We start from the raw sequence: 57,671 nt of genomic DNA on the forward strand, positions 1-57,671 counted from the left end.
AGTAATCCGTGGGCACATCTTCATAAATGCTGCGGTAGAGCCCTTTGTGCTCAAAAAACAGTACTGGATTAGGGTCATTTATGGCGGTTGCCAACAGGCCCTTGGCATCAGAAGGAAAGGCAGGATAGGCTACTTTTAACCCAGGAGTTTTGGTAAACCAAGCTTCATTGGTCTGTGAATGAAACGGGCCTGCACCTACCCCAGCCCCGCAGGGCATCCTAATCACCACATCCGCATTTTGACCCCAACGGTAATGTACCTTGGCCAGATAGTTAACAATAGGGTTGAATCCAGAGCTAACAAAATCTGCAAATTGCATTTCCACAACGGATTTCATTCCATTGATAGACAGTCCCATGGCTGTGGACACAATGGCCGACTCGCAGATGGGTGTATTTCTCACTCTTCGCTTTCCAAATGTCTTGGTAAAGCCTTCGGTTATCTTGAAAACCCCTCCGTAATCAGCAATATCCTGACCCATAATAATCAATTCATTGTACTTCTCCATGGACTGCTCCAACCCCTGGGACACGGCGTCTACAAATCGAATATTCTCTGTATTTTTATTTTTTTCATAATGCTTATAATCAAAATTTTGATAAACATCATTTAATTCTTTGGTTAAAGTGGATTGAATGGAAGGTTCAGCATATGCTTTCTTAAGGTTGGCATCGATTTCTTCAGCAATTTCAGCTCGATATGTCTCGATTTTCGCATCGTCCAGAATCCCTTTTTCTTTAAGAAAGTCCTCGTAGTTGGCTATTGGGTCTTTTTTAGCCCATTTCTTCATCAATTTTTCGGGAACATACTTGGTTCCACTGGCCTCCTCATGCCCTCGCATGCGAAAGGTTTTGAATTCCAACAGTATGGGTCGCGGTCTTTTGCGGATAGCCTTGCACAGTTCGTTCACCTTGCTATATACCTCCAAAATATTGTTCCCATCAATTATCCTGGACTCCATTCCATAGCCTTTAGCCCGATCTACCAAATCCTTGCAGTTGTATTGCTCATTCGTTGGGGTTGACAAGCCATACCCGTTATTTTCGATACAGAACAGCACTGGAAGATTCCAAACGGAGGCAACATTCAAAGCTTCATGGAAATCACCTTCACTGGTAGCACCCTCTCCTGTAAACACGGCCGTGGCACGCTTCTTACGCCGTAGCATGTCGGCCAAGGCAATGCCATCGGCCACGCCCAACTGCGGTCCCAAATGGGAAATCATTCCAACTATCTTGTATTCCTGGGTTCCAAAATGAAAACTTCTATCCCTTCCGTTTGTAAAACCGCTTTTCTTTCCCTGCCATTGGGAAAATAATCGATGAAGTGGCACCCCCCGGGATGTGAATACCCCAAGATTTCTGTGCATGGGCAATATGTACTCTTCCGGGTTAAGAGCATGGGTTACTCCAACCGAAATAGCTTCTTGACCAATACCACTAAACCATTTGGATATTTTTCCCTGCCGCAACAACACCAACATCTTCTCCTCTATCATCCTGGGCTTCAACATTCCTTTGTACAAATCCAGTAATTTCTCCCGGGGCAACCCACCAATATGGTATCTCATAAAGCTTCAATTCAGTCAGGATAAATGTAATAAAAATGCGCACCATCAACCATGAAATATTCCCAATCGTTTCCTAATATTCCTTACTTTTGAAAATAGCTAAATTTTCATGTCATGAGTGCAATTCCAAGTGTGGACCTTTCTGATTTCATATCAGGGGATCCTTCCAGAAAACAAAAGTTTATTAAAGAAATAGGTGCCGCTTTTGAAGATATTGGATTTGTGGCCCTAAGTGGTCATTTTCTTTCGGATGAACTCGTGGAACAGCTATACAGGCAGATCAAAAAGTTCTTCCAATTGCCCCAGGAGGTCAAAGATGGATATGAGATAGCGGGCATTGGTGGTCAAAGGGGTTACACCTCCTTTGGAAAGGAACACGCCAAAGGAAAAAAAGAAGGTGACTTGAAAGAGTTCTGGCATTTTGGACAATATGTCGAGGACAATCCAAGATTGGAAGCTGAATATCCGGACAATGTTACCGTTAGTGAACTTCCAGATTTCAATAGCACTGGAGAGGAGACCTACAAAATGTTGGAAAAAACTGCAAAGTATGTGCTCAGAGCGTTGGCGCTACACTTGGGTTTGGAAGAAAAGTACTTTGACCAATGGATTAAAAATGGGAATTCGATATTAAGACCCATTCACTACCCGCCTATCACCGAGGAACCCAAAAACGCTGTTAGAGCTGCGGCCCATGGAGACATCAACCTGATAACATTGCTTATGGGGGCACATGGAAAGGGTCTGCAAGTACAAAATCATCAAGGAGAATGGGTAGATGCCATTGCCAGACCTGACCAACTGATGATCAATGTGGGGGATATGCTTTCCAGACTGACCAATAACAAACTTAAATCCACCATACATCAAGTTGTAAATCCTCCTAAGGAACTTTGGGGTTCTTCCCGATACTCCATTCCATTTTTTATGCATCCGGTTAGTGAAATGCCCTTAAACTGTCTTGAACATTGCATTGATGATGACCATCCGAAGGGGTTTGAGGACACCACCGCTGGGGAATATTTGAATGAGCGGCTTATTGAGCTTGGACTGGTTAAAAAATAAGCATGGATTTACAGGACCAGCTGAAAAATTTGTTCCCTGACCACATTCCAGAGCAAACGGAAGCCAACAAGGAGTCCAAATCCCCTAAATATTGGCTCCAAAACGACCCAATAATCTGCAAATACGAAAAAAGAAAGGGAAAACCGGTCACTATTCTGGAAGGCTACAACGGAGCAAACTCCGATTTTAAAAAGTTGACCAAGGACCTCAAGTCTTTATTGGGTGTTGGGGGTAGTTTTAAGAACGAATCCATTATTATCCAAGGGGATTATAGGGATCAAATCATGGACTATCTAAAAGACCATGGATTTTCGGTAAAACGGGTTGGTGGCTAACTTGTAATAAACCAGGGAATCTCTTGGACATCTTCCTTGCCATGTTAAATTTAAGCTTTGACAACCAATGTTTTACGAAAAAAGTTTTTGAGTTCTTGGTTTAAATATTACATTTAATGCTCCTAACCGACGAAAACTAAGTTGAAAATGAAATCACTGTTGCATATTACCAACGGGGACTCTTTCACGTCAAAACTTCAAACGCTACATCTTAAGGGGGATATTATTACATGGAGGGAAATGCTTTGCGAGGGCAAAACCCTATGTGCCGTGGGCAGTGAATCCTTCTGGAAGACCCGTTTTGAATTTTTGAACAAGAATTACAAGGTTACCAAATCTTGGTTCGTAGAGAAAATCCTGAAGGAATACCGCTCCCTTTGCAACCACAAGCAACAAGACCAAATTGTGCTGTGGTTTGAGTACGACCTATTCTGCCAAATTAATATGCTGGCAGTGCTTAGCTGGCTGAAGACCCATCGAAGACATGCTGAAATCTCACTGGTTTGTAGTGGGAAGGAAGATGAAACAGACAAATTATATGGTCTAAGCGAACTAAGTGACGAAAAGTTACTGGAACTGTACGAAAACAGAACAATTTTGTCCCAGGACGATATAGAATTCGCCGATTACGTATGGCAGCTCTATTGTAGTGACAACCCCATACGGTTGGAAAATCTTATTGCTCATAACAATTTCCAATTCGAATACCTTTCCGAAGCCTTAAAAGCGCACCTCAAACGGTTCCCTACCATTAAAAATGGTTTAAATGAGCTGGAAAACCAGGTCTTGGAGACTGCGGTTAGCGAAAAGCCTAAATCCAGAAAGGAACTTTTGAACAGTATGCTTACCAACCAAGGGTACTATGGATTCGGGGACACCCAGCACAGCCGCATCATCACTTCCTTAAAACCATTGTTCAGTTCTTTCAATCCAGTAAAGCTGACCAAAATGGGTAAGGATGTCTTGACGAACAAAGCAAATTACTATTCACAACTACGTGATAATCAATTGTATTTAGGAGGTTCTTTAAAGTATAACTTCTTATATAATTCATCTACGGACCGCATACTAAAATTGTAATTTATGACATTGGGCCACTCAGAGCTCATTCTGAATCCTGATGGCAGTATTTACCATCTTAATCTTCGTCCAGAAGACATTTCCAATACCATTATCACCGTAGGTGATCCTGACCGGGTACGTTCCGTTAGTAGACATTTTGAAACCATTGAGGTCGAAAAAGGCAAAAGGGAATTTCTTACCCATACCGGTACTTTTAGGGGAAAAAGAATTACGGTAATTTCAACAGGAATCGGAACCGACAATATCGATATTGTCTTCAACGAATTGGATGCCCTGGTCAATGTAGATTTTGAGACCCGGCGCATAAAGGAGAAGCTCACCCAATTGGATTTTATACGGATTGGTACATCGGGTGCGATTCAGGAAGACATCCCTGTGGACTCTTTCTTACTAAGTGTTTCCGCTGTAGGTTTTGACGGTTTAATGCACTTTTACAACACTGGACAAGTGGGCAATAAAGAATTGGAGCAGGAGTTGAACGAGTTTCTGGCATGGCAGACCCATAAGATTAACGCTTATGCCTTTGATACAGACACTTCTTTAGCAGATACATTTACCGAAAATCATATACGATTTGGAATAACCGCCACAAATTCAGGGTTTTATGGTCCGCAAGGACGGAGCATAAGACTTCAACCCCGTATCACTGATTTTAATCAAAAACTTGCCGACTTTAGGTATCAAAATCAGCGGATTACCAACCTGGAAATGGAAACGGCAGGAATCTATGGACTGTCCAAAATGCATGGACACCGTGCTATTTCCCTTAATGCCATCTTGGCCAACAGGGCCACAGGTGAGTTTTCCCAAAGGCCTGTACGCACTGTAAACGAACTCATTCAATTGGCACTGGAAAAACTAACCGCATAACGATTGGTTTCTCTTTTGCTTAACTTTAGCCACCCATTAAATTACCCACTTAAAAAGTCCTTATGAAACAGGTAAAAATTGTCGGTGTTCCAGAGCATTTTAATTTGCCATGGCATTTGGCCATTGAAGAATCTGCCTTTGAAGATCGTGGTATTCAATTACTGTGGGAAGATGTTCCGGAAGGAACTGGTCGGATGGCTAAACTTTTGGAAAACGGCGATACGGACATGGCCATCATCCTCACGGAGGGAATTGTTAAAAGTATTTCCCAAGGCAATCCAACCAAAATTGTCCAGGAATACGTGTCCTCTCCCCTGCTCTGGGGAATCCATGTTGCGGCCAATAGCAAGCGTACTTCAATTGCCAATCTAGAAAAAGACAAGGTAGCAATAAGTCGCATGGGCAGTGGAAGTCATTTGATGTCCTATGTCCACGCCCAAAGTCAAGGCTGGGATACACAAAGCTTGGAATTTGAAATCATAAACAATTTGGACGGTGCTGTAGAGAGCTTGGTCAATGGCTCTGGAGCTTACTTCATGTGGGAACATTTTACCACCAAACCCTTGGTTGACCGGGGAATTTTCAAACGGTTGGGAGATTGCCCAACGCCATGGCCGTGTTTTGTGATTGCGGCCAACGCTGCATTCCTCAGCAAAAACAAGAATGTAGTTCAACACATTCTGGAAATCATAAACATTTATACATCGGAATTCAAACGAATCCCCAGCATAGACCGCACCTTGTCCAACAGATATGGACAACAATTGGAAGACATTAGGGAATGGCTCTCTAAAACTACTTGGGGCCAAACCCAGATGGACAATATAACATTGGAAAGGGTTCAGCAGCAACTCAAGGATTTGGATTTGATTCAGGACATCAAACCCAATGAACACTTTTTATATTCATGATCAGGAAAAATGTTTCTTGATTAGTGCCTTGAAAGATATATCGGAAAGCGGCTTTTGAGCTGTGTCGCTGACGTTGGGGTTGGCCAATGCCAAGGCTGTATTCTCTTCGGTATCCAAGGCAGTTAGCATAACAATAACAATTTTGTCCTTAAAATCCGCTTCAAATTGTTGTCCGTAACCGTCCAGAAATTCCCAGCCGTTCATCACAGGCATGTTGGTATCCAGGACAAGTAGACAGGGAAGATGGTCTTCATCCAAATCCGTAGCCAAGAATTCAATAGCTTCCATGCCATTGCTTGCCGTAAAGACTGGAAGGTTACTATCTAACTGCTTTAAAAAAAATCTGTTCAAAAAATTCGTGGTTTCGTCGTCATCAACAAGCAAAACCGATTTCAATCTGCGCAACGTATCAGAATTTTCGTATGGGGTTAGTTTACATATAAACGTAAGAAATTCCAACTAGTTTTGAGAAAGCACTTTCAAGAAGTAATTCACCAACTTATTAACGTTTTTCCCATTTGGGCCAGTAATTTATTGGTACGGCTAAAGTGCTGGTTACCAAACCACAGTCCTCGATTTGCACTTAATGGGGATGGGTGTCCAGAGGTAAGTATATGGTGTTTGGTCTTATCGATGAGGGAAATTTTCTTTTTGGCAAAGCCTCCCCAAAGCAAAAATACAATCCCTTCCATTTGGGAGGAAAGGGTTTTGATCACGGCATCGGTGAATTTTTCCCACCCTTTATTTTGATGGCTTCCTGCCTGATGGGCCCGAACAGTCAGGGTGGCATTCAGCAGTAGTACCCCCTGTTTCGCCCAACGCTCCAAATTACCGCTTTGCGGGTAGGGCTTTTCAACATCGGTTTTTATTTCTTTAAAGATATTAACCAAGGATGGTGGGTGGGGAATGCCGTCCTTAACGGAAAAACAGAGGCCGTTGGCTTGATTGGGACCATGGTAAGGGTCCTGACCAATAACCACAACCTTGGTTTCGTAAAATGGGCAATGGTCAAAAGCGGCAAATATGTCTTTGCCCTTGGGATAGCAGGTATACTGTTGATATTCTGCTTTCACAAATTGAACCAGTTGATCAAAATAGTCCTGGTCAAATTCAGATTGCAATTGCTTCTTCCAGCTTGGTTCAATATTTACCTCCATTTAATTTTTGCATTTCCGAGGATAAAACTAAAAATAATATCTTTCTACCCTACTAATTAATTATTCAGACTTATGGGCCAAACCAAAAAAAGGAAATTCCCTACCGCACATACCGTTTTGCTCATAATTGCAGCCTTTGTTGCCCTCCTGACCTGGTTGGTTCCTGCAGGCCAATACGATCGTCTCACCTACTCAGCGGATACTGATACCTTCCTAAGAACTACTGAAGAAAGTCAAACCACCCTACCTGCTACCCAGGAAACTTTGGACGAACTAACCGTTAAAATTCCCATTGAAAAGTTCAGGGAAGGTGCCATTTCAAAACCCATTAGTATTCCGGGTACCTTTAAAAAGCTAAAAGGCCAACCACAGGGTTTGGTTAATTTAATTAAAGCACCGCTAAGAGGCATTTCCGAATCCATTGAGATTATTTTGTTGGTTCTAATCATTGGAGGTTTAATTAGCATAGTCAATGCCACAAGGGCCTTTGAATCAGGAATAGCGTGGCTGGCCCATAAATTGAAGGGAAGGGAATTTATCCTTATTATCATGGTCACTTTGTTGGTTGCTTTGGGCGGAACCACTTTCGGTCTGGAAGAAGAAACCATAGCCTTCTACCCTATTTTAATTCCCATTTTTTTGGCAGCCCGATATGATGCCCTGGTCTGCATAGCCTCCATTTATATAGGTTCTTCCATTGGAACATTGGCTTCCACCGTGAACCCCTTTAGCACCATTATTGCCTCGGATGCTGCTGGTATCAATTGGACCGAAGGTCTTACGGATAGATTGATCATGCTGATCCTTGGTCTGGTGCTTTGTATTCTTTATATCACTCGTTATGCTCAACGTGTAAAAAAAGATCCTACCCGATCCCTAATTTTTGATCAACAAGAAGAAATAGAACAAATTTATCCCAGCATCAATATGGATGTGATTACCCCGCTTACACTTAAATTAAAACTGGTGCTTCTCATTTTTGCCAGTTGCTTTTTTGTGATGGTCTATGGGGTGTCCCAACTGGGATGGTGGTTTTTGGAAATGACGTCAGTCTTTTTGGCGGCAGCCTTACTAATTGGCGTAATCGCCAGGTTGAATGAAAAACGGTTTGTCACAGAATTTATGAACGGTGCCAAAGATCTGTTGAGTGTTGCCTTTATTATTGGCATTGCACGGGGAATTACCGTGTTGATGGAAGATGGACAAATTAGTGATACGCTTTTGTTTTATGCTAGCCAATTCACCTCAACCATGCCTCAGGGATTGTTTATCAATGTAGCCTTTTTAATGTACACAGGGCTTACCTTCTTTATCCCATCATCGTCTGGAATGGCAGTTTTGACCATGCCCATTATGGCTCCTTTGGCCGATAGTGTGGGAATTGGGCGGGAACTCATGGTAAGTGCCTATCAATATGGGGTGGGTTTATTCAAAATCATCAATCCAACAGGCATAATCCTGGCGTCTTTGGCCTTGGTCAATGTAGGGTATGACAAGTGGTTAAAATTTGCGCTACCCCTGGTATTACTGTTGGCCATCTTATCCATGGTCATGCTCACAATTGGCGTCTATTTTTAATCGAAAAGAATTCCCCAATGCAAAGCATTGGGGTTTCCTATTAAGTGTCATCCCGAACTTGTTTCGGGATCTAAATAACAGAATTTCGGTTTTGACCTTTAGGTCAAAACAAAGCCAACGAAATACAGCTATAGCTTACTTCTGGGATAGTTGGCTTTAGGAAGTTCTTTATTACCTTCGAATAAACAAATGCTATTGGTATGAAAATCTTGATCATAGGTGGGCAAGGAACCATTGGAAACAAAGTAGTATCGTATTTGTCCAATGGGGACGAGGTCCTTGTGGCGGGTAGAAACACTGGCGATATTACTGTGGATATTTCCCAAAGTGCCTCCATTGAGAGTATGTTCCAAACAATTGGAAAGCTGGATGCGATTGTGTGTATAGCCGGGGAAGCCAAATGGGACGACTTTGAATCTCTATCCGAGGAAGACTATTATATTGGGATACGAAGCAAGCTTATGGGGCAGGTCAATTTGACCAGAATTGGACAACACTATCTCAATCCCGGGGGATCTATTACCCTATCCACAGGTATTTTAGCCGATGACCCAGTGGTTAAAACAGCTAGTGCGGCCATGGTCAATGGGGCAATCCACAGCTTTGTACAAGCGGCAGCCTTGGAGCTCCAAAATGGGGTTCGGCTTAATGTGGTATCCCTCGGACTGGTCATAGACGCCTATGAAAAGTACAAGGATTATTTTCCAGGACATACTCCAATATCCATGGAAAAGGCTGTGAATGCTTACATCAAAAGCATCAAGGGCAAAGGAAATGGAAAAGTAATACGGGTTTATGGGTGAAAATACCGCTTCGAAGATTGGTTTAACCCTTCTAGGATTGTTTTTGACCGCCTTTGTATGCATTCCCATAGGTTGTGGTGGTCCCAAAGCTAAAGAGCCAGAGACCGTAAAACCCATAGTTGATGTCCCCCCCTTTGCAGCCCTTCCCCAAGAAGTTCCGACTCCAGAGGATAATCCCTCGAGCGAGGACAAAGAAATTCTAGGTAAGCTCTTATTTTATGATCCCATTTTGTCCGGAGACAAAGATGTAAGTTGCGCCACCTGCCATCATCCGGATATGGGCTATGCCGAATTCTTGGATATCTCCATTGGCCCCAACGCCCAAGGTTTGGGAAGTAGGCGAAAGTTCATGGAGCCCAATTCCATACCCTTTGTCAAACGCAATGCCCAAACCATACTCAACACAGCTTTTAATGGCATGCATGGCCCCCAAGCCGTTCAAGTTAAAAATGCACCCATGTTTTGGGACGATAGGGTTCAAAGTTTGGAAAAACAGGCTTTGGAACCCATTAAAGCATTGGAGGAAATGCGTGGCACGCACTATAACGAGGAAGAAATACTGCAGGTGGTGGTGGGCCGGTTACAAGGTATTCCAGAATATCAGGAACTTTTTAAAAAGGCGTTTGGCGGGGACAATCCCGTTTCAGTTTCCAACCTGGGCAAGGCCATTGCTGCCTTTGAGCGCACCCTGGTCACCAACAATTCCCGTTTTGACCAGTATATGAATGGGGACCAATCTGCCATTTCCTTATTTGAAAAAGATGGCTTTGAACAATTTAAAAAAGTGGGCTGTGCCAATTGCCATAACGGCCCCATGTTTTCGGACTATAAATTTCATGTCCTCGGGGTTCCGGAAAACAAAAAATTACCCCTTCCAGATCTGGGACGGGCCGATAAGCAAACCATGGATAGCTTTGCCTTTAGAACCCCTTCACTGCGAAACCTTCGGTTTACAGCTCCGTATATGCACAATGGGAGCTTTATGGATCTAAGGCGGGTTTTGGAGTTTTATGAGGACATTGCCCATGGAAAAGTCCGGAATAAGAATGTGCCAAAGACCAAGTTTGATCCCCTGGTTGCCGAACTTAAACTTTCCGTGAAGGAAATGAGCCAAATCATCTCCTTTTTAAACACGCTTAACGATCCAGATTTTGACAAGTCCATTCCTGACGCGGTGCCTAGTGGTCTTTCCGTTGGGGGTAATATCCAATAAAGCAATGACTCAGATGTTCCAGGGATTCCCTTTGATTGGAGGTATGAATGGCTATCTTTGCCCCGCGAGTAATTGAACATGCAAAAAATACACCCCAAGACACTTCAAGATTTAGAGTTTCCCACTGTACTGGAGCATATTGCAGGACGGTGCAATACGGAATTGGGCAAGTTGGAAGCTATGGAGATTCGTCCAGTAACGGACACCGCATTCCTAAGGAACATTTTGGGGCAAACGTCGGAATATCTCGCTTCTTTCTCCAATGATAACCGGATTCCCAACCACGGGTTTGACCATATCAATGGGGAGCTTAAGCTGCTGGGCATTGAGAACACCACTTTGGAAATTTCAGGCTTTAGGCGAATCGCTTCCATTTGTAAGACGGTGGAACTCCATCAAAAGTTTCTAAAAAAATTCAAGGAATATTATCCTTTGCTCTTTGAGTACTCCAGCCAATTGGAAGGCAATTCCCAAATTCCAGCATCTATAGATGCGGTAATCGATAAGTTTGGGGAAATAAGGGATAATGCCTCGGATGAATTAAGACATCTCCGAATCCAAATCAACGAAGTCCGGGCTAAAATCAATCAAAGTTTTGCAGCTGCTTTAGGCCGATACCAAGGACAAGACTACCTGGATGAAATCAGGGAATCTGTTGTGGAAAACCGAAGGGTATTGGCCGTAAAGGCCATGCATCGGAAAAAAGTAAAAGGAACGGTCATGGGCACTTCCAAAACGGGAAGCATTGTCTATATTGTTCCTGAAACTACTTTGGGCCATACACGGGAACTTAGCAATCTGGAATTTGAGGAAAAGGAAGAAATACAGCGTATCCTAAACCAACTTACCACAGACATAAGGCCTTTCCAAGAGCTTTTGCGAGCTTATCAAATATATTTAACCCATATTGATGTAACAGCTGCCAAGGCCAAGTATGCAGCGGAAATGGACGCACTGCTCCCGGAGATAAATGATCAGAAGGAACTATATCTCAGGGAAGCCTACCATCCACTTTTGTACATGACCAATAAGCTGAAGAATGAAAAAACCTGGCCGCAAACCATTCAGCTACATCATGAAAACCGAATCATTGTAATTTCCGGACCCAATGCAGGTGGTAAAAGCATCACCCTAAAGACTATTGGCCTGCTTCAAGTAATGTTTCAATCTGGGTTGCTAATCCCCGTGCATGAAAGAAGTTCGGTGTGCCTGTTTGACAAAATATTGACGGATATAGGCGACAACCAATCCATAGAAAACCATCTGAGCACCTATAGCTACAGACTCAAGAACATGAATCAGTTTTTGAAAAAGTGCAATGCCAAAACTTTGTTCCTGATTGATGAGTTTGGGACGGGAAGTGACCCAGAGTTGGGAGGTGCCCTTGCAGAAGCATTCCTTGAGGTATTTTACGAACGTGAGGCCTATGGCGTTATCACTACGCACTACGCGAACCTAAAGGCGTTGGCCAATGAATTGCCCCATGCCACAAACGCCAATATGTTGTTCAATTCAAAAACCCTGGAACCGACCTTTCAATTGATCTTGGGCGAAGCCGGAAGTTCTTTCACCTTTGAGGTGGCCCAAAAAAATGGGATTCCCTATAGTTTGATCAACAAGGCCAAAAAGAAGATTGAACGTGGCAAGGTCCGTTTTGATGCCACTATTGCCAAGCTTCAGAAGGAGCGCAGTAAAATGGCACAAACCGGCTCCAGACTCCAAGAAGAGGAATCCAAAGCGAGGGATGAGGCCGAACGCTTAGAAAAACTGAATGCAAAGATCAAATCCAAATTGGAAAACTATCAGGAGTTGTATGACCATAACCAACGGATGATCCAATTGGGTGATAAGGTGAACACCGCTGCCGAACGCTATTTTATAGACAACAAAAAGAGGCCGCTCATTTCCGAATTGCTTCGCATTGTGGAAACCGAGAACAGCAAACGGAAAAAGATTACCGCCAAGCAGGCCAAGGCCAAACAAGCGGAAAAGAAACAGGTCGCCCAAGAGTTGGAAAAGAAAATTGTCCAAGTAAGACAAGAAAAAAAAGTAGAGAAGAAAAAGGCCATACAAAAGGAAAAGAACAAACCAAGACCCGTTTTTAAAATTGGTGACCGTGTTCGTATGATGGATGGAAAGGCAGTTGGGAGCATTGATACCCTGGAAAAGGGGAAAGCGGTAGTAAATTATGGCATGTTTACCACCCAGGTCAGCGTGGATAAGTTGGAGTTGGTTGAATCAATTAAAAATTAACAATGTACAATTATCAATTATTCGTTGTTCATTGCTCATTGTTTATTAACCTATGAAAACAGCCGGCATCAAGTTGTTGAACCCAACCTGAGCGGCCAGCTGCATATTGATTAAACTAGTATGCTACTCTCTTAATCGTGAAAGTTACTTTCATGCTATCTTCAAAAGAATCGAGATAGTGAGTGTACGATTTTTTGGTCTGCGTTTCCTCCGCGCCCAAGTTCACTGTGGTAAAGCCGATATCCTGTAAATCAATAGACGAACTATCGTCTCCCAAATCATCAAACCCAATGGTGTTCATATCCTTTAAGTGTGCATAGAGATAAACTTCGTCTTCAGCCAAATTGGGTCTGTACAATTCAATGGTGGCCGATTTATTTACCGTATAAGGGTCGCTAGGCGATACATCCTTGGCATCTCCCCAACTTTCCGACCATGACGCTGAACTTCCGGTATAGCTATTACTTCCGCTCTTTCGCACACCGGCGGTGATGTCTCCATAAATCTCCTTTTGTGCAAAGCCACCTACCCGTGCAATTTCTTCAATCTTCACTTCATACTTAAACCATGCCTCTTCACAATTACGAACTGGGTATTCGGATGCCAAAACAACTCTGGCTACAGGCATATCCTTCTTGATATATCGTAATTTGTAGGCCAATAGCTTTCCAGGAGAATCTTTGGAGTAATTTCCTCCGTTAATAATATAACTGTACACCCCGGAAGGGCCTGTAATCACGCCCACTGCATCTTCCGCCGACCCGCCAATGACCAAAGCTTCCACTTTGGATGAGCTGATAATTTCGTTATAGTCCACATCAATTCCACCATCACCACTGGATTGCCCTTGACTAAAAGAAAGTGCAAAAGCAGATTTCACTTCTAAGTAGGAGTAATTGGATTCCACTGCATACAAAACCATTCTTCCATACATCGCGGAAGTTACGATAACTGGACTTGTGCTATTCAAGTTGGGCAATTCCGTAAAAAGGGAACCTGGATCATCATTGGGCGGCAGGGTCATATCAATGGTATAATACTCCTGAAAGAACTTGACCACATATTTGTACCTATACTCAGAGCTTGCAAAATCAAATGAAGCGGATACATCCTTGTTTTTGCTTCTATAATTGGCACCCAAGGCAATGTCCAGATGTTCTTCGGAATATACCTCTTCAATGGTAAAGTTCAACTCTGCTGGAGTGGCTCCAGTTACTCCCTGCGCTAAAAGGGAGTTTACCCCATTCCGTACCCCATCCAAATCTGGTTCTTCTACTTCAACTGATGCAGAACCATCGATATTTTCCAAAGAAATGGATAAGGTAATGGGGGCACGACCGCCATTGATGCCTATGTACTCCCCTGTAGGAATGGATTCGCCTTTAAGCATGGCGCCAGGATAAATTACATCGGTAGAAGGGTCCAAGGAGAGCATTTCATCAAAGCCCGGAGCTGCCTTATAATGTTTTACGACACATTCATAATCCACATCCCGGGTAGGATCTTCTTCATCCAAAAGTTCTGGGGTAGAAATTTCAACAGGCTGGGAAAAGGCCTGTAGGTTTGCCAACTCTGAATTAATGTCAACGGGATTAACATCATCGTCATCCGTGACTACTTCATCATCTGTAATGGGAGGGTCGGTACTGTCTTTACTGCACGCCATAAAAACTGAAAGGGACATGCCAAAAAGGATGATTAACATTCCAACATTTAAAAGGGGGTGATTTGTTTTCATAATTTCTTGGTTTTAAGGATTCAACGCTTCGAAATTATCTGTGAAATAAGGTCAAGCCTAATTTTGGGCATGGACAAAGTATGGACAACCCTCATGGATTTCCATCAAAATGGGCATGGACAGTACAAAAATTTAAAATGACATTAAACTCCTGTTATCCCAATAAAATCAACACTTTACAGGTAATCATAATTCAAAATCCAACATTCCAAACATGGACTTTTTATGGACAAGATGTTTTTGCTACATGGAAACCAATGTATAGGCAAGGGATATAATAGGTATCTTAGAAAAGTAATCAACCTCCTATGAAAAAACGCATTTCACTTTTATTGTCAGTGCTAACCTTCCCTATTTTGGTTTTTTCCCAGCTTCAAGGTCAGGAAAGAATTGATAGTTTAACCAAGGTGCTTTCAAATGTAAAGGATGTACCTTCCAAAATTTCAGTTTTGGAACAGATTTATGAAACTGCCAGCTATTTTGATTCCGATAAGAGCAAGCGTTATGCCCAGAATATAATCTCACTTTCAAAGGAAAATTCATATCCTTTAGGTATGATTATTGGAAATTTCAGTTTAGGGGGGCACTATTTCACCCTTAAAAAAATGGATTCGGCAACCCTCTACTATCAAAAAACACTTGATCTAGCGTATCAATATAACCTCAAAGCTAATGTAGCGGGTGCACTTTCGAACCTATCGATCATCGCTGGTGATAAAGGTAATTATCGGGAGGCCATAAGATTAATGGACTCTGTAGCAAAGATTTCACTAGATAATAAAGATTTTCTAAGGTATGGTGTTTCCATTAATAATAACGGCAATAATTACTATGAGCTTGGGCAGTACTTAAATGCTATGAATGAGTTCAAAAAGGCCCTTGAAGTATTAGATACCATTGATAGAGAAAAATATAGGAGGGGCGATGTATACAGAAATATTGGCAAACTAAACTATCAGCAGAAAGATTTCGACCAGGCATTGGTAAATTTTATGAATGCCTATGAGATTTATCAAGAAGTATCAGACAATCTATATAGTGCACATGTTCTCAATGATATAGGTAATGTGTATATCTACCTAAAGGATTATGACAAGGCGATCGAATATTTTAACGATAGTTATGATATAGGTAATGAATTTAATTTTCCGACGGCTACCGCCCATGCCCTTTTCAATATCGGATTTGCCCAAAGAGAAAATGGGAACTATCAAAAAGCCCTATCATACTTCGAAAGAGGAGCTGAGATTGACACCTATGATATGTCTTCTATAAATTATGTGCTCGAACTATACCATATAGGACTCACTCATTCACTTTTGGGCAATAATCAAGTAGCCATTGAGTATTTGGACAAGTCCGTAAAGTTGGCAGATTCTCTCAAGATTTCCAACGAACTAAAACATGCACTGGATTATAGATCCAAAGTGCACTTGAATGCCGGTAACTATAAATCTGCTTTTGAAGACTATTCCGCTTCACAAAGGATTAAAGATAGTTTGTTCTCCATAGAGAAAACAAGAGCTATTGAAGAATTGGAGACAATCTACGAAACCGAAAAGAAAGAGGCCGAAATCGCCCTGCAGGTAGAGGAAATAAACACCCTCAATGAGAAAGCCAAAGTAGACAAACTTACCAAAGGACTTTATGCCGGAGGCATGGCCTCTGCCCTAGCCTTGTTTGGATTATCGGTCTTCGGGTATCGCCAACGAATAAAAAAGAACAGAATCGCCCGGGAAAAACAGGAGGAAATCTACAAACAAGAAATTGCCCATAAAAAAAAGGAACTGACTAGCCAGACCTTGCACTTGGTTCAAAAAAACACATTTATCCAGGAGTTGAAAGAGAACCTGGAAAACCTTAAGAACTCCCCTGAAAAATTCAAAGTTGAGTTTAGACGTATCGTAATGCTCCTTAAAAAGCAAAATGCCTCAGACAAAGATTGGGAAGTGTTTAAATCTTATTTCTCCGAAGTGCATAACGACTTTGACCAAAAACTGAAAACGCTCTATCCGGATATCTCCGAAAAAGAAATCCGGTTGGCGGCATTTCTGCGGATGAACCTGACCACTAAAGAAATTGCAGCTACGCTGAACGTGCTTCCAGACAGTATTCTTAAATCCAAGTACCGTCTCAAAAAGAAATTGCAATTGGACAAGGATACGGATTTGACCAGTTTTTTGAATACGCTATAAGTTCACCCAAATCTCAAGCACCAAATCCCAAATACCAAATCCCAAATCTCAAGCACCAAATTCCAAATATCAAATCTCAAGCACCAAATTCCAAATACTAAATACCACAGCAAAAAGGGCCTTCGATAACAGCCTGTATAATATTTACATTTTTTGCAACTCTTTTTACAATTATTTCAAGTCCAAAGAAAGTACCTGATCATATCTTTACAAGAAAGATTAAACAAATGAGCAAGAGTTTAATTATATCCATTTTGCTACTTACAGGGCTCTATTCTTGTGGACAAAGAGGTAATTCAAAAACTGGAAAAGCTGTCATTGAATCAGAGATAGAAACCTCAACAAAAAATGGAGGCAAACAACTATCGCCAACCTATTATTTAAAAGAATACATCTATAAGGACACTACATATGTATCTTCCACAGGAAAAGGGATAACCATACAGAACGGTTTTCCAAAAGGAGGAATGATCAAACCAGATGGAACACAATATTCAGACGTGTCTGGAAAAAGTTACGGATTTTGCGTGTTTTGGACTCGAATAATCAACGAAACTACCAATCCGCTGGAGCTAAACATTAAGTTTCCTGTTGATTCAATGGCAATTTTCACTCCACCTGGCTCGTACCTAAAACTCTTTTTGCCATCGGATACATTGGTGTATGATAAACTAGAATCGTTCAACTATGGCCTAACTGGAATAAAGTCCTTTTTAGATAATAATTTAAATAAGGCTTCCAAGTTGCACAAAACAATTAATCCCAATGAGGCGCATATTTTCTACGTAGTGGCACTCTCGTATCGGGCTGGGGGAACCCCAAGAGCAGCACTTATTCTAGATGAACAAGACCTTTATTATCGAATGAGCGTAGCGCCCCATGGTTCTGGAACAATCCCCGTTGGACGGATTACTTTTAAAAATGAAATTGGTGATTAATATTGTTTCAATAATCGGCGTACGGAAAACATGAACAAAAAATTGGAGCGGTTTTAAAGAAATGAAATGCCAGCTTAAGACATTGCCCATAAGCTGTTCCTTTTTCTCCCCCACTCTCACAATTTCACTTTGCTTTGCTCAGTATATGTATCTTGCTGTCTTTTAGTTTAGCCGTGCGCATTGCCTAATCAACAAAATGATATAGATTGGATGTATTGGATAGTACAATGGACCAATCTGCTAAAAAATTTCAATGTATTAAAACACCAGCTAAGCAAATAATACCAATATGAAAAGCTACAGTATCATTTTACTCATAATCTTAGGTACATGCGGTTATTCCACGGAAACTGCGCAGTTGGTAAAGGAATACTTGTTGGCATCCAACGATTACAATTTTGAACGGGCATCCCAATTCTTGGATTTGGATTACCAAGAAGTATTTATTGATGGATCGGTGGAAATTGAAGATTTAAATCAACTCAAAGATTTTATGGCCTGGCGAAAAATAATGAATTCCAAGTCCCGTCTGCTCTCACTAGAAAGTTCCAATGATACGGTTACCACGGTTGAAAAAACCCAGCATTTTATGGATTCAATACTGGAGAGAAAACCAAGAACGTTTAAAATTAAATATGTTGTCAAGGATGATAAGATACTCAAATCCATTATTGATACCATGCCGGGACACTCTGAAACGGTGAGTTATAACTATGGCAAATTTGCCGAATTTCAAGAGTTCTGTTCTGAGGAAGAAATAGAACTGGATATGGGTATGACAGCTAACGGAGCTCTACAACTAAAAAGAGCACTGGAATTGTATAAAAAGGACCGTTGACCAAAAACTAAATGTAACCACTAAATTCAAAATGAAAAAAAAGTCAATATTATTAGCTTTATGCATGGCATTTTGCTTTTGTTTTTTACCCGCTTGCAAGGACAATACCAAAAAACCCGTGATTAATAGCGGTGCTGAACTGGAGGCTCTTATTCAGACCAAAGTGGACAGTTTCTATACTGTTTATGAACGATTTGATTATGATTGGATCGATTTTTTCGAAAACGAATTCACCAATGTATTTCCGGATACCCCCATCCGTAAAATATCCAAGGATTCCACCAAAGCCCTATGGAAAGATCTTTATAACAGGTATGAAGTTCAACTTCTTGAACGAGGGGATCCATCCTTTATAACATCACAAGACATGGTCATCTCCCATAATTATTTTAATGAAATTTTTATTCATAAAGAATCCAGGGACACGATCCCAAATGCAGGAACATATGTTATTGCATGGCGCAGACAGCCTGATAACTCTTGGAAAATAGTATTTGAAAGCGTTCATAACAATCCATAAGCAAACTATACTCCAGCAAAACACTTTCCTTTGCCAAGTTTTGATGTATCTTGTCACCCTTAAAGAATAACCTCTACCCTTTTGACCAAAGCACACCAAACACTGTTACCCAAGAATTATCTTTTCGTTTTCCTCCTTATATCTTCAACTTTGGTCATTGCCCAAAGCGATTCCACAAAATCAAAGTTCAGGTTTAATGGCGATTTCAGGTTTAGGGTGGAGCAGGATTGGGACTCCCGCAAATCGGATGGCTCATATAGAGAGGATCGCTCCAGATTACGTTATAGGTTGCGTGCGGGACTGGATTACCACCTCAATCCAAAAATTCTGGTTGGAACAAGAATCAGGACAGGTGATCCCAAAAAGCAGCAGGATCCCCAACTCACTCTGGGCGATGGGTTCAATGAGTTTGGCACCTTGCCCATTGCATTGGAAAAGGCCTTTTTTCAACTAAACTTGGGAACTTTCGAGATGTGGCTGGGCAAAAACACATTTTCGTTCAAAAAACAGAACGAACTATTTTGGAGCGACAACGTTTACCCAGAGGGCCTACATATTCAAAAAACATTTAACCCCAAGTTGAATTGGGTAGATCACCTAAACATCAACGCCGGCCATTTTATTTTAAATACAAGGGGCGGCTCCTTTGTGGAGGACAGCTATTTTCAGGGCATACAATTGGTTTCTCAACACTTTGACAACAGATTTGCTGTTTGGCCTTCCCTTTATCTTTTTAGGAACATTCAAGATATACCGGATGGAGCGGAGACCTTCTTTTTGGATTATTCCATTGCCAGTGTCGGCGGATATGTCAAGTTGAGCAGGTCGCCCTTGGTGCAGCTGGAAATGGACTGGTATCTTAATCTTGAGGACTACAGTACCAATGATTCTATTCCTGAAGATCTTCAGAATCAGAAAAGCGGAGTTACCCTGGCGGCCAATTATGGACAATTGACCAAAAAAGGAGATTGGCTGGTGAAACTTACCTATACCTATTTGGAACGTTTTTCCGCCTTGGATTTTATGGCCCAAAACGATTGGGCCCGATGGGATTATTCATCTTTTGGATCACCAGATGGCCGGTTGACCAATTTGGAAGGCATAGAGTTTACCCTAGGAACTAAAATTGAAGATAAAATAGCCCTGAAAATGAAGTATTATTGGGTGGACCAATTGGTTCCCCTCGGTACCTTTAAGGAAAATGGGCAACGCATCCGATTTGATATTGATATTAAAATCTAAAGTTGCGCCAATGATTGTGAAACCGTTTTGCTTTAATCGTGAGGATGTGCTGCGGGTATCAACGTCACAATTGTCAAAAATTATTTTTCCCAATTTTGTCCCATATTAGACTTTATGTCCACAACGGTACAAATTTCATATTTGGACATTGTAAAATAGGATAGTCCGTCTCTCGATTGGCTATCACCCTTCAACTTCAGATCAACATCTGAAGCAAAGTTGTCTATTTACATTTTACAAACATTTTTTTGGTTGTTGCCCCTACATTGGACTTGTAATTGCGGAACATAAGGAAAGGTATCATGTACAGACCGAAAAAGGGAGGTTTGAAGTGGAAATCACAGGAAACTTAAGGTACACCGCAAATAGCCGTGCCAACTTTCCTGCAGTTGGAGATTGGGTAGCACTTATGGCTCTTGACTCAAACAGTGCAATTATCCACCAGGTTTTGCCCCGTTACTCAGTACTGTCCAGAAAAACAGTGGGAGCCGTATCTGACATTCAAATCATTGCCGAAAATAAATAAGCAACTCACAAGTTACCACTTTACCTAGGGATTAATGCCTACTTACTTTTGTGATTTAAGCCATCGATTTTTTGTGCCGTATCTTTGCAATGTGGAAGACAATAAAAAACTAATCCTATTCGATGGGGTTTGCAACCTCTGCAATGGAGCTGTCCAATTTATCATCAAAAGAGATAAAAAAGATGTGTTCCGCTATACGGCCCTGCAAAGCGAAATTGGAGAAAAACTTATTGCTGAACGCGCTATTGATACATCCAAAGTGGATTCTATCATATTAATAGAACCTGGTGTTGCCTATTTTGTGAAATCGGAGGCAGCCCTGCGCATCGGACAGGAATTTGGCGGCCTATGGAAAGGCTTAGTGCTGTTCACTTGGATTCCGAAGGTCTTCCGGGATGCCATATACAACCTCATTGCCAAAAATCGTTATCGGTGGTTTGGCCGAAAGGATGCCTGCATGATTCCAACCCCTGAATTACAAGCGAAGTTTTTGGGGTAATGTATTCCGTCTGGTTAGCTTCCTGTTTGACACGAATTGCACCAATTCTTACAAATGATTGAATGTTGGGGTTACCAAATATTGGAATGCAGTTCTCCCGTGCTATCCGAAAAACTTTCAGATTCGATGCCCAAGGTATTTAACATGCTTACAAAGAGATTGGACATGGGTTCCTCACCAAACTTCTCATACGACCCGTGCTTTAAGCCCATATTGGCCCCTCCAGCCAAGACCAAGGGGTAATTCACAGCATTGTGGGTTGTACTACACGCACTTCCATAAAGAATCATTGTATTATCCAATAAGGAACCATGCTCATCATGGGTGTTTTTCATTCGGTCAAGGAAGTAAGCAAACTGTTTGGTCAGCCATTGATCATAGCGGCCCCACTCTTCCCAATGTCCCGTAGTTAGGTCGTGGCTAATGGTATGGTGTCCTTTGCTAAGGCCCAAAGCCAATTTTGGGAAGTTTTCACCCAATCCAAGGCCATCTTCCCTAGCCATCATATAGGTCATTACCCGGGTCAAATCCACTTCCATGCCCAAGACCATAAGATCAAAGGTGGTCTTGATATAAGCTTCGGGATCTACTTTTACATCGGCATTAAAGTTGATGTGACCGGCATCAAAATCCTTCATAGGTATATCCAGCCACTGTTCATTGCGCTTCACTTGCTCTTCAACCGTGCTCAAGGAATGCATGTATTCATCCATTTTGGTCTGATCGTGCTTTCCAAGACGTCGATGCAAGCGTTTGCTGTCCTCCAGGATCAAGTCAACGATTTTTTTGTCCTGTTGAATGCTCTTTCTTCTGGCCTGGGTAGTTGCACCACCCCCAGGGGCAAAATAGCGCTCAAAAATTTCACGGTGACGATGCTCTGAAGGAATAGGTTTTCCCGACAGATCAAAAGACAAGGTAGAAACCCTTGACTTGTAACCAATTCCACCATCCGTGGAAAGGGCCAAATAAGGATATCGCGTATGCTTGCTAAATTTCTGTGCCACCAATTGATCCACAGAAATACTGTTCATGTATTCGCTTCCGCGCACATCACCCCCTGTTAACCAAGTATCTCCGGCCAAATGCCCGAGCAAGGCTCTACTCCGTGGATGGCTCAATCCACCAAGAATAGACATGTTTTCACGGTGACCTGCCAAGGGCATGAGGGATTGTGTAAACTCATAATCCTTTCCTTCTCCCATAGGAAACCAGCTCCATTTCTTATGATAGGAACTCTCCACTGGGGGCAATCCCACACCATTGGGAAAATACACAAAGCAAAGCCTCTTCATAGCTTCACTGCTGGTGTTGGTAGTTTTCATCATGCTACCCATCCCCATGGCTTCCATGTAAGGAATCATGCAACTAACACCTAATCCTTTGAGAAATGTTCTTCGATCTAAATGCCAAGATTTTCGAGCCATAATCTAGTCTTTAAAAATCACCAATAAACGATTTACTTGTAATAATATGTTCAAATACCGATTGGAAACGATATCCGTCCTCACGCACAGCGCTCACAATCGATTCAATTTCTGGTTCGTCCACAAAGGTCACATCACGCCCTACCGCATAGGCGAATAAATGTTTGACCAAGGATCGTGTAAAGTCGTCTATTTTCTCATTTAAAATATACGCTTTTATTTCGTCAATTCCATCAACTACCTTACCATCAGGTAGTTCGGTTTTCACATCTATGGGATTTCCGTTGTTGGAAACCGTTTGGAAAAGTCCTACGGCATTGTAGTTTTCGAATACAATTCCAAAGGGATCGATCTTTTGATGACAATCCATGCAGGACACCTTGTTTCTGTGCAGGAACAATTGTTCTTTTAGGGTCATTTTTTCAAATCCAGGGGTTTCCGGATCTAGTTCTGGTACATTTGGCGGTGGGTCCGGCGGTCTGTCCCCTAAAATTCTGGAACGAAGCCATACTGCCCTTTTTATTGGATGCGCTTGGGTTCCATCGGAATGGCCACTTAAAAAAGAACCTTGGGAAAGCAAACCGCCCCTTTTGGAATCTGGTGGTAAACTGACCGGTCTAAAATGGTTTCCCTTTACGCCTTCTATCCCATAAAATTCGGCCAAATTCTGGTTCAACATGGCAAAGTCGGATTCTATCAGGTTACCAATATACATGTTGCAATTGAGCACATGATGTACAAAATGATAGGTTTCCTCAGACATATCCCGCTTGACAAATCGGCTAAATGCTTCATATTCGTTCACATTGGTGCTCATGGTCTCATGGCGATCCAGTCGGAGCCATTCTTTGGAAAAATTCCGTACCATTTCCCAAATCTTATCGTCCTGCAACATCCGCTGCACCTGCTTTTTCAGCTCTTTCTTTTTGTGGAGCTTGCCCCTATCTGCCAGTGCCAACAATTCTTGGTCTGGTGGAGAATCCCAAAGAAAATAGGACAAGCGGGAAGCCAAGAAGAATTCGCGCTCATCATCAGAAGTCCCTTTTTCAGGTTCCGCCAAATAGATGAAGTTGGGGGAACAGAGTATGGCAACCAACACCTCCTTAACTCCATCTTCATAGCGATCATAATCTTCCTTGATGGCTCTCCAAAATTCCATATACGTTTCCACTTCTCCTTTTTCCAAAGGTCTCCTGAATGCCTTTTCCATAAAGGTGGAAAGTACTTGCGAGGTGTACTTCTCCTTATCCGCCAAATCAGGGGAATCAAAAAATATGTCCGTATGACTTTTTGGAGGCCAAACAGGATGGTAGGGGGCTTCAAACTCAATTTCGTGAACTAAAAGCGGTGGCCCCGAATCACGATTGTCCTTGACCAGGTAATCGTTCCAAACCCCCATACCCATGATATTGGCCAAAATTTCGGTTTCCAAAGTATCAATCACCGGAATAGGGAGATCTTCCAATCTGCCCTTAAAAATATATTGTCTTGGTTGGTCCGAGTTAATTACGTTTCTGAAATCATCAAAGTTCTTATAGTCAATACCATCATCGGTACGTGTTCCTGCAAACACCCGCATTATTGGTGCCGCCAAATCGTATTTCCGCTTACTTTCTTCTTCTTCACTATCCAATTGGAGGGCCACGGGATGGTCATCCGGAAATGGGGTGATGATTAGTTTCCCAAAACCTACAAAAAATCGTCCCCCTAGCTCCAAGTTGTGTTTTCCTTCCTCGAGGTATGCCAAAGTCAATGGGGTTACCATGTCCATTTCACCGTCTTCGGGTTCTACCAAATGCAGTCGTTCCTGTAACCGAAACTGATCCAATCTAAGCCCTATGGAGGGCATTCCATCTTGGGCGGCATAGGGGTGGGTAAAGTCTATTTGGTAATAGCCTGTCTTTGGAGCAACAAAGGTGGTTCTGGCAAAACTATAATTGGTCAAATCTTCTGAGACCAGATATTTTCCCTTTTTGATTAGATTCCTCTTATCCTTAAAAGCTCGATCACCCAAGGTTATGGTACTCTCCATAGGCTCTGCTGGAACAGGTGTGCGGAGACTGATCAATCCCTCTTTTTTAACATGTTCCTGATATCCCTTGGAGGCTTTTACCCGGAATTCGAAATCCCCATCCATGGGAAAGTAGTCCTTGACCAAAAGCTTCAAATTGGGTGAAGGACCTTGCCATGATTTTGGACTTACTTCTTTATGCGGTAAGGCAGAATAAAGAATTACGCCATCTTCCACTACTTCGTAGCGATCGGCATGGGAGCCTCGCATCCCTACCCCAACGTTCTTTTTGACTTCTGTAAAGTACGCTTCCTCAAGACTGTCTTTGGGTTGAATGGGCAAGCCATTTCCATCCAAGATGTCCACTATAAAATCGTCTGAATTGATGGGTGCACTTTGGTATCCGCCTATCATTGCCGCTGGCAATTCCTCTCCTATACCTTTTCCAAACTTAATCCGATAGTAGGTAGAGGCTGGCTTTTCAGTTGAAACAATGGCTTTGTCCAGGGCTTCCCTGGCAATTTGTTTGTAGTATTCTATATGTAGGGGCGAAGTTTGCAGTTCATGCCCATTATTACTGAAACCCATCTCGGACTTTTCATCATCGGGCAACACATCCCCAAAATCCACCGATACATTCAATAACTCGTTAAGTGAATTGGTATATTGTTTTTTGGTCAACCTGCGTATTACAGCCGCCTGACTTGATTTTTTAATTTTGATGGCATTCTGCACCGAAGCGGTAATCCAATCCACCAACATCCTACGTTCTTCATCTGTAAGTTGCTCCTCATCCTCTGGAGGCATTTCACCGCTATTGATCATATCCAGCATTCCACGCCATGTAGCAGCATCGGGTCCTTTAATCAAATCTGGATTGATACTGTCCAACCGCAAACCCGCTTTTTGTTCTTCAGGGCCATGGCATTGGACGCAGTACTTTTCAATTACAGGGCGGAGATCCTGTCCAAAATTGTAGGAACTTAGCGTTTTGTCCACCTTAGAATTATTCATGGCCACCAAGCCTTTTAGGGCATAGGGGTCATCACCAAAAAAAGTACGTACTTCTTGGGGAAGACTTTTGGTCAAATAATCTGAGCCATGTGTCAGGGAACCTCCATAATGGCCTGCAATACTAAGCAGCAGTACATTTACAAACAGGGACCATTGGTATATGGAAAACTTGCCTATTTTGTTGGGTAAATTTCTCTTGTGCAGCACATACAGCCAAATACTTAACACCGCTGTTGCCACCCCAAACCATTTGTGAAGCGTGAAGACATCACTACCATAACTTCCCGAGCCAGCCAGTAAGGTTCCAGCCAACACGGCAGGTATTGCAGTTATGACAATGAACTTCAGCACCACTCCGCGAATAGGACCCATATGGGATTTGGGAACAATAATTTCAAGGATAAAAAGACACAATAAGGCCCCAATTGGCAAATGCACGATCAATGGGTGGAATTTTCCAAAAAAGTCCAAAAACCAATGGGCTTCACCCTGGAAGGGGAACCATGGAATTGCGATAAGAATTACAGATAATAATACAGCCTTAAAGACCAAATTATTGTCTTTCATGTAGTAGCTAGCTTAGAGGTTTGACCAAAAATTTTTAATCCTTTGGCATCCAAAGGATGCAACATATAGACAAATCTAATTCATCAAAGCCCCAGGATTCTCCTAAAAATTTGCTTTTTTCGATACTTTAATTGCACTATTCTGCCAAAAAGCCAAAGTTTTAACAAAAAAATACGGCCAATGGCTCCAATTGTAGAAGTCGTTTAGAGGCGCATGGGCACCTTACCTAAATCATTTCAGATTATTCAGAATAAAATCCAAAGTGGGATTGGTATTCAATTTTTGCTGAAAGGATATGCTTTTGTGGGAAATGGGTTGGGCCAGACCCAAAGTTCTCAGATACCTGATCATCTCCTCATCCTCCAAGGCCACCTTACCAGAAAGCAGGATATCCAAACTCTCTTCCTGTTGATAGCGTTGGTATATTTTCCGAAGCCCACTCAAATACAAACGATCTTTGGTGAAACCTCCTCCCCTATGTGCCCGCAAGGTAATTCCAAAAGCTTCGTCCCTATTAAGCTTGTATTGCCCATGAATCAAATCGAAAGTATCTGCAAATGAATAGCCCTTGATCAAACTATCTGCCGCCAAAACCCGGTATGCCAATTCCTTCAGTCGCTTTAAAGTCAATGCCCCGCCCATATATTCACTGAACACTGCCAAGCCCTCTTGGGTTTCCACATTTTTGGGAAGACCGTTGGAAAAAATCTTTAAGGGTTGCAGCAATCCATTAAAGGTTGTGACCAGATGCACCCCAATCTCATGGTTAGATAACGTAAGTAATTGATTTTTACTGAATTTGATGTTCTTCCGAATCAAAAGGTATTGGGAGCTATTGCTCACCATAGCTTCTGCGGCGATATGGGTGGAAAATTTAATGTTTAGCGGAAAACTATATTGGTGTGAAAACTCTTCAAAATAAGCCCTGGCCTCCTCTGCAGAATACACTTTCTCCATGTCGGAAGAGCTTGGTTCATCTTGGTAGTGCAGTATATACCTTGCATTCTGAACATCCCGTTCAGTGGGAGTACCGTAAACCCGCAGGGAATTGTAATAGAACTTTTTGCTTTTCCCAATGGTCTCAATACACTGAATCATATTGGAATAGTGATAGATCACTTCCTGATACAATTGTCGGATCCGCTCATCTTTGATTCGCTCCAATCGCTGTGAAAAGAACAATCGGTGCAATTTATAGGGGTCGAACTTTAATTTGGGATACTTAAAATTGGGGTTGGACGTGAACTTGGATGCAAAAAACCGTTGTTTCTCCTTTTCAATGTTCAAGGGATTGATATAGCTCAAAAGCTCAATCCTACGCACCAACCGATCAAGGTTGGCATCAATTTCAAAAAGATTGCTGTACTCTTTTTCCAGTCGTTTTATTTCCTGCGTCCCAATCATGCAGAGGCTTTTTCAAATTCTTTGACCAATTCCGGTATTAAAACCTTCAGTTGATCTTCTACCGATTTCACCACTTCGGGAAAAATAACTCCCGTGAGTTCGTCACAATAGATTTTGGAGATTTCGGTCGCCAAAACTAAGGTATTTTCGAAGTTTTGGGTGATATATTTTAAAAAATGCCCATTTCCGTAGAATGTATCGTTGATTTTGGCCGTAGTTTGAATGCCATTGGGCAACTGCATGGATTCCAACTTGGACCTCCAACTTTCCACAAGGGAGCCATATTTTTCCATATCAATATTGGAAGTCCCCAAATTCCAAACAGGCACTTCCCTGTCCCAACGTTTCCAGTTGTAGCTGTGCATATCAAAAACCACAACATCCCGGAACTCCTGCTCCAGTTTGTCTATCAACGCATGGACAACTCGATAGAAATTATGGTGTTTGGCAAGGCTTTTCTCCTTTTCCTCCTTGGGAAGTTCCTTTTTCCATAGCTGCTTGCCCCAGGCTGTATCAAAAATTGCGGTTTCCGGAGGTCGATTTAGGTCGTACTCAAAACGACTGTCACATCCAGAGATTAGAATTGGGAACGTCCGTACCATTTCTCGGGTACATGGATCCTCCTCATACCATCGTTCATATTCGGTATGCAAGCAATTACTCCAAAGTGATTGTCTGAATTGATGCCCGTCATGAACAGCCCCGCAAACAAAGGGAACGTATTTGTCAATTTTTATGGTAAAGGAATAATCTTGGGCGACAGCCTCAAAACATGCTCCGCCCTCAATTAAAAGTATAATATCATCAACGGTCCGCTTATGCATTTTCAACTTCACTTCGTAGTCTTGACCTTCTGTCAAAAGCCTGGAGCTTATCCAAAACCTTGCTTTCCACAAAATCAATGACCTTGCACTGTATCTTGGTTTTGTACACCTTGTTCATATACGTTATTCCACCTGGCGACATCACATTGACTTCCACTAATTTGCCTCCAATGACATCAATGCCTACAAAATAAAGTCCATCATTGACCAGTTTTGGACCAATCTGCTTGCACAAGGCTTTTTCTTGCTTGGTCAGTGTATGTTTAGCCACAGAACCACCAGCAGAAACATTCGACCTATGGTCATCAGACCCCGGAATGCGCCGCATGGCACCAATAGGTTCCCCGTTCAGAATCAAGATTCGAATATCCCCTTGATCTGCCCCTTCAATATATTCTTGAAGAATCACATAGTTGGACGTGCCATCTGAGTTGGTCACATAAAAATCCAAAAGGGATTTAATATTGGACATTGCCGATTTTTCTATCAAAATGACGCCTGATCCACCAAAACCGTTTAATGGTTTCAAAATCATTTTGTCTGCAGGCGATTCTTTGATTTGCTGCACCAAATACCTTTTGTTTTTGGAGACATGCGTGGCCGGAATAATGTTGCTGTGGCTATCACCAAAGGCCGCGGTGTATAGCTTATTATTGGCTTCGCGAAGACCTTGGAGGGAATTCACAATAAATACATCATCCTTTACCGAATCCAGAAAGTTCAACATTAAAGGATCCAGTGGCGGGTTTGCACGCATAAAAATCACATCAAAACCGGCCAGGGGAAGCATTTCTTCACGGATAGAAGCCTGCTTGTAAAACGTTTTCTGATTACTGGATACTTTTTCCATCCGATTAATTACCGTACAAAATGCACTGGTAACGCTATTCCGAATGGTAAGATTGGCGGGAGTGCAAAGTGCCACTCCATGTTTCCGTTTTACACATTCGTGGATGAGGGCCAAACTGGTATCGTTTTCGGGATTGATCTCATCCCAGGGATACATTAAAAAACAAATATTCATAGCACCTTATTTTGACGGTTTATCTTACTTCATCCAAGTGGTCATCCCATTCTTTTACATTAGGTTTGCCCAATTTTCCTACGGATTTGGCCACCACCATGGATACGGTTGCATCTCCTGTAACATTCACCACGGTACGACACATGTCCAAGGGTCTATCCACTGCAAAAATCAAGGCCAAGCCAATAGCCAACTTGTCAGCAGGGAACCCAATCGATTCCAACACTATTACCAGCATTACCATGCCCGCACCAGGTACGGCGGCTGAACCAATGGAAGCCAACAAGGCGGTAAGCACAATGGTCAATTGATCTGCAAAAGTTAAATCAAACCCCAAAGCTTGTGAAATAAAAACGGCCGCTACGCCTTGATACAGACTAGTCCCATCCATATTTATAGTGGCACCAACCGGGAGCACAAAACTGGATACTTCCTTATCCACTCCAATATGCTCCTCAACCCTTTCCATAGTAACTGGCAAAGTGGCTGCACTGGAACTCGTGGAAAAAGCCAAAAGCTGTGCTGGGCTAATTTCCTTCAAAAACCAAAAGGGATTCTTTTTGGTAAAGGTGGATACAACAATGGTGTAGAACACTATCATGAGGATCAATCCTCCTACCACAACACCCGCATACTTAAGAAGGGCCAGCAGTAAATCCGGGTCGCTTGAGGAAACCACCACCCCAGCTAGCAGTGCAAAAACAGCATACGGAGCTGTTAGCATAATCAAATCCACCATTTTCAGTACAACATCGTTCAGGGAATCAAAAAAGTCTTTTAGTGGTTTGGCCCTTTGCTCCCCGATCAGTAACATGGAAATACCCAAAAAGATGGTAAAAAAGATAACTTGTAGCATCAATCCATTTTCACTCATTGCCTTTAGTGCATTGTCTGGAACCATATCCACCAAAAACTGCAAAGGCCCGCTATCTTTTTGTCTGGTAGCTTCCTCAATTTTGGAGGTCACCCCGGCATCACTTGCGTAAGTCTCTGTAAGTTTGGAGACTGTTTCATCCGCAATACCGTTGCCCGGCTGCAATACATTGACCAACAACAGTCCTATTGTAATCGCCACGACTGTGGTGACGACATAAATTCCTATGGTACGCAGGCCAATATTCCTAAATTTTGAAATGTCTTTAAGGTCCGAAATCCCTTTTACCAAGGAAGCGATTATTAGGGGGATTGCAATAAGTTTGAGCAGTTTTACAAAGATGGTTCCCAGAGGTTGGATCCAATCGGCAACAAATTCCTTGCCCCAATCCAACCCGGTCATGACAAATCCAAATACAATTCCTAAAAGCATTCCAATAAGGATTTGCCAATGCAGTTCTAGTTTACGCATACGTATGTTTTAGGAAAGTAAGATACTATTTTGGCTGGAATTGCCCTAACCTCAAAATTAGATTTTGTTGGAACGGGCCAAAAGCATGTAATCGGCTAAAACTAAGGCGGCCATGGCTTCGACTATGGGCACTGCGCGGGGTACAACACAAGGGTCGTGCCTTCCTTTACCTTGGGTAGTGACTTTTTCTCCTTCTTTGTTGATGGTCTCATATGCTTGGAGCACTGTTGCAACAGGCTTAAATGCAACATTGAAATAAATATCCATTCCGTTGCTGATGCCGCCTTGGACACCACCACTTCGATTGGTTGTTGTGGTACCATCGGAATTGAAAGCATCGTTGTGTTGACTTCCTTTCATTTGTACACCTGCAAAACCGCTACCGTATTCAAAACCCTTGACGGCATTGATGGACAGCATCGCGGCTCCCAATGTGGCGTGCAATTTATCAAATACAGGTTCTCCCAAACCAATAGGTACATTTTGGATGACACAGCTTACAACCCCACCTATGGTATCACCTTGTTTTTTGATGGATTTGATATAATCCTCCATTTTTTGCGCCATTTCCATGTCTGGACAGCGTACGGGATTGGAATCAATTTTGGATAAATCCAATGCTTTGTAATCCTTTTCCAATTTCATTTCGCCCACTTGGGAAACATAGGCGTTTATCTTGACCCCATTTAAAAGCTGCTTGGCAATGGCACCTGCCACTACCCTACTTGCAGTCTCCCTAGCAGAACTCCTACCGCCTCCCCTGTAATCCCGGAAACCGTATTTTTTGTCATACACATAATCGGCATGGGATGGCCTATAGGAATCCTTGATGTGGGAATAGTCCTTGGATTTTTGGTTGGTGTTGTGGATGGCAAAACCTATGGGAGTTCCCGTGGTCTTTCCTTCAAAAATTCCAGAATAAAACTCAACGGTATCCGGCTCTTTACGCTGGGTAACAATGGCCGATTGGCCAGGCTTTCTGCGATCAAGTTCATGTTGGATTTGTTCCAAATCCAAGGTAATACCCGCCGGACAGCCATCAATTACCCCACCAAGTGCCTTGCCATGTGATTCACCAAAAGTTGTAAGTCTAAAGAGTTGTCCAAAGCTATTACCTGCCATCTATCCTAAAAATCTAAAAGCCTCAAAGGTAGCTGTTATTCCGCTTAATCAAAAACAGCTTACCCAGTTAACCAATATGTAACAGATGGTGGTTCAAATTCATGTTTTCTTAACGATATGCTCATAAATTCTTGATTTAGAATTGATTTTCAGTTTATTCCCACAAACTTAATTTGCAATTAAACCTCCACTGCATTGAAAAAAAGGAAGATTGAACTCGCTGTCATATCGGATGTGCATCTGGGCACCTACGGTTGCCACGCCGATGAACTTATCGCATACCTCAATAGTATCCAACCCAAAAAGCTGGTCTTAAACGGCGATATCATAGATATCTGGCAGTTTAGCAAACGCTATTTTCCAGCCTCACATCTAAAAGTCCTTAAAAAACTGATTGGCATGGCTTCCAAGGGTGTGGAAGTTTACTATATTACTGGAAATCATGATGAAATGCTCCGTAAGTTCAGTGATACTTCAATGGGAAATTTTAAAATCATGAACAAGCTGGTGCTGAATCTGGATGGCAAAAAGGCTTGGATTTTCCACGGCGATGTTTTTGATATGTCCATTCAGAATGCCAAATGGCTGGCCAAACTGGGTGGCTACGGCTACGATCTGCTGATTTTGATCAATAGTTTTGTCAATTGGTGCCTGGTCAAAATGGGCCGGGAAAAGTATTCCCTATCCAAACGCATCAAAAATGGAGTGAAAAGTGCCGTAAAATACATCAACAATTTTGAGCGTACCGCTGCAGACCTGGCCATTGAGAATCATTACGACTATGTAATTTGCGGACACATCCATCAACCCAAAAAAGAACGTTACGAAAACAAATACGGTAGCTGTGTCTATCTCAACTCAGGGGATTGGGTGGAAAATCTGACCGCGCTTGAATACTCTTTTAAAAGATGGCGTATTTACCATTATAACCACGACCGTCTTTCTCCTTTCTTTGTAGATGAGGATTTAAAGGATATGGACATGAATGAACTCATTGCCTCCATCACCGATCAGAATGTGGATGCTGAGATTTCAGAACTGGACGGTGATCCTGAAATCACGGACGTTCCTGAAAAAGCCAGGGATTTAGACAATCAGGGCTTTACGCAGGATTGAAACCGGATGTTCCGCGTCCCTGTCCGTCCCATCCTTTATTTGATGTCTGCAACTGGTGCCATTGGCGGCAATTAGGGTCTCTTTCCCGCTTTTTCGTACTGAGGGGAACAACTTTAACTCCCCTACCTGCATACTGGTCTTGTAATGTTCTTTCTCATACCCAAAAGACCCTGCCATACCACAGCAACCCGATGAGATTATGGTAACCTCATAGTTTTTGGGAAGATTCAGGATATCAAACGTCACTTTCTGATTGGAAAGTGCTTTTTGGTGACAGTGACTATGGATTTTGACCTGTTTTTTATCCTGGGTGAAACTGTCTGCGGTAACAACTCCATTTTCAATTTCCGAGGCCAGAAATTCCTCAATTAAAAAGGAATTGGATGCCAGTTTTTCCAGAAGCTCTTTACGAGGGCTCAGGCGTTTGTACTCATCCCTGAATGATAAAATGGCAGAGGGCTCCAAACCTACCATGGGGATATTTTCCTCAACTATCGGTTCCAATTCTTCCAGATTCTTGGCAGCAAGTTTTTTTGCCTGTTTTAGAAAACCCTTGGATAAATAAGTTCTGCCGCTTTCCGCATAATGCAACTGGACATCGTAACCCAGTTTGCACAATAACTCGATGGCGTCCTGCCCTACCTCCACATCCAGGTATCTGGTAAACTCATCCAAGTACAGCACCACCTTTTTCCCCTTCTTGTCTTGAGCCTTCCTAAATCTGTCCAGATGGCCATTAAAATTGACTTTATGCACGGGAGGGAAACTACGCTCTTTGGCCACACCAGTGACCGATTTTAACAATCCGCCCAGTACTCTAGACTTATAAATGGCATTCGTGAGAGCTGGAAAAGTACTGCCCAAAGCGGTTAATTTGGTATTGTATGCAAAGAGTTTGCTGCGAAAGGAATACCCGTTATTTTCCTGATATTGATATAAGAACTCCGCCTTTAAGGCCGCTACGTCCACATTACTTGGACACTCACTTGCACAAGCCTTGCAACTTAGACACAAATCGAATACCTCTTTCAACTCTTGATGGTCAAACCGATTGGGTTTGTTGGAATGGGTCAAAAATTCCCGTAAGGTATTGGCCCTCCCCCTTGTTGTATCCTTTTCGTTTTTGGTAGCGTGGTAACTGGGGCACATGCCACCCTTCATCTCATGACTCTTCCTACAATCCCCACTTCCGTTGCATTTTTCGGCTGCTTTCAATATTCCTTCACTATCCGAAAAGTCCATAAGTGTCTCCACTTCTGGTTCGTCGCGATTTACCTCATATCGAAGGGATTCATCCATTGGGAATGCATCCACGATCTTCCCTGGATTGAAAATGTTGTTGGGGTCAAAGGTGGATTTTAATCGTTTCAGCAATTCATAATTTTCATCACCGATCATCATGGGAATAAATTCGGCTCTCACAATCCCATCTCCATGTTCCCCACTAAAGCTTCCCTTATACTTCTTGGTCAGCTGGGCCACATCCGTGGTAATGGAACGAAACAACTTAACGTCCTCTGATTTCTTCAGGTTCAATATGGGTCTCAGGTGCAATTCTCCTGCTCCAGCATGGGCGTAATAAACGGCTTCCTGCCCATAGCCCTTCATGATGTCTGTAAACTCCCCAATAAAATCTTTTAAATCGTCCAAAGCCACCGCAGTATCTTCAATACAGGCAACAGCCTTTCTGTCCCCAACCATGTTGCCAAGCAGTCCCAATCCCGCTTTTCTCAATTCAATGGCCTTGGCAATATCATCTCCTTTAAGAACAGGACTGGCATAGCTCAAACCCGATTCTTCTATGGTTTGTAGCAGCGCATCCAATTGCTGTTGCAATTCTTTTTCAGAATTTGCTTTGACTTCCAACATTAAAATACCGGCTGGGTCGCCGTCCACAAAAAAACGGTTGGCCAATTGTGCCCGATTATTTTTGGTGCAATCCAAAATTACTTTGTCCATCATCTCACAAAGATGTAGGCTATGTTGCATCACTGGGGCAACATCCGCCAAGCAATCTTCCAAGGTATGGTAATGCGTGGCTACCATGGCCGCAAAAGGTGGTGGTAGATCATCCAATTGCAAAGTCACTTCTGTAGTGAACGCCAAAGTCCCTTCACTTCCGGAGAGCAGTTTGCTCAAATTAAAATCCTCAGTATCCGATCCAAAAAGATTGTTATTCAAAAGTTCGTCCACGGCATATCCCGTGTTTCTTCTATGGATGCTAGGATGGGGGAATTCCTTTCTGATGCGCTCTTGATTTTCAACATTAGCGAGCTCGGTATCCAAGAAGGTATAGATTTCACCTTCTTTAGATTTTTCTTGTTTCTTTTGAAGGAATTCGTCCTTACCCAAGGAAGAAACCGAAACCTCACTCCCATCCGCCAACAAACATTGCATGGCAACAACTTTATCCCGGGTTACTCCGTATTGGATGGAAGTGGTCCCTGACGAATTGTTCCCTACCATACCCCCGATCATACAACGGTTGGATGTGGAAGTGTTGGGGCCAAAAAAAAGTCCGAATGGTTTTAAATAAAGATTCAGTTCGTCCCTAACCACCCCCGGTTGCACCCTTACTTGTTTTTTAGCCTGGTCAAGGTGTACGATTTTGGTAAAATACTTGGAAACATCCACAACGATTCCGTCTCCAACGCATTGACCCGCAAGAGAGGTGCCTGCGGTCCTGGGTATCAAACCTACCTTGTGATCGTTGGCAAAAGCGATTAAAACTTGTATGTCCTTGGTTGTTTTTGGATACGCTACCGCCATGGGTAATTTCCGGTAAACGGATGCATCGGTGGCATAAAGCGCCCTGCTTAAACCATCAATTTGAAGTTCCCCTTCCAGTTGTTCGGTCAGGGTTGTGAATAAAGATTTTTCCAATCTGGAACAATTTTTGGTCTCCTACTCAGTTTTAATGTCAAAAAGAAGTACAAAACTATCTTTAATTTTTAACTAAATGAGAAACTTATGAGGATTACCACATTATTTATCGGACTTTTTGCGTTTGCAACGACCATGGTCAGTGCACAAGACATCTCCGAGCACGCCCTAGGATTGCGTTTAGGCGACAGTGATGGATTTGGAGCGGAAATTTCGTATCAAAAGTCAATAGGTAGATATAACAGAGCTGAATTTAACCTGGGTTGGAGGGACAGTCGTGCCTTTGATGCGTTTAAGTTATCAGGGGTTTACCAATGGGTGCACCAACTGGATGGAAATTTTAACTGGTACTACGGCGTTGGTGGTGGATTGGGAAGTGTTGATTTTGATGCTGTCCCTGGAGGTGATGACAATGATGGGCTTTTTGTATTTGCTGCTGGAGATATCGGGATAGAATACAATTTTGATATCCCATTGTTGCTTTCCTTGGATTTTAGACCCGAAATTGGCCTTGTTGGCTACGATGGTTTCGACAACGATTTTGATTTTGACATAGCACTGGGTATACGCTATCAGTTCTAATCAATCTTTCTTGGATAAACAGGCCTTTAGCTTCGCATAAAAGTTAAGGGCCTTTTTTATGCCACAAGTATTGAATACCTTAGCGGCTAAATTTGATAGAATGAAAAAAATATTGACCGCCGGTTTGGGCCTAGCATTCTTAGTTGCGTGCAATTCCAATCCGGAAGGATTTACCTTAAATGCTACTGTTACCGGTGAATTGGACAATGGCACCCGTGTTTTCCTAAAAACCGCGGACACCCTTAACAAATTGATGGATGTGGATACCACTACGGTTGAAAACGGATCCTTCACCTTCTCTGGTATACAGAATGAGCCCCAACTGCATTACATTACCTTGGAAACTGCGATGGGCAACATCCCCTTGGTTTTGGAAAATGGGAAGATTGAGGTAACATTCCAAAAGGATAGTATGAACTTTGCCAAGGTGAAGGGAACTCCCCAAAACGAATTGTTCATGTCGTTTTTGGATGAATCCAGAGAGCTGTCCAATAGGGCTAGATCTATGCAGAATGATATGCGAACAGCTGCGCAACAACGTGACACGGCAACGGTATCTGCCCTGCGCGAAGAGTATATCGAGTTCCAAGACGATGTAAAAAACTTTAATGTCCAATTTGCAAAGGATAACCCTAGTGCTTTGATTTCTGTTTTGATCATCAACAACCTTATGATGGGTAAAGTGATACCGCATGATGAGGTCAAAGCTCTTTTTGATGGGTTGACTCCGGAAATGAAGGCTTCAAATCCAGGCAAAAAGCTTCAAGAACAATTGGACAATGCCAAAAGCACCGAAATTGGTGGGGTTGCACCGGAGTTTTCGGCCCCTACCCCTGAAGGAAACCTGTTGGCCCTAAGTGATGTCAAAGGAAAATTGACCTTGGTGGATTTTTGGGCTGCTTGGTGCAGACCGTGTAGAGCGGAAAATCCAAACATCGTGAACGTATACAACAAATATCACCATAAAGGATTAAACATCATTGGGGTGTCTTTGGACACAAGAGCTGAAGATTGGACCAAAGCCATAGAAGCGGACGGTCTGGCGTGGAACCATATTTCCAACCTAAAGCGCTTTCAGGACCCAGTGGCAAGATTGTATAACATCAATGCCATTCCGGCAGCATTCCTGATTGATGAAAACGGAGTAATTGTTGCCAAAGATCTTAGAGGTCCTGCCTTAGAACAAAAAGTAGCCGAGTTGTTGAACTAGGTCAGGTACATAAACAAGAAAAACAGAAAGGCCGAAGCTATTGCTTCGGTTTTTTTGTGTCTTACCCCACTTATATTTTTCCCATTTTCTCCAAGACGAAAAGAATGGCAATGGGAATGGCTAGTAAAATTACGGTAAAGGTCTCAGTAACTATGAGATCTGGTTTGAAGAGCAGCACGGTGGCATAGCCCCCAATGGCACCTCCAAAGTGCGCGGAATGACCAATATTTCCCATTCGGCTTTTCATGCCATAAATGGAGTACAGCATATATCCAATCCCTAGGGCGTAGGCAGGAAACTCAAAAGGGATAAAAACAAATTGCAAGGGCATATCTGGATTCAAAAGAATTGCGGCGTACAAAATACCCGTTACCGCTCCACTAGCACCAACCGCACTATAATAAGGCTCATCTTTATGAAAAAATAGGGCCAAAAGACTTCCGCCCAACAAACTTATAAAGTAGATGATCAGGAACTTTCCAGGACCAAACCAATTGATGACCACATTGGCAAAGAAATAGAGGGTGAACATGTTGAAAAACAAATGTGACATGTCCACATGAAGAAATCCAGAAGTGATTGTTCGGTCCTTCTGTCCAGCTTTTATTCCTCCTATGCTAAACTTATATCGATCAAAAAAAGCATCATCATTAAATCCCTTTAGGGACACTAAAACATTGGCTACCATAATAGCTATGGTCACAGCATGTAAATTGTGCATGAACAAAAAGGTTTGGACTCAAATATAGCTATATTTGCGCACAAGAATTACGTATGCAGCTGGTTGTTTTTATACTTGTTTATCCCCTACTCTGGCTGGTTTCCAGACTTCCTTTCAAAGCACTTTACCTCCTTTCGGATGGTGTTTATGTTATCCTATATCGCCTCGTCGGCTATCGTAAAAAAGTAGTACGCGCCAACTTGGCCTTGGTATTTCCCAACAAATCAGAACTTGAACGAAAAACCATAGAAAAGAAATTCTATAAACACCTTTGCGACATGTTCCTGGAAATGATCAAGACCATGGGCATTTCCAATGAACAGCTCCAAAAAAGATTCACCTTTACCAATCCAGAAGTACTGCATCAATTGGAAGAAAAAAAGCTGAGCGTCATGCTAATGTTTCCGCACTACGCCAGTTGGGAATGGGTCATTGCATTGGACCAACATATCGCTTCAAAAGGTTACGCTATCTATCAAAAAATTGGGAACAAGTATTTTGATAAGTTGATCAGGGACATCCGACAAAAATTTGGTACTACCTTAATATCAACCAAAGACACCAAGGAAATTGTGGCCAACAACAAAGAGCAAGGACAATTGAGTATGTATGGGATACTAAGTGATCAATCCCCCATGATCAAGAAAACGCATCTGTGGACTCCTTTTATGGGAGTTACTGTACCTGCCCATACGGGTGCCGAGTTGCTCTGTAAAAAATTGAACCTACCTGCGGCTTATCTCAAGGTGACCAAGTTAAAGCGAGGCCACTATCAAGGTTCGTTCAAGGTGTTGTCCGAAAACCCTGAAAAGCTTCCCGAGTTTGAGTTGACCAAGGCTTTCTTGAAGGAAGTGGAAGCTTCCATCTATGAAGCTCCGGAATTCTATTTTTGGACCCATAAAAGGTGGAAACACAAGGATAAGGTGCCTATGAAGTTTAAAAACATCTAGCGAACAATGGCTGGCAAAAAGAAAAGGTTTCTAAAACGAAAGATTCTTGGTTTTGTCATTCTTACCTACCTCCTTTTTGCCCATTCCTGTATGACCATGCGAACCTCCTCCAAGGATACCGCGATTTATTTTGAGGAACATAAAACTACATTTTCCGAACAAACAATTACTATTCAAGACAGGGAACTGCACTATATACAGACTGGAAAAAAAGATGCACCCACCCTGGTTTTCTTACATGGTTCACCGGGCAGTTGGGACGCATATAAAGCCTACCTTTCCGATACCACCTTGACAAGTCAATTTAGAGTTATTGCACCAGATCGGCCTGGTTTTGGAAAAAGCGGATTTCGAAAGAGCATGGCACTCCAACCCCAAGCGGTATTGCTGAATGCATTATTGGCCCAATTGGATAATGGGAAGCCCATTACACTGATTGGACATTCCTATGGAGGCCCTCTCATCGTACAAATGGCGTTGGAAAAACCAGAACTATTTGACAATCTGGTTATACTGGCGGGAGCCCTGGACCCTGATGCTGAAAAGCCTGAAAAATGGCGCAAACCCCTTACCTGGATTCCCTTAAAGTATTTGGTCCCAGGTGCGTTAAAGCCTTCCAATGATGAGCTTTGGATGTTGAAAGAAGATCTAAAACTTTTGAAATCCAGACTTCAAAACCTGAAAACATCAACCCTTGTCATTCATGGTTCGGAAGATCAATTGGTCCCCTATCAGAATGTTTCCTTTATGCAAGATCACTTTACCCAAGTGGACAGCTTAAAGGTCATATCCATTGAAAATGAAAACCATTTTATTGTTTGGAACCAGGAGCAACTGGTCAAAGATGCACTACTAAGTTGGGTAAGAAGCGATTAAAATCTTCTATTGATGAGTTCCCAAAAGTTGTTGGTCTAAAATTGATGGAAATGCCACGCTTATTCCCTATACTTCTTTCATGGAAATACTATCAGTCCTCTTGGAAGAACTACTTGGTTTCCTGGGCATAACCCAAGTCCTGGAGATCTTAAAATCTGGTGATTATAGCGCATTCAGAACCTACGACGGGATTGCCTCCCTGATTTATCCCATAATTCCCCTGTTGCTGTTACTGGAGCTGGTTGTTGGCTTAATCTATAAAAAGCCGCAAATCAAAGTGTACAAGGTCAACTTCCTCATTTATATCTTCAATCGGTTTGTGGGACGTTTTATCTCCATAGCCATGGTTGCCTTTTGCATTGGACTGTTCAGTGCCTATGCCCCTTTTAAAACGACCAACACCTGGTATTGGTTCCTATATGCCTATGTGGTTTGGGAGTTTGGACATTTCATCTACCATTATCTAGGCCATAAGGTGCGACTTTTTTGGTGTTTGCATTCCACGCATCACGCTCCCGAAGAAATGAATCTTTCCGTAACACATGCCCATTTTTTCTTGGAGGCACCCTATGCGGATACCATCCGTACCACCGTCTGCATTTTGGCAGGAGTACAACCTGAAATGCTATTTACGGTAATGTTCATTGATGGAACGTATGGCGCTTTTATCCATATTGGGGAAAACATGATCAAAGATGCCCGTTTCGGATTTTTGAACAAACTGATGCTCACCCCATCACACCACAGAGTACACCATGCAAGAAATCCTTTATACATGGATACCAACTTTTGCAATCTGCTGAACATTTGGGACAAGGTGTTTGGTACGTATCAAGAAGAACAAAGAAGTGTGGAAATTGAATATGGCATTACCCGTGAAATGAATTCAGGCAGCTTTATGGATGTCTATTTCGGAGAAATTGTGGCCCTGGCCAAAGATGTTGCAAAAGCTCCTGGAATTGCCAACAAGATTCGGTATTTGATTATGCCTCCGGGTTGGAGCCATACTGGCGAACACAAAACCGCCAAACTGGTTCGGAGGGCATATCTAGAGAACAGATAGCTCCGATAAAATTTTCCTAAAGTTTGGTCAATCCCTGTTTTGTTTCCTAAATTGAACCTAATTCAAAAACCAAAAAATGAAACAGTTAGTATCAACCTTGCTGCTGCTTTGTGTTACAATTTCCTTCGGACAAAAAGACAAAGCGGTTAATCCAGAAATTATTGATGCCATTAAAAAGGATGTTTGGGTTCCTTTTATGGAGTCTTACAATGAACTCAACCCCAACAAGTTAAAATCTATCCACTCCCCAGAAATTGTTCGGGTAACGATAGATGACAATCAGATTAAATCTGGGGAAAGTTACCTGGAGTATTTTGGAAAATTCCTGGACATCGTAAAGGAAAAAAAAGGCAAAGTGGCCATTGCCTTTGCCATCTTGTCCACAGCCATTGATGAAAGCGAGGAAATGGCTTATCAAACAGGCTACTACCGTTTTAGTTCGTTGGGAAAAGACGGTGAGGAAATGGTGGTTCGTGGATACGGGTATTTCAACGTTGGCCTGAAACTGGAAGATGATGGCTGGAGAATCTGGTTGGATTCCGACAAAAAAGCCGACATCTCGGATTCCGAATTCAGCAAGCAAAAAACCCTTTACGAAATGGATGGGCCATCCTAGGCCAGTCCCGCCACTTCCTTGATTTCACCTATGATCCTGTCTGCGAGCGCATCCGCTTGGGATTGGGATTTGGCTTCCGTATAGATTCGGATGATGGGTTCTGTATTCGATTTTCTGAGGTGCACCCAATTTTCCGCAAAGTCAATTTTAACCCCATCCACAGTGGAAACTTCTTCGTCCTTGTACTTGTCGTGCATAGCAGTTAGCAGGGCATCCACGTCAAGCTCTGGGGTCAATTGAATTTTCTTTTTGCTCATAAAATAGCTGGGATAACTTGCCCTTAGTTCCGCTACTGTACCTCCACGCTCGGACATCAGCATCAAGAACAAAGCCGTTCCCACTAGGGCATCCCTTCCATAATGACTTTCCGGATAAATGATTCCCCCGTTACCTTCGCCGCCAATGATGGCATTATTGGCCTTCATCTTGGTCACCACGTTGACCTCTCCAACGGCTGCAGCCTCATAAGAGCCACCGTGTTTTTCCGTAATATCCCGAAGCGCTCTTGTTGAAGATAGATTGGAAACCGTATTTCCTTTGGTTTTTCCCAGTACGTAATCCGCACAGGCAACCAAAGTGTACTCCTCACCAAACATTTCCCCATCATTACTTATGAAAGCCAAACGATCTACATCTGGGTCTACCACGATTCCAAAATCGGCATTCTCCTTGACGACCAGCTCACAAATGTCCCCTAAATGTTCCTTAAGCGGTTCTGGATTATGGGGAAAATGGCCTGTAGCGTCGCAATAGAGTTTGACAACTTCCACACCCAATGATTCCAGAAGTTTGGGAATGGCAATTCCACCTGTAGAATTTACCCCATCAACCACTACTTTAAATCCGCCTTTTTTGATTACGTCTTTATCTACCAAAGACAGGTTCAGAACTTCATCAATATGGATATCGATATAGGCATCGTTATGGGTAACCGTTCCCAAATCATCAACCGCTGCAAAATCAAAATCTTCAGCCTCGGCCAATTCCAAAATACGCGCGCCTTGTTCCGCATCCAAAAACTCTCCTTTCTCATTCAACAATTTCAATGCGTTCCATTGTTTGGGATTATGGCTTGCGGTTAGAATAATTCCTCCATCAGCCTTTTCTAAAGGGACAGCAATTTCGACTGTGGGTGTTGTAGACAAGCCTAAATCGGTCACATCAATTCCAAGACCTACCAGGGTAGAAACCACCAAATTCTGGATCATTTCCCCAGATAGTCGGGCATCCCTCCCAATCACCACGGTCAATTTATCTTTTCCAGAATATTGCTTCAACCAAGTTCCATAGGCCGCAGCAAATTTGACGGCATCAATCGGGGTTAGATTGTCGCCAGTTGATCCTCCAATGGTTCCCCTTATTCCTGAAATTGATTTAATCAGCGTCATAATTGTTAAAAAGTTTTTGCAAATATAAAAGGCTGGTTTAGATTCCGTGTTTCGAATTCGTAAATTTCACATTCAATACTTTTTAGTGAATTTTCTAGCCCATATTTATCTTTCCTTTGATGACCCTGAGATTACCTTGGGGAATTTCTTTGCGGATCATATACGGGGCAACAAATACAAACATTTTCCAGAGCGAATCCAAAAAGGGATTTTGCTTCACAGGGAAATAGATACGTATACGGATGCCCATCCCATTGCCAAGGAAAGTAGCAAAAGATTGCATAAGAATTACAGCCATTATAGTCGGGTCATAGTTGACATTTTTTATGACCATTTTTTAGCCAAAAATTGGGCCAATTACTCGGAAGTGCCACTGGAAGATTATGTAGAGCGATTTTATGACCTATTAGAAGACAATTATGCCATTCTTCCGTTGTCTACACAGCGAATGATGCCCTTCTTGATAGCTGATAATTGGCTGTTGAGTTATGCCGATTTGGAAGGCATTTCCAAAGTACTGGATGGTATGAATCGGAGAACAAAGAACAAATCCCGCATGAACTTTGCCATTCTGGACTTGGAAGTACACTATGAAGCTTTCGAAAATGAATTCACGCGTTTTTTTGAGGAATTGATTACCTTTTCCCGACATAAATTCAAATCCCTATGCGAAGACTAATTTTAGCGCTCCCACTCTTACTTTTTATCCATTGTAAACAACAGCCCGCAGCTCCCACTGGATTGGTCACCGAAAAAGCCATGGTAGTCTCTGCACGTGAAGATGCATCACGAATTGGTTCCGAAGTAATGCAAAAAGGTGGAAATGTCTTCGATGCCATGGTCGCCACAGAGTTGGCACTGGCTGTGGCTTATCCCTATGCGGGAAATCTTGGTGGTGGTGGATTTATGGTCTACCGCAAAAACAATGGTGAAATTGGCGGAATTGATTATCGGGAAAAAGCTCCCTTGTCGGCTCATAAAGACATGTATTTGGACTCTTTGGGCAATGTAATCCCAGACATGAGCACCTTGGGCGCAACGGCGGTGGGCGTACCTGGAACGGTGGCGGGAGTTTTCGCCGTTCATGAGAAATTCGGTTCTCTCCCCATGGAAGAATTAATAAAACCCGTAATTGCCTTGGCCAAAAGAGGGGTTGTTGTAACGGAAAAGCAAGCGAAACGCATTGGGAGATACCGGGAGAAATTTATGGAGGTCAATGGAGACAGCACCAAGTTTGCCCAAGAATTTCAGCCTGGGGACACCATCAAATATCCCGAGTTGGCCAAGACTTTGACCATCATTATGGAAAATGGAAAAGATGGGTTTTACAAAGGTGAAGTTGCTGAAAAGTTAGCTGGTTTTATCCAGGAAAAAGGAGGTTTTATTACCGTGGAAGACCTTGGAAAGTATGAAGCCAAATGGAGAGACCCTATTGTTTTTGACTACAAAGACCTCCGTATGATCTCTATGAGTCCACCTAGTAGTGGCGGGGTGACCATTAATCAGATTTTTAAGATGATAGAGCCGCATCAGATTGGAAAATATGGGCATAACTCGGTGGAGGCCATACAACTTTTCACGGAAGCAGCGCGTCGGGCCTATGCGGATAGAAACTACTTTTTAGGCGACCCTGATTTTGTGGATATTCCATTGAATGTGCTTCTAAACGACGAATATTTACAAGAACGCATGAGGGATTTCAGTTTTGAACAGGCTACCTTGTCAGCCGATGTGGGTCATGGAGCCGTTGAAATTGTGGAAAGTTCTGAAACCACCCATTATTCCATCATTGATGCCGAGGGCAATGCCATATCGGCCACAACTACGCTAAACGGTGGGTTCGGCTCCAAACTATATGCTGCCGAACTTGGCTTCTTCCTCAATAATGAAATGGACGATTTTAGTTCCAAACCCGGAGTGCCCAATATGTTTGGACTTATTGGTGCAGAAGCGAACAGTATTGCTCCCGAAAAAAGAATGCTGAGTAGCATGACCCCGACCATCGTGGAGAAAGACGGGAAATTGTTCATGGCTGTGGGGACTCCAGGTGGCTCCACCATAATTACAGCCGTTGCGCAAACCATTTTGAACGTGTATGAATTTAATCTAAGCATGCAGGAAGCGGTAAATGTACCAAGGTTTCATCATCAATGGCTGCCAGACCACATAACTTTTGAACCCAATGGTTTTCCCGAAGAATTGATCAATGAGCTCAAATCCAAAGGATATGTGATCAAAGAAGACAGAACACCAGTAATTGGAAAAGTAGATGCCATTCGGGTATTGCCTAACGGGAAATTGGAAGGTGGTGCCGATCCCCGAGGAGATGATACGGCTGTTGGATTCTAGTTTGGGATGATCTACGATATTGTTGTTCTTTCTGCACCCGCTTACCTTTCGGCCAACGAGGATTCAATTTTGCTTCAAAACGTGGTTCTGGAGGATCAATTGGTCGCGGATGCCCTGCGGAAGGAAGGTTTAAAGGTTGTTCGTAAATCCTGGGACCATCCAGATTTTGATTGGGCCACCACCAAATTTGCTTTGTTCCGGTCTACCTGGGATTATATACATCGGGTTAAAGAATTTGGGGAATGGTTGGAGAGCGCGTCAACAAAAACCCAGTTTATCAACTCCAAAAAACTTATCGATTGGAACTTGGATAAACACTACCTCCAAGATTTGAAAGTGGAAGGTGTGCATATTCCCAAAACAGTTTTTATCGAAAAGGGAACGGACACCAGCTTGGAGAATAGCTGGGAACTTGCAAAAAGATCTTATGGTTTCCAAGGTTCCACTTTAATACTGAAACCATGTATTTCCGGCGGAGCTAGACATACTTATAAAATTGAAACCAATGCCATTCACGAGTATGAAGAGGTATTTGGTTCCCTGATAAAAAATGAGGCCATGATGCTCCAGGAGTTTCAAAATAACATTGTGGAAAAGGGAGAAATTTCGCTGATGGTTTTCAATGGAGAATACACGCATGCGGTTTTAAAAGTGGCCAAATCTGGGGATTTTAGGGTTCAGGACGATTTTGGCGGAAGTGTTCATGAATACCATCCCAGCAAAGCGGAAATCCAGTTCGCACTAAAAACAGTTCACGCAGCACCGGAACTTCCGATGTATGCCAGGGTCGATATCTTCCAAGACAATCAGGACCAACTTGCTCTTGCCGAACTGGAGATTTTTGAACCCGAACTATGGTTTAGAAACAATCCTGATGCGGCGGCTGTATTGGCGAAACATATCAAAAACAAACTCTTTTAAGCTCCTAGTCAAAAAGGAGTTCCAAGAAATGCTTTAGCCCGTTTTTCGTGTTTTCTGGGTTCCAAATCGCAAAAAGCGATGTGTCAAAGGGAACATCTACCAACTCAATAAATCGAATCCGATAGTTTTTCTTGTCCATCAACGACTTGGGGACTATGGAAATTCCCATTCCACTTTCCACTAGTTTAAAAATGGTTGGGCCGTGGATGGAACGATGTGAAATACTGGGTGAAAAACCATAGTGCTGGCATAACTTAATAATTTGCTGATAGTACATTTGGCTCTGTTGATTGGGAAACAGGATAAAGTTTTCTTTGGAAAACTGGCTTATATCCTTGAAGGTCGCATGGGAAATCCTATGGTTCTCTGGCAAAACCACACAAAGATTTTCCGTATAAACCGCTTTGCAACTGAGACCAGGGGGAACCTCATTTGATCGTACAAATCCTATGTCCAATTGCTCCGCTTCCAGCGCCTGCAGTTGTAGTTGGTTATTCATCTCATCCAGGGAAAATTTTGTTTTGGGAAATTTTTCACTGAAATCCTTGATCAGTGGAGGTAAAAATTCCTGCATGGCCGACCCCACAAAACCAATTCTAATCATCCCCTCTATTTCCTCCAAGGCCAATCTCCAGGCTTCCAAGGATCCATGCATTTGATTGGTGACTTGTTGTGCGACTTGTTTAAACAATTGCCCAGCTTGATTTAGCTCTACCCGTCTGTTGGTTCGGTCAAAAAGAGGTTGGCCCAACAGATGTTCCAAGCGCTGGATTTGTTGGCTCAACGCGGATTGTGAAATAAACATACGTTCTGCCGCCTTCCCATAATGAAGGGTTTGGGAAAGAGCAAGGAAATACTCCAAATGACGAAACTCAATTTGATTAGTCAAACTAATTATTAATAGTTAAATAATAATTGTTAACGATTAAAAGTACAATTAATTTTGCTCCTAGTAAATCTATTAATATCGTTAAGTATGGTTGCTACAGAACAAACCCCTTTGGATTCAATAATGGAAGCGCTCTTTACCCCTTATAAAAAGCGTGTGGCGGATGTGGACAAAATAATCTCCGCCATGATTCACAACAAGCTTATTGCAAATGAAGAGGCCATTGTAAATGATCACATAGCTTTTCGCACCTTGGGCGTGCCCAACTTGGGTATTGCTTCCTTTGAAAAAATATTCCTGCACCATGGGTACAAACGGATGGAACCCTATCACTTTCCAGAGAAAAAACTAGACGCTTATTGGTACGCACCGCCAGAGGAAAGACTACCTCGAATATTCATTAGTGAGTTGCGGGTCCAGGATCTATCCGAACAAGCTCAAGGTATTATTGGAAAATATACAGGACAGGTAACCTCGGATCCAGTAGACCATTTGAATCTGAACGACCTTACTGCTGTTGGAGCGTTCTTCCACAAACCCTTGTGGTCATTACCAACCTTAGAAGACTATAAACTTCTTTTAGAGGAAAGCGAATATGCCGCCTGGGTCATTTACAACCGCTATTACCTTAACCATTACACCATCAGCGTACACGAACTTCCAGAAGCTTACAATAACTTGGAGAACTTCAATAATTTTTTGGAATCCATAGGTATTGTATTGAACTCTGCTGGGGGAAAACTTAAAGAAAGTAAAGATGGTCTATTGAGACAAAGCAGTTCTGTGGCCCAAATGGTGGATGCTGAATTCGCCAATGGGGAGAAAACCAAAATAGCCGGGAGCTACGTTGAATTTGCAGAACGCCTTCCCCTACCTGAGTATCAAAATTTGGCTAAAGAACAATTATCCCGTAACCACCGTAGGGAAGGATTTGAGGCTGCAAATGCGGATAAAATCTTTGAGAGCACCTATACGGAACAAACCCAGAAAAACTAGTTAGGCCGGGATTGGCCCACTTGTTTTTTTAATTCTTCCATGGACTGTTGCAGCTGGCGTAACAGTCCTGTTTCTGTGGTAGCATCCAGATTAAAGGTCAATTTGCTGCTTACCTCCCAGATTTCCTGAATCTGAAATGGTTTGATCTCATAAGGAGGATAGGTTTCATTTAAAGATACCAATGTGACATTGTTGGAATTGGGACGTCTCTCAATCTTCTTGACCAATACGGCATCCTGGAGCACAACCACATACATTTTGTTGGCACTCACATGGTCTATATGTTCGATGGCCCTGGCCAATACCCAGTCGTTGGGTCTTAAATTGGGCAACATACTGTCCCCTTCAACCTGAAATCCTCTATATGTTGCGTTCCTAAACTCGGGAATAGGCATGTCAAAAGCAGGTAATTGCCTGTACCAGCTTGTATCTGCTATATTCTGGGGGTAACCCGCTGCTGCTTTGGCGTTGACCAGCACCATATTCTCCTGTTCCTCACTATTGACTGTGACCACTTTTGGAATAACACTGGTTCTTGAGGTTTCCAAATGTCTGTCCTCACTTTCCCCAAACAACCACAGTGGATTGATATTGAACTGACGCAAAAGTTCCACTACCACTTTCCCCGACAACTTGGTGCGGCCCCGTTCTATGTCCGCAGTGGTATTGGATATACCCAACAGCTTGGCAAACTCCGCCTGGGTATACCCCAAGTCCCTTCTAATATCAATAAATCGTTTAAGCGTCAATTCGTTTTCCATACCTCAAATATATAGAATTTGGATTATTTCCAAAAAATTATTTGGATTATTTCCATATTTAGGAATTATTCCATAATTTTGGATAAATTACAAAACGTAGCAACATGGGATCAAGTAAAACAATTATCTACGACGGTACTTTTAATGGCTTTCTAACCTTAATATTTAAAGCTTTTGAATACAAATGGTCCATAACCAACATTCAAAAACAAGGCACGGGAGTCAGTGAGCTTTTTGCCAATACAACCTATGTCAAAACGGATGTTGCCCTGGCGAAAAAGGTCTGGTCAGGTGTCCATAATAGGAATCATACTGCTGTAAAAAGAATATACTATGCATTTCTAAGTGAACAATCCCATATTGAAATCTTACTGTACCAATATATTCAGTCCGTAATGGGAATAGCCCTATCGGAAATTGATATCAATGCTATTATTGATACCCTAAACATACAGTCCAACAAAGTTGCACGGGAAAAAGGCCGAATGGAAGCTTTTGTACAGTTCCAGCTTTCCCAAGAAACAGGTGCGGCCCATATTAAGCCCAAATACAACGTGTTGCCCTTACTATCCAAACACCTAAGGCAAATCTATCGGGGAAGGGACTGGCAGGTCTTTGACGACAAAAGGAAGTACGGTATCAGGTTCAGTACATTGGGCTTGGAATTAATTTCGAATACTACAGAAGTCCGGGCTGCAGTTTAATTTTGAAAACTATCTTTAAACTTTCCGAAGCGAACATGGCTTATAAACAACTTAAACTATGGTTCGACACCGATTTGGCGGAGTTATTGGCGGACAAGCTCCTTGCCAATGGTGTCATTTTTGATAAGACTTCCTTTGTCAATTCAGTAGCTGAAAAATTGGCCTACCTCGAACTAAAAGATCGTGTGGAGTTACTGGCGGATGCGCTTCACTCCCATTTGCCGTATAATTATCCTACCGCAGTTTCCCACTTGATTAATATCCTTGGCCCAAAAAATGAAAAAGAAACAGGGATGTTCAAGGAGTTTTATTGGGTGATGCCCATCGCCACATATGTAGAGAAGTATGGGTTGGACCATTTTGATACCTCCATGTCCGCGATTCGGGAAATTACGCAACGCAATACGGGAGAATACACCATAAGACCTTATTTGGAAAGATTCCCCGAGCAAACCCTCGATGTAATGCAGACATGGTCCAAGGACAACAATAAACATGTGCGTCGTTTGAGCAGCGAAGGTGTACGTCCCAGATTGCCCTGGGCCAGTAAATTAGATCTGTTTATTCAAGACCCAACTCCAATTTTCCCCATTTTGGACAACCTTAAGGATGATTCCAGTAAGTATGTACAGAAGTCCGTGGCCAACTGTGTCAATGATGTATTAAAGGACAATCCTGACGTTGGAAAAACTTGGATAGGGAATTGGGCTCCCATGGCCTCCAAACAACGTAAATGGATCATCAAACATGCGATGCGCAATCTGCTTAAAGCAGAAGATCCTTGGGCTATAGGAGTATTAGGCTCTTTATCCTGATGTGCTTATTTGCTTCGCTCACCCACAAATTGGTCGCTTTTGTTTTTAAAGAGAACGTTGAAAGTGGTCAAGCTTCCATAAATTCTGGTGATGTACTGTTGCAGGTCAACCTTTTCTTGATCATCCAGGTTTTTGCTACTGTTGATTTTTTGCTCCATAACCCGGATACGGTCACGCACCATCACAATCTTATGAAAGAAAGTATCAATCGGCATTTCCTTATTGGCCAAATCGTCTCCGGGTTCCAAAACCAATTTCCCACCACGCCATTTGTCGGCAATGGCAACTTTCTCAGTAGTATCGCTCCATTTTTTAAGGATGGATACCAGGGAACTTTCCACATCAAAAAAGCTAACGGTATCCACTTCATCCGAAACTCCTTCAATTACCTCAAATTCAGAATCAATAGCAATGGTTTCCAAGCCATTTTCCAAAAAAGTGACCCAATAGTGTTGGGAAGATACATTGGTCACCACCCCTTTACCGTACTCAGGATGGTTAATACGAGAGCCTATGCCCAGTAGTTTCATTTGTGTCAATTTAAAAGACCCAAAAATAAGCCATCCATTGTCAATAACGAAACAGGAACACGCTTCCTTTTTAAGTATCAAAACCTTATTTTAGCAAATTGTGCTATGATTAACTACGAAGAAAATATTGAAGTCAAGGGCGCCAGGGTCCACAATCTGAAAAATATTGACGTGACCATTCCTCGGGAGAAGTTGGTGGTCATCACAGGACTTTCCGGTAGTGGAAAGTCCTCCTTGGCATTCGATACCATTTACGCAGAAGGGCAACGCCGCTATATTGAGACTTTCTCTGCTTATGCGAGACAATTTCTTGGCGGGTTGGAACGTCCTGATGTGGATAAAATAGATGGCCTCTCCCCGGTAATTGCCATTGAACAAAAAACAACCTCCAAGTCACCACGTTCTACTGTGGGCACCATTACAGAGGTCTATGACTTTCTTCGCTTGCTCTTCGCAAGGGCCGGGGATGCATACAGTTATAACACAGGAGAGAAAATGGTGAGTTATAGCGATGAGCAGATAAAGGATTTGATCATAGATTCTTATCAGGACAAGAAAATCAATGTGCTGGCACCCGTGGTAAAGTCCAGGAAGGGACATTACCGAGAACTTTTTGAGCAGATCGCCAAACAGGGTTTTGTGAAAGTGAGGGTTGATGGCGAAATCTTGGATATCGTAAAAGGCATGAAGGTGGATCGCTATAAGACGCACGATATTGAGATTGTCATTGACCGACTCAAAGTATCGGAATCCGAGGATTTCCATAAGCGATTGGGGGAAACCATCAATACCGCCATGTACAGCGGTAACAATGTGCTTATGGTTTTGGAAGAAGGTGAGTCCGTTCCTAGGTATTTTAGCCGGGATCTGATGTGTCCTTCAACAGGGATTTCCTACCCTACTCCCGAACCCAATACCTTTTCCTTCAATTCCCCAAAAGGGATGTGTCCAGAATGCAACGGTTTAGGGCATGTGTTTGAGGTAAACGAACGGAAGATATTTCCCAATAATAAATTATCCATCCAAGCTGGAGGGATTGCCCCTTTGGGCGAATACAAAAAGTCCTGGGCCTTCAAACAACTGGAGACCATTGCCCAGCGCTATAAGTTTGATTTGACCGATCCGCTTGAAAAGATTCCTTCCGAGGCAATGGGCATCATTTTAAATGGTGGCAATGACAGTTTTGAAGTGGACTCCAAAACACTGGGAGTAAAAAGGCAATATAAAATTGACTATGAGGGTATTGCCAATTTCATCAAAACCCAATTTGATGAGGCCAACTCCACCTCCATCCGCAGATGGGCCAAGGAATATATGGACAAGGTGGGCTGCCCAAGTTGCCATGGTGCCAGACTGAGGAAAGAGTCCTTGTATTTTAAGATAGGAGAAAAGAACATTGCTGAACTGGCTCAATTGGATATTGCGGAGTTAGCGGACTTCTTCAAACAATTGGAAAGTAACCTAGAAGGTAACCAGAAAAAGATTGCAGAAGAAATAATCAAGGAAATCAAGACCCGTGTTCAATTCTTATTGGACGTTGGGCTTGACTACTTATCCTTGAATCGCAGTTCCAAATCGCTGTCTGGAGGGGAAGCACAACGCATCAGATTGGCAACACAGATAGGATCTCAACTGGTTGGGGTACTGTATATATTGGACGAACCCAGTATTGGCTTGCACCAGCGGGACAATGAGCGGCTAATTAATTCTTTGGAATCCCTTCGGGATATAGGTAATTCTGTTATAGTGGTAGAGCATGACCGGGACATGATAGAACATGCTGACCATGTTATTGATATTGGGCCAAAAGCCGGAAGACATGGTGGGGAAATTATTTCCGAAGGCAAACCGGAGGAACTAAAACAACATCAAACCCTAACTGCGGAATACATTACCGGGGAAAAGGAAATTCCCGTTCCAACCCACAGAAGAAAAGGGACTGGGAAGAAAATTGTTCTTACGGGCTGTACAGGAAACAACCTTAAAAATGTAACGGCTCAGTTTCCTTTGGGTAAGCTTATAGGAGTAACCGGGGTTTCTGGAAGTGGAAAGTCCACCTTGATCAATGAAACCCTTTACCCTATTATGAACGCCCATTACTTCAATGGGGTGAAAAAACCCATGCCGTACAAAAAGATTACAGGCTTGGAGCATGTGGACAAGGTCATAGACATCAATCAATCGCCTATTGGAAGAACGCCAAGGTCCAATCCAGCGACCTATACCGGTACTTTTAGTGAAATAAGGAGCTTGTTCGCCAAAACCACAGAAGCAACAATCCGCGGGTACAAACCAGGCCGTTTCAGTTTTAATGTGGCCGGGGGACGATGCGAAACCTGTCAGGGAGGTGGTCTCAAGGTTATTGAGATGAACTTTTTGCCAGATGTGTACGTGGAATGCGAGACCTGTAATGGAAAGCGGTTCAATAGGGAAACCCTAGAAATCAGGTACAAAGGCAAATCCATTGCAGATGTCTTGGAAATGACCATCAACGAAGCGGTGGACTTTTTCGAAAACATTCCCAAAATCCATAGGAAGCTTAAAACCATTCAGGATGTTGGACTGGGCTACATTTCCTTGGGCCAGCAGTCCACTACCCTATCCGGAGGAGAAGCCCAACGGGTGAAACTGGCAACCGAGCTTTCCAAAAGAGATACAGGAAACACCTTTTATATTTTGGATGAGCCCACAACTGGACTACATTTTGAAGATATAAGGGTCTTGATGGAAGTTTTGAACAAACTGGTGGACAAAGGAAATACCATTTTGGTCATAGAACATAATATGGACGTCATAAAAATGATGGATTATATTATTGATATAGGATATGAGGGCGGTCGTGGCGGCGGAATGATTGTTGCCCAAGGCACACCGGAAGAGGTGGCCAAGGACAATAAAAGCCACACAGCCCGGTTTTTAAAGAAGGAGCTTGAGCAATCCAAACGGAAAATTGCACCTGCCGTTTAATACATAATTATTGAAATGCGAAAAGAACAGCACCATAAAGGATGGAATGAAATAAAGACCAATGACTCTTGGGCCATATTCAAGATCATGGGCGAATTTGTCAACGGTTTTGAAAAAATGAGTGAAATTGGCCCGTGTGTTTCCATTTTTGGATCGGCGCGGGTAAAACCCGGTCAGCCTTACTATGAGTTGGCCGTGGAAGTATCCAAAAAAATAGCGGAAGCTGGGTATGGAATCATCACCGGCGGTGGGCCAGGGATTATGGAAGCAGGAAACAAAGGAGCCAACCTTGCGGGAGGAACTTCCGTGGGCCTTAATATTGACCTTCCTTTTGAACAGCACGATAATCCATATATTGACAATGATAAAAACCTGGACTTCGACTACTTTTTTGTTCGGAAGGTTATGTTTGTCAAATACTCCCAGGGATTTGTGGTCATGCCCGGTGGGTTTGGCACCTTGGATGAATTGTTTGAGGCTATAACACTGATCCAAACCAGCAAGATTCATAAGTTCCCTATTATTTTGGTGGGCTCCAAATTCTGGAGTGGCCTTATGGATTGGATCAAGGAAACCATGCTGAATGCGGGCAACATTAGTCCCACGGACCTGGATTTGATTAAAATTGTGGATACTGCCGAAGATGTTGTTGATATTATTGATGCGTTCTATAAAGGGCGCAACCTCAGTCCCAATTTTTAATCTCTTGCCTTTGGCGATCAAAAAAAGCATAACATATTTTTCTTTGCTCTTCTTTCTTGTTGGGTTCAAGATGCTGGGGCAACACACCAATGAGATAACAGCTGCCTTAAAAGACGAAACCAAGCAGGTTGAAATCAAACAAAAGTTCACCTATGTCAACACGTCCAAGGACGGATTGACCGCTCTTTACTTCAACGACTGGAACCACGCCTATTCCAACAAAAAAACAGCCCTTGCCAAACGTTTTGCAGAGGAGTTTAAGCGCAGCTTGCATTTGGCCAAGGACAAAGAACGCGGACACACCAATGTGGTTAGTATAGTTGACCATAACTATGCTGGTTTAAGTTGGAACAGAATGGGCAATAGCGATGTGATTAGAGTCCAACTGGAAGAGGTTCTGGCCCCTGGGGCATCCGTACAGTTATTTTTCACCTATACAATCAAATTACCCAATGCCAAGTTTACCGCCTATGGTTTTGGCCCTAATGGTGAGTATCATCTGAAGGATTGGTACCTTACTCCAGCCGTGTACAACAATGGTTGGAAATTGTACGACAACATAGATTTGGATGACAACTACACAGATCCAGCCAATACCTCCATCAACTTCACTTATCCTGACAAACTATTTTTGTCCACCAATTTTATAGACATTGGGAAATCCAATTTTCCAGGCGGACAATTCATACAACTTCAAGGGGATAACAGAAAAAACTGCGAAATCATCTTAGAAAGAACCTCTAGGTTTACTAAACACGTAACCGGAATGATTACGGTTACCACGGACTTGGAATCCAACCGATATGATAAAATCTCACAGGGCATTTCCATCAACAAGATTGCGGTTTTCTTGAATGAGAACTTGGGAAAGTATCCTCACCCCAATCTTTTGGTAAGTGAAATTGCATACAACAAAAATCCCTTGTACGGCATCAACCAGTTGCCTTCATTTATCAGGCCATACGAAGAGCAGTTTCAGTTTGAGATGAAGTTTCTTAAAACCGCAATCCATAGCTTTTTAAGCGAAACTATTTATTTGGACCCACGAGCAGAACGCTGGGTTCTGGATGCCATTGGCAACTATTTGATGATCAAATATGTGGAGGAACACTATCCAGACCAGAAATTAGCTGGCAAATTATCCAAAATCTGGGGGTTCCGGGGATTTCATTTGGCGCAGATGGACTTCAATGAGCAATATGCGCTCTTAAGTATGCTCTCTGCCCGTAAAAATATTGACCAAGCCTTGGATACACCCAATGATTCCTTAATCAAATTCAATCAAAAAATCGCAAATGGTTATAAGGCTGGATTGGGGATGTCCTATTTGGCTGAGTACTTAGGGGGTCAGAAGGTAGATAGCAGCATCACCTCTTTTTATAGAACTCATATGCTGAATCCATCGGTAAAAGCTATGGACTTCCAAAGGGAAATAGAACAGCACGCCGAGAAGGATGTGGATTGGTTTTTTAAAGAATACGTTTCTACACGAAAGAAAATCGATTACAAAATCAAAAAGGTTGAAAAATCAGAAGATTCACTGACTTTTACAATTAAAAACAAACGCGGAACCAAGGTTCCCATCTCCCTTTTTGGACTCAATAAGGATTCTGTGGTGTCCCAATATTGGTTTAAGGACATAGACACCTCCAGAACTTTTACCATTCCAAGAAATGGTGAAGACCGCCTGGTACTCAACTACGATAAAAAGATTCCGGAATTCAACCAGCGCGATAACTGGAAAACGCTCAATGGTTTTTTTGCCAGCAATAAGCGGTTAAAATTTCAATTTTTTAAGGACACGGAAGATCCTTATTACCACCAAATATTTTATGTGCCCATTGCCAATTTCAACGTGTACGATGGAATAACCCCAGGGCTACGTATTTACAACAAAACCTTTTTGGAGCGGCCGTTTCAATATGATATTTCTCCCACTTATTCATTTTTGGAAAAGACGGTAGTGGGCAAAGCTAGTTTTCGTTACCGGAAATATCATGGAAAAAGTGGCCTTTTTGTTTCCAATTATGTTTTTGCTGGATCTACTTCGCATTTCCAGGTCAACTCCCGTTATACCACACTAACTCCAGCCGTTTCATTTGGATGGAGGCCGGATAATCTGATTTCAAATAGAAGGCAGAGCCTGTTGCTTCGTTACCGCAGTGTTTTTAGAAACATTGATGAGAGCATTGCAGACCAACTGGACACCGATCCGGATTACGGGGTGCTCAATCTGAGATTTATTGATGTGGACAATGATATACTGAACTATACATCGTGGTTTTTGGATGCACAACATTCCAGTGACTTTACAAAACTGGCCTTTGAACTGGAATACCGCAAACTCTTTGAAAGCAACCGACAGTTTAACTTTCGCTTGTACGCTGGTAAATTTTTGCGCAATAATACCGATTCAGACTTTTTTAGCTTTGCCTTGGACAGACCCACGGATTACATGTTCGACCTAAATTATTTGGGACGTTCAGAAAGCTCTGGACTCTATAGCCAACAGGTCATCATTGCAGAGGGTGGTTTTAAATCCAAATTGGAAAACCCCTTTGCC

Annotated in this window: 48 protein-coding genes (2 of these 48 cut by a window edge); 31 read left to right on the forward strand and 17 right to left on the reverse strand. The window is 42.5% G+C overall.

Features of this window, described 5'->3' with window-relative positions; all coding sequences use genetic code 11:
* A protein-coding gene (locus ACO6S0_RS08870; protein WP_422351629.1) for an alpha-ketoacid dehydrogenase subunit alpha/beta crosses the window boundary here: on the reverse strand, nt 1–1,570 show its 5' portion. It extends 407 nt beyond the left edge of the window; the window shows 1,570 of its 1,977 coding nt (coding positions 1–1,570); it begins with the start codon at nt 1,568–1,570; the stop codon falls past the left edge of the window.
* Nucleotides 1,571–1,684: 114 nt separating this feature from the next.
* On the opposite strand from ACO6S0_RS08870, the gene ACO6S0_RS08875 reads away from it, so the two are divergent.
* The 5 genes from ACO6S0_RS08875 (at nt 1,685) to ACO6S0_RS08895 (ending at nt 5,834) form a co-directional block, all read left to right on the forward strand.
* Nucleotides 1,685–2,635: an isopenicillin N synthase family dioxygenase gene (locus ACO6S0_RS08875; protein WP_422351630.1), complete on the forward strand. Its 951-nt coding sequence runs from the start codon at nt 1,685–1,687 to the stop codon at nt 2,633–2,635.
* Between the two features lie 2 nt (nt 2,636–2,637).
* Nucleotides 2,638–2,970 carry a translation initiation factor gene (locus tag ACO6S0_RS08880; protein ID WP_422351631.1) on the forward strand — a complete coding sequence of 111 codons (333 nt, stop codon included), beginning with the start codon at nt 2,638–2,640 and terminating at the stop codon, nt 2,968–2,970.
* A gap of 147 nt (nt 2,971–3,117) precedes the next feature.
* Nucleotides 3,118–4,050 (forward strand): DUF1835 domain-containing protein, encoded by a 933-nt coding sequence (locus ACO6S0_RS08885; protein WP_422351632.1) that lies wholly within the window; start codon nt 3,118–3,120, stop codon nt 4,048–4,050.
* Between the two features lie 3 nt (nt 4,051–4,053).
* Nucleotides 4,054–4,923 (forward strand): nucleoside phosphorylase, encoded by an 870-nt coding sequence (locus ACO6S0_RS08890; RefSeq protein ID WP_422351633.1) that lies wholly within the window; start codon nt 4,054–4,056, stop codon nt 4,921–4,923.
* A 62-nt stretch (nt 4,924–4,985) separates the two neighbouring features.
* Entirely contained in the window at nt 4,986–5,834 is an 849-nt protein-coding gene (locus ACO6S0_RS08895) for a substrate-binding domain-containing protein (RefSeq protein ID WP_422351634.1), read from the forward strand.
* Here the strand turns inward: ACO6S0_RS08895 and ACO6S0_RS08900 are convergent, their stop codons facing one another.
* Nucleotides 5,835–6,293: a response regulator gene (locus ACO6S0_RS08900; RefSeq protein WP_422351635.1), complete on the reverse strand. Its 459-nt coding sequence runs from the start codon at nt 6,291–6,293 to the stop codon at nt 5,835–5,837. It abuts the gene before it with no gap.
* A 32-nt stretch (nt 6,294–6,325) separates the two neighbouring features.
* Nucleotides 6,326–6,991 carry a uracil-DNA glycosylase gene (locus tag ACO6S0_RS08905; protein WP_422351636.1) on the reverse strand — a complete coding sequence of 222 codons (666 nt, stop codon included), beginning with the start codon at nt 6,989–6,991 and terminating at the stop codon, nt 6,326–6,328.
* Nucleotides 6,992–7,063: 72 nt separating this feature from the next.
* Here ACO6S0_RS08905 and ACO6S0_RS08910 point away from each other — a divergent pair, with 72 nt between their 5' ends.
* The 4 genes from ACO6S0_RS08910 to ACO6S0_RS08925 all read left to right on the forward strand — a co-directional run bounded on the left by ACO6S0_RS08910 (nt 7,064) and on the right by ACO6S0_RS08925 (nt 12,838).
* Entirely contained in the window at nt 7,064–8,569 is a 1,506-nt protein-coding gene (locus tag ACO6S0_RS08910) for a YfcC family protein (protein WP_422351637.1), read from the forward strand.
* Between the two features lie 200 nt (nt 8,570–8,769).
* Complete coding sequence (locus ACO6S0_RS08915; RefSeq protein WP_422351638.1) at nt 8,770–9,372, forward strand: short chain dehydrogenase; 603 nt, start codon at nt 8,770–8,772, stop codon at nt 9,370–9,372.
* Complete coding sequence (locus ACO6S0_RS08920; RefSeq protein WP_422351639.1) at nt 9,365–10,585, forward strand: cytochrome-c peroxidase; 1,221 nt, start codon at nt 9,365–9,367, stop codon at nt 10,583–10,585. The genes ACO6S0_RS08915 and ACO6S0_RS08920 overlap by 8 nt, the downstream gene beginning before the upstream one ends.
* A 78-nt stretch (nt 10,586–10,663) precedes the next feature.
* Complete coding sequence (locus ACO6S0_RS08925) at nt 10,664–12,838, forward strand: endonuclease MutS2 (protein ID WP_422351640.1); 2,175 nt, start codon at nt 10,664–10,666, stop codon at nt 12,836–12,838.
* Nucleotides 12,839–12,953: 115 nt separating this feature from the next.
* On the opposite strand, the gene ACO6S0_RS08930 is transcribed toward ACO6S0_RS08925, so the two are convergent.
* Complete coding sequence (locus tag ACO6S0_RS08930; RefSeq protein ID WP_422351641.1) at nt 12,954–14,576, reverse strand: thiol-activated cytolysin family protein; 1,623 nt, start codon at nt 14,574–14,576, stop codon at nt 12,954–12,956.
* 308 nt (nt 14,577–14,884) lie between these two features.
* On the opposite strand from ACO6S0_RS08930, the gene ACO6S0_RS08935 reads away from it, so the two are divergent.
* From ACO6S0_RS08935 to ACO6S0_RS08960, 6 genes are all read left to right on the forward strand, one after another.
* Entirely contained in the window at nt 14,885–16,771 is a 1,887-nt protein-coding gene (locus ACO6S0_RS08935; RefSeq protein ID WP_422351642.1) for a tetratricopeptide repeat protein, read from the forward strand.
* A gap of 227 nt (nt 16,772–16,998) precedes the next feature.
* On the forward strand, nt 16,999–17,709 hold the full coding sequence (locus tag ACO6S0_RS08940; protein ID WP_422351643.1) for a hypothetical protein: 711 nt from the start codon (nt 16,999–17,001) through the stop codon (nt 17,707–17,709).
* Between the two features lie 289 nt (nt 17,710–17,998).
* The gene (locus ACO6S0_RS08945) at nt 17,999–18,547 is read left to right on the forward strand and encodes a hypothetical protein (RefSeq protein WP_422351644.1); all 549 of its coding nucleotides are present in this window, start codon (nt 17,999–18,001) and stop codon (nt 18,545–18,547) included.
* A gap of 64 nt (nt 18,548–18,611) precedes the next feature.
* Nucleotides 18,612–19,067: a YybH family protein gene (locus ACO6S0_RS08950; protein ID WP_422351645.1), complete on the forward strand. Its 456-nt coding sequence runs from the start codon at nt 18,612–18,614 to the stop codon at nt 19,065–19,067.
* A gap of 81 nt (nt 19,068–19,148) precedes the next feature.
* Nucleotides 19,149–20,309, forward strand: coding sequence for a putative porin (locus ACO6S0_RS08955; RefSeq protein ID WP_422351646.1), 1,161 nt, complete (start codon nt 19,149–19,151; stop codon nt 20,307–20,309).
* A gap of 560 nt (nt 20,310–20,869) precedes the next feature.
* Entirely contained in the window at nt 20,870–21,334 is a 465-nt protein-coding gene (locus ACO6S0_RS08960) for a thiol-disulfide oxidoreductase DCC family protein (RefSeq protein ID WP_422351647.1), read from the forward strand.
* A gap of 71 nt (nt 21,335–21,405) precedes the next feature.
* Here the strand turns inward: ACO6S0_RS08960 and ACO6S0_RS08965 are convergent, their stop codons facing one another.
* The 7 genes from ACO6S0_RS08965 to aroC all read right to left on the reverse strand — a co-directional run bounded on the left by ACO6S0_RS08965 (nt 21,406) and on the right by aroC (nt 32,069).
* Complete coding sequence (locus ACO6S0_RS08965; protein WP_422351648.1) at nt 21,406–22,695, reverse strand: DUF1552 domain-containing protein; 1,290 nt, start codon at nt 22,693–22,695, stop codon at nt 21,406–21,408.
* Nucleotides 22,696–22,768: 73 nt separating this feature from the next.
* Nucleotides 22,769–26,350, reverse strand: coding sequence for a DUF1592 domain-containing protein (locus ACO6S0_RS08970; protein ID WP_422351649.1), 3,582 nt, complete (start codon nt 26,348–26,350; stop codon nt 22,769–22,771).
* A gap of 231 nt (nt 26,351–26,581) precedes the next feature.
* Nucleotides 26,582–27,754 carry a flavohemoglobin expression-modulating QEGLA motif protein gene (locus ACO6S0_RS08975; RefSeq protein ID WP_422351650.1) on the reverse strand — a complete coding sequence of 391 codons (1,173 nt, stop codon included), beginning with the start codon at nt 27,752–27,754 and terminating at the stop codon, nt 26,582–26,584.
* Complete coding sequence (locus ACO6S0_RS08980; protein ID WP_422351651.1) at nt 27,751–28,578, reverse strand: N-formylglutamate amidohydrolase; 828 nt, start codon at nt 28,576–28,578, stop codon at nt 27,751–27,753. The genes ACO6S0_RS08975 and ACO6S0_RS08980 overlap by 4 nt, the downstream gene beginning before the upstream one ends.
* Nucleotides 28,571–29,602, reverse strand: a complete 1,032-nt coding sequence (gene gshB, locus ACO6S0_RS08985) for a glutathione synthase (protein WP_422351652.1) — start codon at nt 29,600–29,602, stop codon at nt 28,571–28,573. The genes ACO6S0_RS08980 and gshB overlap by 8 nt, the downstream gene beginning before the upstream one ends.
* Before the next feature lie 19 nt (nt 29,603–29,621).
* Nucleotides 29,622–30,947: a dicarboxylate/amino acid:cation symporter gene (locus ACO6S0_RS08990; protein WP_422351653.1), complete on the reverse strand. Its 1,326-nt coding sequence runs from the start codon at nt 30,945–30,947 to the stop codon at nt 29,622–29,624.
* 57 nt (nt 30,948–31,004) lie between these two features.
* Nucleotides 31,005–32,069, reverse strand: a complete 1,065-nt coding sequence (gene aroC / locus ACO6S0_RS08995; protein ID WP_422351654.1) for a chorismate synthase — start codon at nt 32,067–32,069, stop codon at nt 31,005–31,007.
* A 195-nt stretch (nt 32,070–32,264) separates the two neighbouring features.
* Here aroC and ACO6S0_RS09000 point away from each other — a divergent pair, with 195 nt between their 5' ends.
* A complete protein-coding gene (locus ACO6S0_RS09000; protein ID WP_422351655.1) occupies nt 32,265–33,185 on the forward strand; it encodes a UDP-2,3-diacylglucosamine diphosphatase in 921 nt (306 codons plus the stop codon).
* On the opposite strand, the gene ACO6S0_RS09005 is transcribed toward ACO6S0_RS09000, so the two are convergent.
* Entirely contained in the window at nt 33,156–36,068 is a 2,913-nt protein-coding gene (locus ACO6S0_RS09005) for an FAD-binding and (Fe-S)-binding domain-containing protein (protein WP_422351656.1), read from the reverse strand. The genes ACO6S0_RS09000 and ACO6S0_RS09005 overlap by 30 nt on opposite strands.
* Nucleotides 36,069–36,155: 87 nt before the next feature.
* On the opposite strand from ACO6S0_RS09005, the gene ACO6S0_RS09010 reads away from it, so the two are divergent.
* Both ACO6S0_RS09010 and ACO6S0_RS09015 read left to right on the forward strand, forming a co-directional pair.
* Nucleotides 36,156–36,650, forward strand: a complete 495-nt coding sequence (locus tag ACO6S0_RS09010; RefSeq protein ID WP_422351657.1) for a hypothetical protein — start codon at nt 36,156–36,158, stop codon at nt 36,648–36,650.
* Nucleotides 36,651–36,750: 100 nt separating this feature from the next.
* A complete protein-coding gene (locus tag ACO6S0_RS09015; RefSeq protein WP_422351658.1) occupies nt 36,751–37,860 on the forward strand; it encodes a redoxin domain-containing protein in 1,110 nt (369 codons plus the stop codon).
* A gap of 70 nt (nt 37,861–37,930) precedes the next feature.
* On the opposite strand, the gene ACO6S0_RS09020 is transcribed toward ACO6S0_RS09015, so the two are convergent.
* Nucleotides 37,931–38,581: a rhomboid family intramembrane serine protease gene (locus ACO6S0_RS09020; protein WP_422351659.1), complete on the reverse strand. Its 651-nt coding sequence runs from the start codon at nt 38,579–38,581 to the stop codon at nt 37,931–37,933.
* 53 nt (nt 38,582–38,634) lie between these two features.
* On the opposite strand from ACO6S0_RS09020, the gene ACO6S0_RS09025 reads away from it, so the two are divergent.
* From ACO6S0_RS09025 to ACO6S0_RS09040, 4 genes are all read left to right on the forward strand, one after another.
* Nucleotides 38,635–39,531, forward strand: coding sequence for a lysophospholipid acyltransferase family protein (locus tag ACO6S0_RS09025; RefSeq protein WP_422351660.1), 897 nt, complete (start codon nt 38,635–38,637; stop codon nt 39,529–39,531).
* 6 nt (nt 39,532–39,537) lie between these two features.
* A complete protein-coding gene (locus ACO6S0_RS09030; RefSeq protein ID WP_422351661.1) occupies nt 39,538–40,407 on the forward strand; it encodes an alpha/beta fold hydrolase in 870 nt (289 codons plus the stop codon).
* Nucleotides 40,408–40,486: 79 nt separating this feature from the next.
* Nucleotides 40,487–41,470, forward strand: a complete 984-nt coding sequence (locus ACO6S0_RS09035; protein ID WP_422351662.1) for a sterol desaturase family protein — start codon at nt 40,487–40,489, stop codon at nt 41,468–41,470.
* A 76-nt stretch (nt 41,471–41,546) separates the two neighbouring features.
* Nucleotides 41,547–42,086, forward strand: coding sequence for a YybH family protein (locus tag ACO6S0_RS09040; protein ID WP_422351663.1), 540 nt, complete (start codon nt 41,547–41,549; stop codon nt 42,084–42,086).
* Here ACO6S0_RS09040 and glmM read toward each other — a convergent pair.
* A complete protein-coding gene (gene glmM / locus ACO6S0_RS09045) occupies nt 42,083–43,474 on the reverse strand; it encodes a phosphoglucosamine mutase (RefSeq protein ID WP_422351664.1) in 1,392 nt (463 codons plus the stop codon). The two genes, ACO6S0_RS09040 and glmM, sit on opposite strands and share 4 nt — an antisense overlap.
* A gap of 85 nt (nt 43,475–43,559) precedes the next feature.
* Here glmM and ACO6S0_RS09050 point away from each other — a divergent pair, with 85 nt between their 5' ends.
* Genes ACO6S0_RS09050 through ACO6S0_RS09060 form a run of 3 tightly spaced genes read left to right on the forward strand, consistent with a single transcriptional unit; the run spans nt 43,560 to nt 46,744 of the window.
* Nucleotides 43,560–44,153 (forward strand): ACP phosphodiesterase, encoded by a 594-nt coding sequence (locus tag ACO6S0_RS09050; RefSeq protein WP_422351665.1) that lies wholly within the window; start codon nt 43,560–43,562, stop codon nt 44,151–44,153.
* On the forward strand, nt 44,141–45,823 hold the full coding sequence (ggt, locus tag ACO6S0_RS09055; protein WP_422351666.1) for a gamma-glutamyltransferase: 1,683 nt from the start codon (nt 44,141–44,143) through the stop codon (nt 45,821–45,823). Before ACO6S0_RS09050 ends, ggt begins: the two co-directional genes overlap by 13 nt.
* Nucleotides 45,824–45,829: 6 nt before the next feature.
* Nucleotides 45,830–46,744 carry an ATP-grasp domain-containing protein gene (locus tag ACO6S0_RS09060; RefSeq protein WP_422351667.1) on the forward strand — a complete coding sequence of 305 codons (915 nt, stop codon included), beginning with the start codon at nt 45,830–45,832 and terminating at the stop codon, nt 46,742–46,744.
* Between the two features lie 4 nt (nt 46,745–46,748).
* On the opposite strand, the gene ACO6S0_RS09065 is transcribed toward ACO6S0_RS09060, so the two are convergent.
* A complete protein-coding gene (locus ACO6S0_RS09065) occupies nt 46,749–47,606 on the reverse strand; it encodes a LysR family transcriptional regulator (protein WP_422351668.1) in 858 nt (285 codons plus the stop codon).
* Between the two features lie 114 nt (nt 47,607–47,720).
* On the opposite strand from ACO6S0_RS09065, the gene ACO6S0_RS09070 reads away from it, so the two are divergent.
* Nucleotides 47,721–48,629: a DUF1338 domain-containing protein gene (locus tag ACO6S0_RS09070; protein ID WP_422351669.1), complete on the forward strand. Its 909-nt coding sequence runs from the start codon at nt 47,721–47,723 to the stop codon at nt 48,627–48,629.
* Here the strand turns inward: ACO6S0_RS09070 and ACO6S0_RS09075 are convergent.
* On the reverse strand, nt 48,626–49,390 hold the full coding sequence (locus ACO6S0_RS09075; RefSeq protein ID WP_422351670.1) for an XRE family transcriptional regulator: 765 nt from the start codon (nt 49,388–49,390) through the stop codon (nt 48,626–48,628). The two genes, ACO6S0_RS09070 and ACO6S0_RS09075, sit on opposite strands and share 4 nt — an antisense overlap.
* 104 nt (nt 49,391–49,494) lie before the next feature.
* Between ACO6S0_RS09075 and ACO6S0_RS09080 the strand changes: the two genes are divergently transcribed.
* Complete coding sequence (locus tag ACO6S0_RS09080) at nt 49,495–50,094, forward strand: TIGR03915 family putative DNA repair protein (protein WP_422351671.1); 600 nt, start codon at nt 49,495–49,497, stop codon at nt 50,092–50,094.
* A 2-nt stretch (nt 50,095–50,096) separates the two neighbouring features.
* Entirely contained in the window at nt 50,097–50,909 is an 813-nt protein-coding gene (locus tag ACO6S0_RS09085) for a DNA alkylation repair protein (protein WP_422351672.1), read from the forward strand.
* 5 nt (nt 50,910–50,914) lie between these two features.
* Here the strand turns inward: ACO6S0_RS09085 and ACO6S0_RS09090 are convergent, their stop codons facing one another.
* Entirely contained in the window at nt 50,915–51,439 is a 525-nt protein-coding gene (locus ACO6S0_RS09090; RefSeq protein ID WP_422351673.1) for a hypothetical protein, read from the reverse strand.
* A gap of 105 nt (nt 51,440–51,544) precedes the next feature.
* On the opposite strand from ACO6S0_RS09090, the gene uvrA reads away from it, so the two are divergent.
* The 3 genes from uvrA to ACO6S0_RS09105 all read left to right on the forward strand — a co-directional run.
* On the forward strand, nt 51,545–54,406 hold the full coding sequence (uvrA, locus tag ACO6S0_RS09095) for an excinuclease ABC subunit UvrA (RefSeq protein WP_422351674.1): 2,862 nt from the start codon (nt 51,545–51,547) through the stop codon (nt 54,404–54,406).
* Nucleotides 54,407–54,421: 15 nt separating this feature from the next.
* The gene (locus ACO6S0_RS09100) at nt 54,422–55,108 is read left to right on the forward strand and encodes a TIGR00730 family Rossman fold protein (RefSeq protein ID WP_422351675.1); all 687 of its coding nucleotides are present in this window, start codon (nt 54,422–54,424) and stop codon (nt 55,106–55,108) included.
* Nucleotides 55,109–55,178: 70 nt separating this feature from the next.
* Nucleotides 55,179–57,671, forward strand: the 5' portion of a protein-coding gene (locus ACO6S0_RS09105; RefSeq protein WP_422351813.1) for a metalloprotease. Its footprint extends 282 nt past the window's final position; the window shows 2,493 of its 2,775 coding nt (coding positions 1–2,493); the start codon lies at nt 55,179–55,181; its stop codon lies off the right edge, out of view.

The sequence above is a fragment of the Flagellimonas sp. genome (assembly GCF_965233845.1).
Lineage (GTDB): Bacteria > Bacteroidota > Bacteroidia > Flavobacteriales > Flavobacteriaceae > Flagellimonas.

Bases quoted from the DNA above. Each gene is read 5' to 3' on its own strand.
- ACO6S0_RS09080 (WP_422351671.1), top strand. From the start codon at position 49,495: ATGGGATCAAGTAAAACAATTATCTACGACGGTACTTTTAATGGCTTT.
- glmM (WP_422351664.1), bottom strand. From the start codon at position 43,474: ATGACGCTGATTAAATCAATTTCAGGAATAAGGGGAACCATTGGAGGA.
- ACO6S0_RS08965 (WP_422351648.1), bottom strand. From the start codon at position 22,695: ATGATTCCTTACATGGAAGCCATGGGGATGGGTAGCATGATGAAAACT.
- ACO6S0_RS08940 (WP_422351643.1), top strand. From the start codon at position 16,999: ATGAGCAAGAGTTTAATTATATCCATTTTGCTACTTACAGGGCTCTAT.
- ACO6S0_RS08930 (WP_422351641.1), bottom strand. From the start codon at position 14,576: ATGAAAACAAATCACCCCCTTTTAAATGTTGGAATGTTAATCATCCTT.
- ACO6S0_RS08975 (WP_422351650.1), bottom strand. From the start codon at position 27,754: ATGATTGGGACGCAGGAAATAAAACGACTGGAAAAAGAGTACAGCAAT.
- ACO6S0_RS08935 (WP_422351642.1), top strand. From the start codon at position 14,885: ATGAAAAAACGCATTTCACTTTTATTGTCAGTGCTAACCTTCCCTATT.
- ACO6S0_RS09040 (WP_422351663.1), top strand. From the start codon at position 41,547: ATGAAACAGTTAGTATCAACCTTGCTGCTGCTTTGTGTTACAATTTCC.
- ACO6S0_RS09025 (WP_422351660.1), top strand. From the start codon at position 38,635: ATGCAGCTGGTTGTTTTTATACTTGTTTATCCCCTACTCTGGCTGGTT.
- ACO6S0_RS08905 (WP_422351636.1), bottom strand. From the start codon at position 6,991: ATGGAGGTAAATATTGAACCAAGCTGGAAGAAGCAATTGCAATCTGAA.
- ACO6S0_RS08925 (WP_422351640.1), top strand. From the start codon at position 10,664: ATGCAAAAAATACACCCCAAGACACTTCAAGATTTAGAGTTTCCCACT.
- ACO6S0_RS08890 (WP_422351633.1), top strand. From the start codon at position 4,054: ATGACATTGGGCCACTCAGAGCTCATTCTGAATCCTGATGGCAGTATT.
- ACO6S0_RS08970 (WP_422351649.1), bottom strand. From the start codon at position 26,350: ATGAAAGACAATAATTTGGTCTTTAAGGCTGTATTATTATCTGTAATT.
- ACO6S0_RS09020 (WP_422351659.1), bottom strand. From the start codon at position 38,581: ATGCACAATTTACATGCTGTGACCATAGCTATTATGGTAGCCAATGTT.
- ACO6S0_RS08920 (WP_422351639.1), top strand. From the start codon at position 9,365: ATGGGTGAAAATACCGCTTCGAAGATTGGTTTAACCCTTCTAGGATTG.
- ACO6S0_RS09030 (WP_422351661.1), top strand. From the start codon at position 39,538: ATGGCTGGCAAAAAGAAAAGGTTTCTAAAACGAAAGATTCTTGGTTTT.
- aroC (WP_422351654.1), bottom strand. From the start codon at position 32,069: ATGGCAGGTAATAGCTTTGGACAACTCTTTAGACTTACAACTTTTGGT.
- ACO6S0_RS09100 (WP_422351675.1), top strand. From the start codon at position 54,422: ATGCGAAAAGAACAGCACCATAAAGGATGGAATGAAATAAAGACCAAT.
- ACO6S0_RS09075 (WP_422351670.1), bottom strand. From the start codon at position 49,390: ATGGAAAACGAATTGACGCTTAAACGATTTATTGATATTAGAAGGGAC.
- ACO6S0_RS08885 (WP_422351632.1), top strand. From the start codon at position 3,118: ATGAAATCACTGTTGCATATTACCAACGGGGACTCTTTCACGTCAAAA.
- ACO6S0_RS09070 (WP_422351669.1), top strand. From the start codon at position 47,721: ATGGTTGCTACAGAACAAACCCCTTTGGATTCAATAATGGAAGCGCTC.
- ACO6S0_RS08910 (WP_422351637.1), top strand. From the start codon at position 7,064: ATGGGCCAAACCAAAAAAAGGAAATTCCCTACCGCACATACCGTTTTG.
- uvrA (WP_422351674.1), top strand. From the start codon at position 51,545: ATGATTAACTACGAAGAAAATATTGAAGTCAAGGGCGCCAGGGTCCAC.
- ACO6S0_RS08950 (WP_422351645.1), top strand. From the start codon at position 18,612: ATGGCATTTTGCTTTTGTTTTTTACCCGCTTGCAAGGACAATACCAAA.
- ACO6S0_RS09035 (WP_422351662.1), top strand. From the start codon at position 40,487: ATGGAAATACTATCAGTCCTCTTGGAAGAACTACTTGGTTTCCTGGGC.
- ACO6S0_RS08990 (WP_422351653.1), bottom strand. From the start codon at position 30,947: ATGCGTAAACTAGAACTGCATTGGCAAATCCTTATTGGAATGCTTTTA.
- ACO6S0_RS08960 (WP_422351647.1), top strand. From the start codon at position 20,870: ATGCCTACTTACTTTTGTGATTTAAGCCATCGATTTTTTGTGCCGTAT.
- ACO6S0_RS09015 (WP_422351658.1), top strand. From the start codon at position 36,751: ATGAAAAAAATATTGACCGCCGGTTTGGGCCTAGCATTCTTAGTTGCG.
- ACO6S0_RS08895 (WP_422351634.1), top strand. From the start codon at position 4,986: ATGAAACAGGTAAAAATTGTCGGTGTTCCAGAGCATTTTAATTTGCCA.
- ACO6S0_RS08945 (WP_422351644.1), top strand. From the start codon at position 17,999: ATGAAAAGCTACAGTATCATTTTACTCATAATCTTAGGTACATGCGGT.
- ACO6S0_RS08875 (WP_422351630.1), top strand. From the start codon at position 1,685: ATGAGTGCAATTCCAAGTGTGGACCTTTCTGATTTCATATCAGGGGAT.
- ACO6S0_RS09090 (WP_422351673.1), bottom strand. From the start codon at position 51,439: ATGAAACTACTGGGCATAGGCTCTCGTATTAACCATCCTGAGTACGGT.
- ACO6S0_RS08980 (WP_422351651.1), bottom strand. From the start codon at position 28,578: ATGCATAAGCGGACCGTTGATGATATTATACTTTTAATTGAGGGCGGA.
- ACO6S0_RS09010 (WP_422351657.1), top strand. From the start codon at position 36,156: ATGAGGATTACCACATTATTTATCGGACTTTTTGCGTTTGCAACGACC.
- ACO6S0_RS08880 (WP_422351631.1), top strand. From the start codon at position 2,638: ATGGATTTACAGGACCAGCTGAAAAATTTGTTCCCTGACCACATTCCA.
- ggt (WP_422351666.1), top strand. From the start codon at position 44,141: ATGCGAAGACTAATTTTAGCGCTCCCACTCTTACTTTTTATCCATTGT.
- ACO6S0_RS08915 (WP_422351638.1), top strand. From the start codon at position 8,770: ATGAAAATCTTGATCATAGGTGGGCAAGGAACCATTGGAAACAAAGTA.
- gshB (WP_422351652.1), bottom strand. From the start codon at position 29,602: ATGAATATTTGTTTTTTAATGTATCCCTGGGATGAGATCAATCCCGAA.
- ACO6S0_RS09060 (WP_422351667.1), top strand. From the start codon at position 45,830: ATGATCTACGATATTGTTGTTCTTTCTGCACCCGCTTACCTTTCGGCC.